The sequence below is a fragment of the Psychrosphaera sp. B3R10 genome (assembly GCF_018861025.1).
Classification (GTDB): domain Bacteria; phylum Pseudomonadota; class Gammaproteobacteria; order Enterobacterales; family Alteromonadaceae; genus Psychrosphaera; species Psychrosphaera algicola.
Map to the genome: position 1 here is coordinate 57,672 of NZ_JAHKQH010000041.1, position 48,881 is coordinate 106,552.

The 48,881-nt window shown below is 42.0% G+C and carries 52 protein-coding genes; 39 read left to right on the forward strand and 13 right to left on the reverse strand.

Annotated features, from left to right (window positions below):
• Positions 1-31 precede the first annotated feature (31 nt).
• The gene (locus KO525_RS15140) at positions 32-781 is read right to left on the reverse strand and encodes an ABC transporter substrate-binding protein (RefSeq protein ID WP_215964680.1); all 750 of its coding nucleotides are present in this window, start codon (positions 779-781) and stop codon (positions 32-34) included.
• A gap of 114 nt (positions 782-895) precedes the next feature.
• Positions 896-2,017, reverse strand: a complete 1,122-nt coding sequence (locus KO525_RS15145) for a DUF3083 family protein (RefSeq protein WP_215964681.1) — start codon at positions 2,015-2,017, stop codon at positions 896-898.
• 389 nt (positions 2,018-2,406) lie between these two features.
• Here KO525_RS15145 and KO525_RS15150 point away from each other — a divergent pair, with 389 nt between their 5' ends.
• Together KO525_RS15150 and KO525_RS15155 are read left to right on the forward strand one after the other, a co-directional pair.
• Positions 2,407-3,063 (forward strand): YitT family protein, encoded by a 657-nt coding sequence (locus KO525_RS15150; RefSeq protein WP_215964682.1) that lies wholly within the window; start codon positions 2,407-2,409, stop codon positions 3,061-3,063.
• A 150-nt stretch (positions 3,064-3,213) separates the two neighbouring features.
• On the forward strand, positions 3,214-3,885 hold the full coding sequence (locus KO525_RS15155; RefSeq protein ID WP_215964683.1) for a response regulator transcription factor: 672 nt from the start codon (positions 3,214-3,216) through the stop codon (positions 3,883-3,885).
• A 35-nt stretch (positions 3,886-3,920) separates the two neighbouring features.
• Here KO525_RS15155 and KO525_RS15160 read toward each other — a convergent pair whose 3' ends face one another.
• The 4 genes from KO525_RS15160 to KO525_RS15175 form a co-directional block, all read right to left on the reverse strand.
• Positions 3,921-7,379, reverse strand: coding sequence for a PAS-domain containing protein (locus tag KO525_RS15160; protein ID WP_215964684.1), 3,459 nt, complete (start codon positions 7,377-7,379; stop codon positions 3,921-3,923).
• The gene (locus KO525_RS15165) at positions 7,380-7,862 is read right to left on the reverse strand and encodes a hypothetical protein (protein ID WP_215964685.1); all 483 of its coding nucleotides are present in this window, start codon (positions 7,860-7,862) and stop codon (positions 7,380-7,382) included.
• A 106-nt stretch (positions 7,863-7,968) separates the two neighbouring features.
• The gene (locus KO525_RS15170; protein WP_215964686.1) at positions 7,969-9,708 is read right to left on the reverse strand and encodes a sodium:solute symporter family protein; all 1,740 of its coding nucleotides are present in this window, start codon (positions 9,706-9,708) and stop codon (positions 7,969-7,971) included.
• Positions 9,708-9,959: a DUF4212 domain-containing protein gene (locus tag KO525_RS15175; RefSeq protein ID WP_215964687.1), complete on the reverse strand. Its 252-nt coding sequence runs from the start codon at positions 9,957-9,959 to the stop codon at positions 9,708-9,710. Before KO525_RS15175 ends, KO525_RS15170 begins: the two co-directional genes overlap by 1 nt.
• A 249-nt stretch (positions 9,960-10,208) precedes the next feature.
• On the opposite strand from KO525_RS15175, the gene KO525_RS15180 reads away from it, so the two are divergent.
• The 4 genes from KO525_RS15180 to KO525_RS15195 all read left to right on the forward strand — a co-directional run bounded on the left by KO525_RS15180 (position 10,209) and on the right by KO525_RS15195 (position 16,075).
• On the forward strand, positions 10,209-12,053 hold the full coding sequence (locus KO525_RS15180; protein WP_215964688.1) for a putative nucleotidyltransferase substrate binding domain-containing protein: 1,845 nt from the start codon (positions 10,209-10,211) through the stop codon (positions 12,051-12,053).
• A complete protein-coding gene (locus KO525_RS15185; protein ID WP_215964689.1) occupies positions 12,053-12,754 on the forward strand; it encodes an exonuclease domain-containing protein in 702 nt (233 codons plus the stop codon). Before KO525_RS15180 ends, KO525_RS15185 begins: the two co-directional genes overlap by 1 nt.
• Positions 12,755-12,907: 153 nt before the next feature.
• On the forward strand, positions 12,908-14,803 hold the full coding sequence (acs, locus tag KO525_RS15190) for an acetate--CoA ligase (protein ID WP_215964690.1): 1,896 nt from the start codon (positions 12,908-12,910) through the stop codon (positions 14,801-14,803).
• A 210-nt stretch (positions 14,804-15,013) separates the two neighbouring features.
• A complete protein-coding gene (locus tag KO525_RS15195; protein WP_215964691.1) occupies positions 15,014-16,075 on the forward strand; it encodes a DcaP family trimeric outer membrane transporter in 1,062 nt (353 codons plus the stop codon).
• 153 nt (positions 16,076-16,228) lie between these two features.
• On the opposite strand, the gene dbpA is transcribed toward KO525_RS15195, so the two are convergent.
• A complete protein-coding gene (gene dbpA / locus KO525_RS15200; protein ID WP_215964692.1) occupies positions 16,229-17,614 on the reverse strand; it encodes an ATP-dependent RNA helicase DbpA in 1,386 nt (461 codons plus the stop codon).
• Between the two features lie 149 nt (positions 17,615-17,763).
• On the reverse strand, positions 17,764-18,339 hold the full coding sequence (locus tag KO525_RS15205; protein WP_215964693.1) for a hypothetical protein: 576 nt from the start codon (positions 18,337-18,339) through the stop codon (positions 17,764-17,766).
• 292 nt (positions 18,340-18,631) lie between these two features.
• Between KO525_RS15205 and imuA the strand changes: the two genes are divergently transcribed.
• From imuA to KO525_RS15225, 4 genes are all read left to right on the forward strand, one after another.
• The gene (imuA, locus tag KO525_RS15210) at positions 18,632-19,324 is read left to right on the forward strand and encodes a translesion DNA synthesis-associated protein ImuA (protein ID WP_215964694.1); all 693 of its coding nucleotides are present in this window, start codon (positions 18,632-18,634) and stop codon (positions 19,322-19,324) included.
• 8 nt (positions 19,325-19,332) lie between these two features.
• The gene (locus KO525_RS15215; RefSeq protein ID WP_215964695.1) at positions 19,333-20,796 is read left to right on the forward strand and encodes a DNA polymerase Y family protein; all 1,464 of its coding nucleotides are present in this window, start codon (positions 19,333-19,335) and stop codon (positions 20,794-20,796) included.
• 19 nt (positions 20,797-20,815) lie between these two features.
• Positions 20,816-23,899, forward strand: a complete 3,084-nt coding sequence (locus KO525_RS15220; RefSeq protein ID WP_215964696.1) for an error-prone DNA polymerase — start codon at positions 20,816-20,818, stop codon at positions 23,897-23,899.
• Positions 23,900-24,110: 211 nt separating this feature from the next.
• Entirely contained in the window at positions 24,111-25,880 is a 1,770-nt protein-coding gene (locus tag KO525_RS15225; protein ID WP_215964697.1) for an acyl-CoA dehydrogenase C-terminal domain-containing protein, read from the forward strand.
• Between the two features lie 102 nt (positions 25,881-25,982).
• Here KO525_RS15225 and KO525_RS15230 read toward each other — a convergent pair whose 3' ends face one another.
• The 3 genes from KO525_RS15230 to cynS form a co-directional block, all read right to left on the reverse strand.
• Positions 25,983-27,683, reverse strand: a complete 1,701-nt coding sequence (locus tag KO525_RS15230) for a bifunctional protein-serine/threonine kinase/phosphatase (protein WP_215964698.1) — start codon at positions 27,681-27,683, stop codon at positions 25,983-25,985.
• Positions 27,684-27,753: 70 nt separating this feature from the next.
• Positions 27,754-28,572: a formate/nitrite transporter family protein gene (locus KO525_RS15235; RefSeq protein ID WP_215964699.1), complete on the reverse strand. Its 819-nt coding sequence runs from the start codon at positions 28,570-28,572 to the stop codon at positions 27,754-27,756.
• A 192-nt stretch (positions 28,573-28,764) separates the two neighbouring features.
• The gene (gene cynS, locus KO525_RS15240) at positions 28,765-29,205 is read right to left on the reverse strand and encodes a cyanase (protein WP_215964700.1); all 441 of its coding nucleotides are present in this window, start codon (positions 29,203-29,205) and stop codon (positions 28,765-28,767) included.
• Positions 29,206-29,585: 380 nt separating this feature from the next.
• Between cynS and KO525_RS15245 the strand changes: the two genes are divergently transcribed.
• On the forward strand, positions 29,586-31,436 hold the full coding sequence (locus tag KO525_RS15245; protein ID WP_215964701.1) for a sigma 54-interacting transcriptional regulator: 1,851 nt from the start codon (positions 29,586-29,588) through the stop codon (positions 31,434-31,436).
• Positions 31,437-31,501: 65 nt separating this feature from the next.
• Here the strand turns inward: KO525_RS15245 and KO525_RS15250 are convergent, their stop codons facing one another.
• Both KO525_RS15250 and KO525_RS15255 read right to left on the reverse strand, forming a co-directional pair.
• A complete protein-coding gene (locus KO525_RS15250) occupies positions 31,502-32,584 on the reverse strand; it encodes a TonB family protein (RefSeq protein WP_215964702.1) in 1,083 nt (360 codons plus the stop codon).
• 75 nt (positions 32,585-32,659) lie between these two features.
• Positions 32,660-34,084: a family 14 glycosylhydrolase gene (locus tag KO525_RS15255; RefSeq protein ID WP_215964703.1), complete on the reverse strand. Its 1,425-nt coding sequence runs from the start codon at positions 34,082-34,084 to the stop codon at positions 32,660-32,662.
• Positions 34,085-34,467: 383 nt separating this feature from the next.
• Between KO525_RS15255 and rpsJ the strand changes: the two genes are divergently transcribed.
• The 28 genes from rpsJ to rplQ all read left to right on the forward strand — a co-directional run bounded on the left by rpsJ (position 34,468) and on the right by rplQ (position 48,215).
• Entirely contained in the window at positions 34,468-34,779 is a 312-nt protein-coding gene (gene rpsJ, locus KO525_RS15260) for a 30S ribosomal protein S10 (RefSeq protein ID WP_215964704.1), read from the forward strand.
• Positions 34,780-34,793: 14 nt separating this feature from the next.
• Positions 34,794-35,432, forward strand: coding sequence for a 50S ribosomal protein L3 (gene rplC, locus KO525_RS15265; RefSeq protein WP_215964705.1), 639 nt, complete (start codon positions 34,794-34,796; stop codon positions 35,430-35,432).
• A 14-nt stretch (positions 35,433-35,446) separates the two neighbouring features.
• Positions 35,447-36,052, forward strand: a complete 606-nt coding sequence (rplD, locus tag KO525_RS15270) for a 50S ribosomal protein L4 (RefSeq protein ID WP_215964706.1) — start codon at positions 35,447-35,449, stop codon at positions 36,050-36,052.
• Positions 36,049-36,354 (forward strand): 50S ribosomal protein L23, encoded by a 306-nt coding sequence (gene rplW, locus KO525_RS15275; protein WP_215964707.1) that lies wholly within the window; start codon positions 36,049-36,051, stop codon positions 36,352-36,354. Before rplD ends, rplW begins: the two co-directional genes overlap by 4 nt.
• A gap of 15 nt (positions 36,355-36,369) precedes the next feature.
• Positions 36,370-37,194: a 50S ribosomal protein L2 gene (gene rplB, locus KO525_RS15280; protein WP_215964708.1), complete on the forward strand. Its 825-nt coding sequence runs from the start codon at positions 36,370-36,372 to the stop codon at positions 37,192-37,194.
• Positions 37,195-37,210: 16 nt separating this feature from the next.
• Positions 37,211-37,489, forward strand: a complete 279-nt coding sequence (gene rpsS, locus KO525_RS15285; RefSeq protein ID WP_215964709.1) for a 30S ribosomal protein S19 — start codon at positions 37,211-37,213, stop codon at positions 37,487-37,489.
• 10 nt (positions 37,490-37,499) lie between these two features.
• Positions 37,500-37,829 (forward strand): 50S ribosomal protein L22, encoded by a 330-nt coding sequence (gene rplV, locus KO525_RS15290; RefSeq protein WP_215964710.1) that lies wholly within the window; start codon positions 37,500-37,502, stop codon positions 37,827-37,829.
• An 11-nt stretch (positions 37,830-37,840) separates the two neighbouring features.
• Positions 37,841-38,545, forward strand: coding sequence for a 30S ribosomal protein S3 (gene rpsC / locus KO525_RS15295; protein WP_215964711.1), 705 nt, complete (start codon positions 37,841-37,843; stop codon positions 38,543-38,545).
• 10 nt (positions 38,546-38,555) lie between these two features.
• The gene (gene rplP / locus KO525_RS15300) at positions 38,556-38,969 is read left to right on the forward strand and encodes a 50S ribosomal protein L16 (protein ID WP_215964712.1); all 414 of its coding nucleotides are present in this window, start codon (positions 38,556-38,558) and stop codon (positions 38,967-38,969) included.
• A complete protein-coding gene (gene rpmC, locus KO525_RS15305) occupies positions 38,969-39,163 on the forward strand; it encodes a 50S ribosomal protein L29 (protein ID WP_215964713.1) in 195 nt (64 codons plus the stop codon). The genes rplP and rpmC overlap by 1 nt, the downstream gene beginning before the upstream one ends.
• Positions 39,163-39,420, forward strand: coding sequence for a 30S ribosomal protein S17 (gene rpsQ, locus KO525_RS15310; RefSeq protein ID WP_215964714.1), 258 nt, complete (start codon positions 39,163-39,165; stop codon positions 39,418-39,420). Before rpmC ends, rpsQ begins: the two co-directional genes overlap by 1 nt.
• A gap of 293 nt (positions 39,421-39,713) precedes the next feature.
• Entirely contained in the window at positions 39,714-40,082 is a 369-nt protein-coding gene (gene rplN / locus KO525_RS15315; RefSeq protein ID WP_215964715.1) for a 50S ribosomal protein L14, read from the forward strand.
• 10 nt (positions 40,083-40,092) lie between these two features.
• A complete protein-coding gene (rplX, locus tag KO525_RS15320; protein WP_215964716.1) occupies positions 40,093-40,407 on the forward strand; it encodes a 50S ribosomal protein L24 in 315 nt (104 codons plus the stop codon).
• A gap of 14 nt (positions 40,408-40,421) precedes the next feature.
• Positions 40,422-40,961, forward strand: coding sequence for a 50S ribosomal protein L5 (gene rplE, locus KO525_RS15325; RefSeq protein ID WP_215964717.1), 540 nt, complete (start codon positions 40,422-40,424; stop codon positions 40,959-40,961).
• An 11-nt stretch (positions 40,962-40,972) separates the two neighbouring features.
• Positions 40,973-41,278 carry a 30S ribosomal protein S14 gene (gene rpsN / locus KO525_RS15330; protein WP_215964718.1) on the forward strand — a complete coding sequence of 102 codons (306 nt, stop codon included), beginning with the start codon at positions 40,973-40,975 and terminating at the stop codon, positions 41,276-41,278.
• Positions 41,279-41,298: 20 nt separating this feature from the next.
• Positions 41,299-41,691 carry a 30S ribosomal protein S8 gene (gene rpsH / locus KO525_RS15335; protein ID WP_215964719.1) on the forward strand — a complete coding sequence of 131 codons (393 nt, stop codon included), beginning with the start codon at positions 41,299-41,301 and terminating at the stop codon, positions 41,689-41,691.
• A gap of 14 nt (positions 41,692-41,705) precedes the next feature.
• On the forward strand, positions 41,706-42,239 hold the full coding sequence (rplF, locus tag KO525_RS15340; RefSeq protein WP_215964720.1) for a 50S ribosomal protein L6: 534 nt from the start codon (positions 41,706-41,708) through the stop codon (positions 42,237-42,239).
• Positions 42,240-42,248: 9 nt separating this feature from the next.
• Positions 42,249-42,599, forward strand: coding sequence for a 50S ribosomal protein L18 (gene rplR, locus KO525_RS15345; protein ID WP_215964721.1), 351 nt, complete (start codon positions 42,249-42,251; stop codon positions 42,597-42,599).
• A gap of 9 nt (positions 42,600-42,608) precedes the next feature.
• Positions 42,609-43,115, forward strand: a complete 507-nt coding sequence (rpsE, locus tag KO525_RS15350; RefSeq protein WP_215964722.1) for a 30S ribosomal protein S5 — start codon at positions 42,609-42,611, stop codon at positions 43,113-43,115.
• Positions 43,116-43,121: 6 nt separating this feature from the next.
• Positions 43,122-43,304 (forward strand): 50S ribosomal protein L30, encoded by a 183-nt coding sequence (rpmD, locus tag KO525_RS15355; protein ID WP_215964723.1) that lies wholly within the window; start codon positions 43,122-43,124, stop codon positions 43,302-43,304.
• A gap of 4 nt (positions 43,305-43,308) precedes the next feature.
• Complete coding sequence (gene rplO / locus KO525_RS15360) at positions 43,309-43,740, forward strand: 50S ribosomal protein L15 (RefSeq protein WP_215964724.1); 432 nt, start codon at positions 43,309-43,311, stop codon at positions 43,738-43,740.
• A gap of 12 nt (positions 43,741-43,752) precedes the next feature.
• Complete coding sequence (secY, locus tag KO525_RS15365; RefSeq protein WP_215964725.1) at positions 43,753-45,111, forward strand: preprotein translocase subunit SecY; 1,359 nt, start codon at positions 43,753-43,755, stop codon at positions 45,109-45,111.
• 16 nt (positions 45,112-45,127) lie between these two features.
• Positions 45,128-45,241 (forward strand): 50S ribosomal protein L36, encoded by a 114-nt coding sequence (rpmJ, locus tag KO525_RS15370; RefSeq protein ID WP_105051509.1) that lies wholly within the window; start codon positions 45,128-45,130, stop codon positions 45,239-45,241.
• Positions 45,242-45,358: 117 nt separating this feature from the next.
• A complete protein-coding gene (rpsM, locus tag KO525_RS15375) occupies positions 45,359-45,715 on the forward strand; it encodes a 30S ribosomal protein S13 (protein ID WP_215964726.1) in 357 nt (118 codons plus the stop codon).
• Positions 45,716-45,731: 16 nt separating this feature from the next.
• Entirely contained in the window at positions 45,732-46,121 is a 390-nt protein-coding gene (gene rpsK / locus KO525_RS15380) for a 30S ribosomal protein S11 (protein WP_155696621.1), read from the forward strand.
• 22 nt (positions 46,122-46,143) lie between these two features.
• Entirely contained in the window at positions 46,144-46,764 is a 621-nt protein-coding gene (rpsD, locus tag KO525_RS15385; protein WP_215964727.1) for a 30S ribosomal protein S4, read from the forward strand.
• 24 nt (positions 46,765-46,788) lie between these two features.
• Complete coding sequence (gene rpoA / locus KO525_RS15390) at positions 46,789-47,781, forward strand: DNA-directed RNA polymerase subunit alpha (protein ID WP_215964728.1); 993 nt, start codon at positions 46,789-46,791, stop codon at positions 47,779-47,781.
• Positions 47,782-47,813: 32 nt separating this feature from the next.
• On the forward strand, positions 47,814-48,215 hold the full coding sequence (rplQ, locus tag KO525_RS15395) for a 50S ribosomal protein L17 (RefSeq protein ID WP_215964729.1): 402 nt from the start codon (positions 47,814-47,816) through the stop codon (positions 48,213-48,215).
• Positions 48,216-48,881: the final 666 nt, after the last annotated feature.

Here is a 48,881-nt window from a genome sequence, read left to right on the forward strand (position 1 = left end):
AGTGACTTGTCACTGGCATTTTTGTATCTGGCTATTGATCTTGCTTTAGCTGCGACTCAGTTGAAAGGTAATACAAACCTAGTACCTCTTCTAATTCCCCTGATTTTTTCATCACCTCGAGTGTGTTGTTTAATTCTTTAACAAAACTGTCCACCCGCGGATTTACAATACATTCAAAATAGTCAAAAGATTGTAATAATGGACTCAGCTCTTCGTAGTTTAATTTGGACATTTGTTTTTTTGTTAAAATAAAACGAAGGTCGGGTAAATAATCAATTAATGCCGCCGCTCTCTTTTTTTGCAACATGCCAATTGCGGCCTGCTGACTTACAACGGGAAAAAAATTGATGTGTTTTTGTTCCGTAATATAGTCCCCAAACAAATATCCTCTTTGATGCACAACAAGTTTGTTGTGGAGCTGACTGAGTTTTGTGTACCTTTCTGGGCCGATAGTGAAGATATACGCAGAAATACTATTAACTTTTGAGCTTAATTGCGTTGGAATGCTGCGGCTTGCCGTTGGGATGGTCGGGAATATGCAGTCAACAGATCTGTCTTGCAGCTTTTTATTAGAGCGCGAGCTGGGCATATAATTAAGTTCTAAATCGAAATCAATTTTTTTAACGAGATGTTTTACTAGTAAATTATAGGGGGCTTTGTCGTTGTTATATTCCATTACATTTGGAATATGAGTTAATGCAATAGAGATTTTTTCCTGCGCATTACTCGCGGCACTAAAACAACTAGGTAATATTAAAAGCGTTACGAATAATAACTTCAAACTAAACCACCAAATCCAAGGCAACCTTAGTCAGTTTAGTTCAGTTCGAAAACTTTGCGCGTCTTAATGTGAATAAAAAGCCCCATCTCAAAGTTGTTCAGGGGCATATAAATATTACACTTGTTGCATGATATGTTGGTGAACACGAATGATAATATCGTCGTTATCTTTTTTCCAATTCACATCGTCAGCAAACTTAGTTACGGTTTGCATCACTTGATTAACAAACTTCCCGTAGTTGTTATTATTTTCATCTGACTCGTCAGCGAAAAAGACAAAACGTATTGTGTCTGCTAATTTATCACCGCTCCAATGTACACAGAAACGGCTTTTGTTATTGCTTGGATCCACACCAATAGATATTAACTCACCTTGTACTTCTGCTGTTTCTGACTCGTCATAACGAACAAACGGTGACAGGCCATTGGCAATTAGTGCCGCTTGGTCAATATTGTTTTCACTACATGCGTCTTTAAATATGCTTTCTACTTTTTCATACAATTTAGTGAAAGGCGTATCACAGTTGTAATCAATGTCAGTGCCTTTTAATAAACGTCGAGCCATTGGTACACTGGCAATCGCGTAAGTAATTGAGGTGTGTTCACCAATCTTTTGACCTTGGCTTTGATAGCGATCAGCAATTTCACGGAAACTATGAGTGATAGTTTCTTTATGACCTTTTTCTTTCGTGAATAAATCAAAAGTAAGATGTTGATGGTCGCGTAATTTTATTGCGTTAGGTGCTAAGCCTATTTTAGCTGAAATGTCTTTAACCGCTTTAAACACGGCATTATGGAACTTGCCAGAATTAAGGCGTAACTCGTCACCGGTTGCTAAAAATAATATTTTTACTTTTCGAGCTCTAATTGCGTTGTCGTAATAGCTTTTAAATGTGCTGTTATGTTCTGGGCAGTAAAAGAAAAAAGACTGCTGATTACTATGCAGCACTTGTTGCTCGCCACTGTAACGTACACGAACAAGTTTGTTATTCGCAACAAAATTAACGTGTGTCAGGCCGTGTTGTTCAACTACTTCAAAAATTTGATGAGACAATTTTTGGTAAAACTTTTGATATGGCTGGTCTGCATTGGTGTCGATTGTGCCGACAATGGATTCAATTAACTCGTCTGTTAATTGGATTTCAGCCAAAATATACTGGTTATCGCGTGAGTCACTAGGAATGTAAACTCGGTCACCTGCGCGGTGTTTTCTTAAAATTGATGATGCTCTTCTCATAATTCCCTCTCTGCTTCTAGGACCAATTGGTTTGAGAAACTAATTTATTTTTATTGTTATAACATGGCGTTAATACGTAAACATCAATTCATTTGACAATTTGCCTGTTGTTTTTAGACTGAGTTGGAATTGATTAGTTGAACTAGTTTCTACTCTATTATTGTGACATATATGTGTTATTCAAGTTTTATTAACGGTGGAAATCCCAATATTAGTGCATCTTGGCTTGAGAGTCAGGTACTGTTTGGTTTAGCCGTCTTTTGCACTATTTAAGCGTAAATATCTCTTGCCGATTTTGGGCAATGTTTGAATGGATAAATAGAGCTATTACTCAGTAATGATAGAGTTAATAGGTTAAAATAGTGCCGTCGAATTTACGCAGAGTTGTCATGAAAAAAATAGCATTTGAATGGTACGCAATAGTTGAAGGCTGCTTCTTAGTCGCCCTTGGATTATTCTTTTTACAATCGAGTCATATGATCGTTGGTGGCACTGCAGGTCTTGCCGCACTCGCAACTAAAAGTTGGGGGTTGTCGATGGGGTTATGGTTCTTCATTGTAAATGCGCCGTTTTTTGTTATCGCTTACCGTCAAATGGGAAAAACGTTTACGTTAAAAAGTGTGTTTGGCATTGTGTTGGTTTCTATTCTTGCAGATACGATGCAATTGCTCATCTCTTTAAATTCAATCCCTATGTGGCTAGCCTCGTTTATCGGCGGCGGTTTAATAGGTGTTGGATTATTGCTGATATTCAAAAATAATGCGTCACTTGGTGGGGTCAATATCCTTGCACTTTTTATTGAGAAAAAATACGGCATCCATAGTGGCAAAGTTATTTTATCAATTGATTTGTTAGTCGTGTTATTAGCTCTGACAAGTTATACCGTAGAACAATTGCTGTATTCGACACTTGGCTTTTTTGTTTTGACTTCGGTTTTAGGCCGTTATCATAAAAAAGCGCCACTGACTCAAAATCACAAAGTGAAGACATCCTCCGTTGCTAATACCGCGGGTACTGACGTTGATTCCCACGTAAGTCCTGCATAGAATTGTATCGTTCGTTCATACTAGGTTAAAAAAGCGGCTTTTGTTGATCTGCATTAGGTTTAGGTGCGAATAGACAAAAGTCTAATTAACTATTTGTTAATTTCAGACTAGACTGACGCTGGGATAATTTAACAAAAGCGATATAACCATATGCAGCCAGAAAAAATTATTGTTGCGGATGATCATCCATTATTTCGGCAGGCTCTATTAGAAACCTTAAGGTCAAAGTTAACGCATACACAATGGCTTGAAGCCGAAAATGTTAATGAGTTAAATACACTTCTGGCCGAAAATACTGATGCGGATTTGTTGTTATTAGATCTCAATATTCCTGGTGCTCATGGCTTTAATACGTTAATCCATGTGAGGCGTCATTTTCCTCAAATACCAGTTGTTGTTGTTTCTGCATATGATGATGTGGATACTATCTCCTCTGCGATGGAGCATGGTTCGTCGGGTTTTGTTCCTAAATCAACTCCGGTAGAAACCATCTTTTTGGCTATTAATGAAGTGTTTTCAGGCAATATTTGGACCCCACCTAATTTTTCTGCTCAAACCGCACAATCAGGAAAATCCGATATTGCAGAACGAATCGCAAGCTTGACGCCACAGCAGTATAAAATTTTGATGATGTTTGCCGAAGGGCTGTTAAACAAACAAATTGCCTACGATTTACATGTGTCAGAGGCCACGATTAAAGCCCATGCAACTGCTATCTTTAAAAAGTTAAACGTACGAAATCGTACACAGGCGGTTATTACGCTTAATGAACTTGATTTATCAGGCACGGCATTTGAAACGGAATTATCTACGTCAAAATAGTAAGCCTCTAGTATCTTGAATTTGTTGGCAATGGATCAGTCGACAAATTGTTTACGAAGCCTTTCAGCTAGTTTGGCATTGATTAGCGCACGAAGTGCTGCTGGCTTAACTAACTTCCTCATAAACCCTAAATCTGCATTCGCGGCTTTATGCTCTATACCAACCTCGGTTGTCGCAGTTATCAATATTGCCGGTAGATAACGTTCTGAGGTGCTTCTTAGTTCTTCAATTAACTTGATACCTGTTCGGTCGTTTTCAAGCTGATAATCCACCAAAGCAATGGCTATATCGTCTTTTTGTTGCTGATACTTTTCTTTAGCTTCCGTCGTGGAGGCGGCGCTAATTACGTTGCATTGCCAACTTTTAAGTAATTCTACCATCCCATTGAGAACCGCAGGGTCATTATCGATACATAACACAGTTACACCTTGCAAGCTTACACTCTGCGCAGTAGCGGAGCGTTTTGGCGTTGGTGTAGCAACAGGTGAAGTGAATTGAGGGACCGCTTGCGGGATGGTAATACTAAAATTACAGCCATGACCACTTCGAGAGGTTAGTGTTAGAGGGTGGTTGAGGAGTTCAGCTAAACTTTTTGTAATACTCAGCCCCAACCCTAAGCCTTTAGCACCGGATTGCTTGTTGGTATTCAATTGGGTGAATTGTTCAAAAACTAGCTGTTGCTTATCCAGTGGAATACCATCGCCATTATCAAGCACTTGAACGACTACATTGTTGCCAGAGCGTCGAACACCAAGCAGTACTTTGCCAGGCGCAGTATATCGAATCGCATTACCAAGTAAATTTTGCAAGATGCGGCGCAATAAGTGGCGGTCGGATTTAACCCAAACTTCGGTTTTTACAAATCGTACCTCGACCTGCTGTTTGTCAATGACCGCAGAGAAATCTCGTTTAAGTTCCTCAAATAAGGCTGTTAATGAAAAGCTGTCGAATTGAGGGTGAATATTACCGCTTTCTATACGGGCGATTTCACCAAGGTTGGCCAACAGGTCGTTAGCCACCTTTAACGAGTCGTTGATATTGTTAACCTGCACCAGTTGTTCGTCGGTTAACTCTGGTTGACTCGCCAAAGCAGATGTAAACAAACGGGCAGCTTCAAGGGGCTGCATTAGGTCATGACTTACGGCATTTAGATATTGACTCTTTTTGATATGAGCGGTTTCTGATCTTTCCCGCGCGACTTCAAGCTCCCGATTGGTTTCTTCTAGCTTTTGCGTGCGCTCGATAACTCGGCTTTCGAGATCTAGATTAGCTTCTTTAAGGTATCGTTCGGCTTGACGGTACGTTGTGATGTCAGTGAACAACATCACAAAACCACCGTCAGGCAGAGGGTTACCTTGGATACTAATGACCTTGCCATTGTTATGTTGGCGCTCTGAATTATGGGGACTACCCTGCTTTAAGAAATTGACTCGGCGAGCGACTTGTTTGTCAACGTCGCCCGGGCCTGTAAGGCCTTTTTCAACGTTAAAGCGGATAAGGGGTTCGATAGGGCATCCGACATAAAGTAGCTCTTTTGGGTATTCAAACAATTCGACATATCGTTTATTCCAAGCCACAAGGTTTAAGTCACCGTCGACAATGGAGATACCCTCACTGGCGTTTTCAATCGCACTTTGCAGTAAATTTTTACTAAATTCCAAGCGTTGTGCAGATGCGTCTTCAACTAACAAAGCGAGTTCATTGAGTGCAATATCCCGACCTTCGAGTGCTGAATGCAACACAAGGCGGGCAGAGGATGACCCCATTACACTGGCAAGCGTTTGTTCAGTGTGTTCAATGAGTTTTTGAATATAAACCTGTTTACTAAGATGTTTTTTATTATTGTATTGGTTAAATTTTTCAAATTTACTGCGTGCTGACGATTCACCTACAAACCGCGCCATTAAAGCGACTAGCTCGGCTTCATTTAACTGACGGTATTTGGGGGAGCTAACCACGAGCTTAGTGGATTGTTCGAAAAACAAGGCGCTTTGCACGCGCTCTTGCACGCTAGGGCGGGTGAATTGCGACACCAGCCACATGACAAAAATATTAGAGGTTAGACTGAGTAAGGTAATTATAGTGTAACTCGGAACTGGTGCCTCTTGGAAAGGATGAGCATAAAGCCCAAGTTCTGGTAGAAAGTTTAGTGCGAGCCACATACTAAAGCCCACCACAATACCGCTATAAACCCCTTTTAGGGTGACACTCCGAGAGTAAAAAGCGGTGATTAGTGCTGGGGTGAGTTGACCAATTGCGCCAAAGGCAATTTCACCTAGTGCCGAAAGAGTATCTGGTGAAGCAAAATAGAATGCGCCATAGCCCAGCATGATCACGACAAAGACGAGCACCTTACGAACGTTAAGAAGTCGCACTCTAAATGTATCAAAATCGGTATCCGACTTACCTGTAGATTTAAATAAAATTGGGAATACAATCTCATTGCTGATCATAGTACTCAGTGCGATTGCTGTAATAATGACCATCGAACTTGCTGCGGATATCGCACCAATAAAGGTCAGTAGTGTTAACCACGAGTTGTTGGTTAACTGTGGTAAAAATAATACGTAGGCGTCGCTGGGGACGGTGTCCCCAAGTAACATATATCCTGCGAGCCCAAGAGGGATCGCAAATAAGGCAAATACCATTAAATAAAGAGGGAACAAACGGCGGCTTAACCAGGTGTCTTTTTCAAATTTAAGCTCGACGACCATAACTTGGAATTGGCGCGGTAAGGCTAAAAACGCAGCCATGACAACAATAAGCAAACCAAACATAGATGTTAAGTTAGGTAGAGAAAATTGTTGCGTTAGGTTTATTTTTTGCTGGGCCTGCTGCCAGATATCTACAGGGGAATCGAACAGGAAAAAGCTGGCAAATATACCAACCGCGGCAAACGCAATGAGCTTCATTAACGATTCAAACGCGATGGCTAACATAACCCCAGGGTGGCGCTCTGTAACCTCTATTGAGCGAATACCAAAGATGACAGTGAACCACACCAATACCAAACTTACGCCTAGACCAAGTTGCCAATGTTCAAACCCTGGCGCAAATTGAAGCTGTTGGAATGTATAGACAATTGCTTTTAATTGCAGTGCAAGATAAGGCAATGTGCCGACGAGGGCGACGGTTGTAACGAGTCGGGCGAGGTGTTTTGATTTTCCGTAACGTGATGCAATAAGGTCGGCAATAGACGTAATGTTTAGCTTTAAGCTGACATTAATCATGCGTTGAATAAATGGCCATGCAAATACAAAGAGTAAAATCGGGCCAAGAAATATGGGAATATGTGACAACACATTACTAGCGGCCTGGCCACTCGTGCCAAGAAAGCTCCAGGACGTGCAATACACCCCTAAAGTAAGAGCATAAATAATAGGCTGATAAGTTTGTTTAATTCGGTGGCGGTAACGGTCACCTAAATAAGCAATGAGAAACAGCAGCATTATGTAACTAATGCTGATGCTTATCAGTTGCCAGTTTGCGAACATTTAGTCTTCTTTAGCAGGCAATTGAGTGCTCTGCGTTGTACTAGTAAATTCACCTGCGTATTGATTGCCTTTGATTGTGGCAATAACGCGGAAAACTTGTTTGCTTCCCTTGGCGGCATTCAGTTTGGCAAAAGGCGTATGTTCGTACCAATAGTATGGTGTTTGAAGTAGAGCCATTCGAAAAGGTGTAGCCGTACCTTGGTTGTCGACTAAAAAGAGCGTGGCGTCGTCTAACGGATAAGTTGAATTGATGACTGTTCTATCTTTGTCTTCACCATCCGTTGCAGTGTATAGACTAAGTTTAATATCACCGGAACGAAGAATGCACTGTTTTGCTATAACATCACAATAGTCATTTTCAGTGGTTAGCTTAAAAAATTGGTTTTCAGGTTTTTCGAGTTCCAGCCAAAGATCGGATCCAATCCAGCCGAGGACAGCCAGAAACGGGGCGATGATAAATGCGAGTCGAGTATGTTTATTCATATTTCTTTTTTATAGTTTCCAATGAGTTAATGCAACTAATTTTTACCTGTAACAGTAAAAAGAAAAGACTCCCGAGGGAGTCTTATTTTATCGAGTTTTATTAATTCTAGTGGTCGTGCGCAGCGGCAACTTTACCATGTGGTGTACGGAAGTTTTCAACCATATCTTGTATGTGTTGAGGAGCTTCAGAAGTCGCTTTAAGAATTATAAAGGCAACAGTAAAGTTAACTAACGCACCAACAGCGCCAAACGCATTTGGTGAAATTCCAAAGAACCAGTTAGGCTCTAAACCACCAAGGAACTCAGTACCACTGATGAACATGATGCCCTTGTGTTGGAATACATACAACATAGTCACACCGATACCTGAACACATTCCCCATACTGCAGCTGGGCCTGACATCTTCTTAGAGAATATACCCATCATTAGTGCTGGGAATATCGAAGATGCAGCGAGTCCAAATGCTAGGGCAACTGTTCCTGCGGCAAAGCCAGGCGGATTGAGCCCCAGATAGCCGGCGACAATGATTGAAATTGTCATTACCACCCTGCCTGCAAATAACTCGTTTTTCTCTGAAATATCAGGGGTAAGTACGCCTTTCATTAAGTCATGGGATACCGATGACGAAATGGCGAGCAACAAACCGGCGGCTGTGGATAACGCGGCGGCAATACCACCTGCGGCTACCAGTGCAATGACCCAATTTGGCAAGTTAGCAATAGCTGGATTTGCTAGAACCATAATGTCACGGTCAACTTTCACCATTTCATTAGTTTCAGCATTTGCAGTGTATTGTATTTTACCGTCGTTGTTTTTGTCTTGATATTGCAACAACCCGGTTTTTTCCCAATCTTTAAACCACTGAGGACGTTCTGCGTACTCTAGGTTTTGACCAGCAACAGGTTCAATCGTATTCATTAGGTTAAGTCGAGCCATCGCGCCTACTGCAGGAGCTACTGTGTATAACAAAGCGATGAATACTAATGCGTAACCAGCAGACATACGAGCCGCTTTAACCGATGGTACAGTGAAGAAGCGCATGATGACGTGTGGTAAACCAGCAGTACCAATCATCAGTGACAATGTATAAGCAAACATATTTAACGTGCCGCCCATGTTGTCAGTTGTGTATTCTTTAAAGCCTAAATCCGTTACAACCATGTCGAGTTTATCTAATAGATAAACACCGCTGCCGTCTGCTAATGTACTGCCTAAGCCAAGTTGTGGGATTGGGTTACCGGTAAGTTGCAATGAGATAAATACAGCAGGGATAGTATAAGCAAAGATAAGGACACAGTACTGAGCAATCTGAGTGTAAGTAATCCCTTTCATACCACCAAGAACCGCGTAAACCCAAACAACGGCCATACCAATATATAGACCAAGATCATAATCAACTTCTAGGAATCGAGAAAACGCGACGCCAACGCCTTTCATTTGACCGATAATGTAAGTAAGAGACGCTATGATTAAACAGATAACCGCAACAACACGTGCTGTTTTAGAATAGTATCTATCTGCGATAAACTCAGGAACCGTAAACTTACCGTGTTTTCGCATGTAAGGGGCGAGTAGCATTGCCAAGAGGACATAACCACCGGTCCAACCCATTAAAAATACTGAGCCACCGTAGCCTAAAAAAGCAATCAGACCTGCCATCGAGATAAATGACGCGGCACTCATCCAATCGGCACCAATCGCCATACCATTTTGCAGTGGTGTTATACCACCGCCAGCAACATAAAAGTCACTTGTAGATCCCGCACGTGCCCACCAAGCTATACCAAAATAGACAGCAAATGAACCGAAGACGGCAATGTAAGTATAAAGTTTTAACTCTTCCATTATTCTTCCTCGACATTATATTTTTTGTCTAAGTCGTTCATCTTTTTGGTATACCAAAAAATGAGACCTAAAAAGGTATAAATTGAGCCTTGTTGCGCAAACCAGAAGCCTAATTTGTAGCCGCCTAAGCGGAATTCATTGAGTTGTTCGACAAGTAAAATGCCAAACCCAAATGAAACAACAAACCAAATGGCTAGGCAGATAAATATTAGACGAAGGTTTTCCCGCCAATATGAGCTTTGATTCTCCACGATCCTCTCCTAGATTTTTAAAATTGTTTAAACACTGTTGAAGTGATGGCCTGTTATCTTATTTTTGGTATAAATTTGTTCTCTAGCCCATCGCCATAGTTAAGCTAACAACAATTTTCAACTAGCGGTATTAAACTTTAGTCTAGAATGTAGTCTAAGCGGTTGACCCATTTTCTTAACTGCTCTAAAACTCTAACAGTCTGTTTTAATGTGCAATCCTGATATAAAGCGGTTAATAGGTGGAGAAATATGTCTAACGATTTATCTGAAGTACACGATTTTATTCGGGTTATTCCGCCATTTGATACTTTGTCAGAGGAGCAAATTTCTCGATTAACCCGAAATATATATATTCAATATGTGGCGTCTAATTCCAGCCTGCCTCCCGAGGGGGATCAAAAAGCTGTTTTGTATTTTATTCGCAAAGGGGCACTGGCCTATTTTGGCAATGACAACGAATTATTAAGTAAGTACGGTGAAGGTGATCTTTGTTCGGTTTTTTTACTGCCGGATGAAAATGTTAAAATTTCTGTTGTGACCGAGGAAGACACCTTACTTTATTGCATTGATCGGGAAGCGCTACTCGAGGTCATTACTGAAAGTGAAGAAGCCGAAGCGTTTTTTGCTCAAACCGCAGCGCAGCGTCTTAAAAAACGAATGGAAAAATTTAGTGATGATGCCGTTGTATCATCCACTTTAATGAACACCCAAGTTGAACATGTGTACCATACGCCTGCTGCGACGATAGATATGAAACTCAATATTCAACAAACCGCTCAGCAAATGACAGAGCAAGGTTATTCTTGTTTAGTCGTGACCAGGCAAGGTGAGATGGTTGGCATTGTGACGGACAAAGATATCCGTACGCGTTGCGTCGGAGAAGGGTTAGACCCTTTAATGCCGGTATCCGATATCATGAGTCGTGATGTATTGACGTTAGATACCAATGACAGTGCATACGACGCCTTGATAGTCATGACGAGTCGGAATATTCATCATTTACCAGTAACCTCCAATGGCCGATTAGCTGGTATGGTTACAGTAACAGATTTGATGAACCATGAAGGTAACAACGCCGTTAATATTTCTAGTTTAGTTGCCAAAGCGAATAAAATTAGTGAGCTAACTGAAATAAGTAAGATGTTACCAAAGTTGCAAATTAGAATGTCAAAACTTGGGACAACCTCTGATCATGTAGGCAAAAGCATTAGTGCGATTACCATGGCGTTTACGGTTCGACTGATCACAATGGCGGAAAACTTATTAGGGCCAGCCCCGGTACCGTATGCCTGGCTTGCGGCGGGATCTCAGGCCAGACTTGAGCAGTTTGCGCACTCTGATCAAGACAATGCGATGATTATTTCTGACAAGCTACAGCCCCAGGATGCCTATTGGTATCAAGACCTTGCCACTTTTGTTTGCGATGGTTTAGCGGCGTGTGGGTTTATTTATTGCCCCGGTGACATAATGGCAACTAACTCCAAATGGCGACAAACGCAATCGGTTTGGCACAAATATTTTCATAAATGGGTGGTGAACCCAAGTCCCCAAGCACTGCTAAATTCCAGTGTCTTTTTTGATCTTACTACCGTACACGGTGATGCGTCTCTATTAAACGAAGTAAGAGACAAAATGTTAGAAAAAACTAAAAACAATTCTTTGTTTATCGCCCATTTGTCACGAAATGCGCTTGCTCATCGACCACCTCTGGGTTTTTTCCGAGGTTTTGTGTTGGTGGAAAATGGCGATAACGAAAAGGTCTTGGATTTAAAACACAATGGCATTGCGCCAATTGTCGATCTTGCCCGAATTTATGCCTTACAAGAAGGTGTTGCAGCTGTGAATACGTTAGCAAGACTACAGGCTGTGGCCGGAACGCCATCGCTAACTAAGTCGATGGCCAGAAGCCTAATTGATGCGTTTGAATTTTTAGGCTATTTACGTCTAAGTCATCAGGCGCGATTATTATCAGCAGGAAAAAAACCAGACAATTACTTACCGCCCAAAACTATTTCTAGATTGGAACAAGAACATCTAAAAGATGTTTTTAAGGTGATTAAAACGTTGCAAAATAACCGCCAGGTTGCTTACTAATGTGGCCTTTTTTTGAGTCTTTTCTATCGGCTGAACAACAGCGAAAGCGGGCGCTTAGGCGTGTGCCAGAGGGGGCCTTAAAAGAATATTTGTCGGTACCTTTTCCAGACAAAAATGCAACTATTAGTGAACTGACTTTACTGTCGGTAGATTTTGAGACAACGGGTTTAAATGCAATGACGCACCAATTGCTTAGTATCGGTTCAATTGAAATTGATGGTGGCAAAATAAAATTGGCGAGTAGCTGTCACAATATAATAAAAACCAAAGGCAAATTAGAAGCGAATAATGTTGTTGTCCATCAGATCACGGATTCAGAAAAAGAGCAGGGCATTGAATTAAAAACCGCTGTTGATCAGCTACTACTGGCGTTAGCTGGGAAAGTCATGTTGGTCCATTATGCCAAGATAGAACGTCAATTTTTACGGCAAGTTTGTTTTGAACTTTACGGAGTGCGCCCTCCATTGATGATGATAGATACGTTATTGTTGGCAAAAAAACGACTCGATATTGGCGGTCAACATTACGACCCTTCAATATTTCGGCTGGAAAGCTTGCGCCAGAGCTTTCAACTTCCAAGCTACCATGCTCACAATGCCTTAAATGATGCAATTGCTACCTCAGAACTGTTTTTGGCTGAAATTAATAAATATAAACAAGGGGTTAAGACAAAAATACGACAGTTACTCTGTTCCGTATAAGACTAAAGTATTAGCCAAATTAGGCTTATTTTAGACTTAGGTCTAATGTTCGATTCGCCAAACACTCCTTACTCTAAGTGCAATCAATTTGAATTTGGTTAAACAGGTTTGCTGTTGACCATTTAAATGCATAAAAGAGCAGAAGGACGCACAATGAGTGACTCAAACCAATCTGAATTTATTTACCCTTCACAAGCTGTAATAGATCAAGCCAATGTCAGCGATTATGAAGCGCTTTATAATTATTCTGTAACCGACAGAGAAGGTTTCTGGGCAGAACAAGCAGATACACTCTCGTGGTATAAAAAATGGGATAGCGTTTTAGACGAATCCAATGCGCCATTTTACAAGTGGTTTGACGGTGGTTCGATTAACATCGTTGATAATGCCATCGACCGTCATTTAAAAAATGCCAATCGAAATAAAATGGCGATTATCTGGGAAGGCGAAAACGGTCAGGTTCGTAATTTCTCTTACAACGGATTAAATCGTGAAGTCTGCCAGTTTGCTAACGTTCTAAAAAGCATGGGCGTAGTAAAAGGCGATATCGTTACGATTTATATGCCACAAATACCAGAATTGGTGTTTGCTATGTTAGCGTGCGCTAAAATTGGTGCAATTCACTCTGTCGTTTATGGTGGCTTTAGTACCGAAGCGTTAGCTTCACGAATTGACGATGCGCATTCTAGAGTATTGATCACTGCCGATGGTGGCTGGCGCCGTGGTAAACAAATCGATCTTAAATCAATAGCTAATGATGCAATGAGTCGCTCGCCGAGTGTTGAAGTGTGTATCTGCGTTAAAAACAATGAACTTGACGTTGAGATGGAACCGTCACGTGATTTTTGGTTGCATGATTTAAAAGCCTTGCCAATTGCTAGTCCAAAATGTGAAACCGAACAAACCAGTTCAGAAGACCCACTTTTTATTTTATATACCTCTGGCACCACCGGCTCGCCAAAAGGTATGGTCCATACACATGGCGGTTATGCTGTGTACACCTCTACGACTCACCGGATGGCATTTGATATTAAGCCTGAAGATCGCTGGTGGTGCGCCGCGGATCCTGGTTGGATTACTGGTCACAGTTACATTGTTTACGGACCATTGATTAACGGCGCGACGATTATGTTATACGAAGGTGCGCCAAACTATCCTTACCCAAATCGCTGGTGGCAGATAGTCGAAAAATACGGCATCAATATTCTTTACACTTCTCCAACTGCAATTCGTGGCTTGATGCGCTTTGGTGAGCGTTGGCCACAAAAGCACGATCTCACAAGCTTACGCTTATTGGGAAGTGTCGGTGAACCAATCAATCCAGAAGCCTGGAAGTGGTACCACAAAGTTATTGGTCAAGAACGTTGCCCGATCATCGATACTTGGTGGCAAACCGAAACCGGTGGTTTCATGATTTGTCCATTACCGATTACACCGTTGAAACCTGGTTCAGCGACCAAGCCATTTTTTGGCAATGAAATCACAATTGTCGATGACGACGGTGAAGAAGTTGGCGCAGGCGAAGAAGGTAAGTTGATTATCAATAACCCTTGGCCGGGGATGGCACGTACTGTCTTTAAAGATGACCAACGTTATCAAGACTTATATTGGTCGAAAGTTGGCGACAAATGGCGTTATTTAGCGGGCGACAGTGCCAAAAAAGACAGCGATGGCTACATTTGGGTTATTGGTCGAATGGATGAAGTATTAAAAGTAAGTGGTTACCGACTTGGTACTGCTGAAATTGAAAGTGCTTTAATCAGCCACCCAGCAGTGAATGAAGCTGCAGCTATTGGTCTGCCACACGAACTTAAAGGCAACGCTATCCATACTTATGTGATTTTAAAGCAGGGAATGGTTGGAGATCAAAAGCTAGCTGCTGAGTTACGAGCACATGTTGGTCATGAAATGGGCAAAATCGCGACACCAGAGTCGGTCGAATTTGTTGAGTCATTACCAAAAACTCGTTCAGGGAAAATCATGCGCCGAGTGCTTAAAGCGAGAGCTTTAGGACAAGATGAAGGCGACTTGTCAACATTGGAAGAATAACCACCCTTTAATTTTAACTTATAAAAACAATCAACAGATAGGCGTCACACTAACGTGTGGCGCCGCCCAAAAATAAAAAATAAAAAATAAAAAATAGAAACACAAAATAAAAACACAAGAACACAAAAAACAGAAAACACACACAAATAATAAAGCACACAGTTGGCTTGTCGTATTTTGGCCTATCGCTGTGTTAACGAGGAACAGGTCATGAAACTTAAGAGCACACGCAATACATTATTGGTTTTGGGGTTATCAGCTGCTTCATCGGCGAACGCCGGGTATACTTTTGAACTTTCTGAAGAAGACAAACTGACATTTGGCGGCTTTATAGCTGCAGATGCCCGTTATATAGATGGTAACGCCAGTTCCAGTTTAGTGAACGACGACTTTTGGATTGGTCATGCGATAAAAGACGATATTTCGAGTTTGCGTATGCATGTCAATTCATCTCGGATCAATACAAAATACGAACATGGTGACATTACAGGCTTTATTGAATTTGACTTGTTTGGCGGCGGTGGTAATGAAAAACTAACAAATTCTCGTCATCCACGACTTCGCCACGCGTTTATTCGCAAGGGAAATTGGACAGTAGGCCAAACGTGGTCAACATTTGTTAATACTGGTGCGCTGGCTGAAGCGGTTGATTTTGCTGGACCGTTAGTGGCCTCTGGTTTTATTCGACAAACTCAGATCCGTTATACCAATGGCAATTTTCAGTTTGCGTTAGAAAACCCAGAATCTTACGGTGGTTATGAAGGTGCAACGGGTTATGGCGCTAAAGATGTTTTACCGGATGTGATTGCTAAATACACAGTGTCTGGTGATTGGGGTTCTGTTGCCTTTGCGGGGGTTGTTAAACAGCTTACAACCACAATGGATGAGTCTAAATCAGCTATTGGTTATGGCATCTCAGGTAAGATTAAAGTGGGTGCTAAAGATGATTTCCGATTCCAATTACATGGTGGTAATACTGGCCGTTATGTAGGTGCCGCTGCAGCGACAGATTTAGTGGGTGAAGAAGTTGAGGAGTCCACTGCAATTATGGTGGCGTATCGTCATTTTTGGAATGATACGTACCGTTCAAATGTCTTTTATGGCAATCATACAACGGCCGAAAGTGATCGAGACCGTTCTCATTGGGGCGTTAACCTCTTTAAATCCATTAACAAAAATTTAACATATGGTTTTGAATTCGGGAATTTCGAAATGGCGGAAGCCGATGCAGATTCCAATTACATTCAGGTGAATGCCAAATATTCACTGTAGTCATTTAAATTGAGGTAGTGTGAATGACGCTACCTCAATATCAGTTTTTACACCTCTTGGGCTGGCGACAGCCCTTTTTTATGCTTCCTAACTGCCTAATTACAGTTGCGGTTAAACGTCGCTTTGAAGTTAAGGTGAGGCCCTAAAATACGACTATCTAATGCGCCACACTCGGAAGTTACGACCTTTCAACTTACCGTTTTCAAGCTTTTTCAGTGCAAAACCTGCAGAGACTTTTTTCACTGCAACATAGGCGCAGTAATCAGTAACATTGATCTTGCCGACATCGCTACCAGGAATGCCATCTTTCCCCGTTAAGGCACCTAAAATATCACCAGGACGAACTTTTTGTTTTTTACCGCCGTCAATTCTGAGGGTTGCCATTTGTGGCCCATACACTTCCGCGTTTAAGACGTCAGCGTCGGGTAGATCGGATTCGCTAATTGTAATTTTTTGGTAATCTTCAATGTCTACTAACTTACTTGAATCACGATTGACATAAAGGCTGCAAGCAAGTCCTTGCTCACCAGCACGACCAGTACGGCCGATTCGGTGTACGTGTGTGTCGGCGTCATGGGCGAGTTCGTAGTTGATCACGGCGTCAAGCTTGTCGATGTCTAATCCACGAGCCGCAACGTCGGTGGCAACTAAAATAGAGATGCTTTTATTAGCAAAACGAATAAGCGTTTGGTCACGTTCTTTTTGTTCCAAATCACCATTTAAAACAGCTACACTAAAACCTCGAGCGGCTAAGTAGTCGGTAACATCAAACGTCGCTTGTTTGGTATTACAAAATACTACGCATGATTCAGGTTTATGCTGCATTAACAATAAATGCAATGCCTCTTTGCGCTGCTCTTTGTCTTGAACAAGGAAAAATTGCTGTTCAATGGTGCTGTCGCTTTGCTCTGATTCGACTTTTACATTGACTGGGTTACGCAGTAATTTACCGGCGATCCAGTTAATTTGCTCAGGGAATGTTGCGCTAAATAGTAAGCTTTGACGCTCGACAGGTGCCGCTTCAATAATGGCATCAATAGAGTCTTGAAAACCCATTTCCAACATCTTGTCAGCTTCGTCTAAAACAAAGGTATTCATTTCATCTAGATTGATGCGACCTTTATCTAAGTGATCCAAAATTCGACCAGGCGTGCCAACAATAATGTGCGCGCCGTGCTCAAGAGAACCTATTTGCGGCCCCATTGGTGTACCACCACATAAAGTTAATACTTTTATGTTGTGAATACCGCGAGCCAGCTTACGAATTTCAATCGCAACTTGGTCGGCCAATTCACGGGTGGGGCATAACACCATGGCTTGAATGCGAAAACGTTTTACGTCTAGATTTTGCAGTAAACCCAAACCAAATGCCGCGGTTTTACCTGAGCCAGTTTTGGCTTGCGCGATAATATCTTTACCTTCCAAAATAACCGGTAAGCTTTGAGCTTGTATCGGTGTCATTTGGTCATAACCTAATGTTGTTAGGTTGTCGGTAAGTTCAGGTTTTAGTGAAAGTGTAGAAAAACAGTGTGCAGACAAAACAGGTGACCTTGATGGGTAATTGTAAGGTCGTAAGTATAGCAGTCTATTGGATGAATAAGTATTTGTGTTGCTGAATTTGTTTTATCGCGTAACGAGTTGGCTATAGGTAACAGCCAACTCGTTATAAAGCATTAGAAAAATTGCGGTTAGAACATTAAACCAATTTTAAGAAATTCGATGTCGAACATCACTGCTTTGTCTTCTAACGTATCAAAACTGTTTAACGAAGACGTGTCGTATTTGTCGTTGTCGCCAAAGTAGCGGCCAAGCAAAATGCTGCTGCCCCAATATAAACCTGAGTTAAACATCTTACGGTAACCAAAACCAAAACCAAGTCCCAGCTTAGTTGTATCAGAGTTGATTGTGGTTAAGCGTGTTGCACCAGAAAAATAATACCCTTCGATGCCCTTATTTAAAAACTTACGGTAGTGGGCACTGATGTTTAATGCCGTAAATTGGTCTTCGCCGTTTTGAATGTTTTTGTAGTCGATTGGAAACGCAATTTCAGTGCTGTTATTACGATTAAAAATAGACACACCAGCATTAAAATATACCCGGGAGTCAGTGCTGGCAATAAAGGTCAGAGGGTTGATTTCAGCCCCGATGGTAAGTTGTTTACTCTTTAAACCTTCAGTGAAAGTGTTGGCAGAAATAACGGTAGAAAACAGGGTCAGTACTAAGCCTAAACTTAACAGCGCACTTACACGAATGATGCGTAACATTTTGATTCCTTTTAGAACACGGACTAAGCACGACAAGATCTCCCTCGGCGTGCATTTTTAAAGGCGCGCAGTAAACTACGTTACAGCCTAAAAATCAACATATATACATTATAAGCAAGATCCATATTAAAAGAGCATTATTACCAATATTACGTTCTAGTTAACTATTTTCTTATATAAATCATTTAATAAAGTACAGAAATCGGGTTTGTAACATTTCTTTATTGGCATAATTATTAACTGTATATATACTGTTTTTATATACAGTATTGTACGCGGTGCGAGTAACATTATGTTAGAAATTGATAAATATCAGAACCGAGGCCTTATTTGGTTCGGCAATAAAAATGATCAACTTGTTGGTCGGGTAAAAACCGGATTTGTGACTTTAGATAATGCGCTTTCAGGAGGATTACCGCCACAGGGGGTGATGGAAATTAAAACCCCAATGGGCATTGGTGAGCTTCGCCTTATGTTGCCTTATTTGAAGCAAAAACAGACGTTGGGTTTACTCGTATTTATTGGACCGCCGGCGATGCTCGACGCTGAGTTTTTAGCGGCTAATGATATTGACCTTAGCAAGGTTTTAGTGATCTCAGAATATGAATCAGAACGCATGTTATGGGTTGCTGAACAATGCTTAAAAAGCGGCAGTTGTGGTGCCGTGTTATTGTGGCAAAAAACATTGTCGATAAAGCAGTCTCGTAGATTGTTATTGGCCAGTGAACAAGGTGAAAGCAGTTTGTTGCTTTATCGAATTATGACGCATCAGCAGGAACAAACTGGGGTATTTTCTATTCCGTCTAATGTCAGCATGACCCTCGCCCCCGCACCAGAGGGCATAACCGTGAATATCGACAAGCAACGAGGCGGTCGCAGCTTCAAAGGCTTGTCGGTAGACATGCGGGACATATGGCCAGACTTAACAACGTCGCCTATCTCAACCACAAATGTTGTGGCATTTCCGAAAGTTGCAGTTCACTAGGTTCGCTTATGTTGTGGTTATATCTCGACTTTCATTCTTTGCAACTTGACGCTCTCGACAGCTCAAGAGAAACCTTGCGAACAGAGCTGACTCCAGCACCAGAGGTTGTGATTATTGTCGACGCTAAAAAGAATGAAGTTGTGCAGCTTAACGCGATGGCAAAAAGCCAAGGCATAACACAAGGCATGGGATTGGCAACCGCCTTGTCTTTGCACCAGCATATACAGGTAATGGAGTACAAACCGGATATTGAATTTAGGACATTGCAGCAACTGGCACAGTTGTTATATGAATTTACAGCGGATATTGCCTTAGCCTTTCCCCACGGCATGTATTTACGTATCGACAATATGTTGTGCTTATATAAGGGGCTGCTGTCTTATTGGCAGCAAATTGAATATGTGCTTAAACCAATAGGATACCAATACGATTATGCAACAGGTACGACGCCCGCAATGGCTAAGGTATTGGCGCAAGCTAAGCTAAACACTTTGCTGGATGATCCTAAAAAGCTAAAACAGGCTTTGTATGGTTTGGCGATTGAACAGCTTGAACTCGAGCCTAAAGCCCTTAATGCATTGCATCGGGTTGGTGTGAAACAAACTAAACAGTTGTTGGCGCTGTCTTTAAAAGAAATGGCAAAACGCTTTGATATTCATCTACTCAATTATATTGGCAAGTTGATGGGGGAGTTTAAACATGGTCTTATTTTTTATCGCCCACCTGCGGAATTTAATGTTGATATTGAGTTGTTATTTGAGATTGAAAACAGCCAAATATTACAACACCCAATTAAACGATTATTAATCCAACTCGAACAATTTTTAAGTATACGTGGTTTAGTCACTCAACAATTAACCCTACATCTACGCTATCGTTACTTGGAATTTATCGAACTGAGCATTAACCGGGCTCAGGGAGAATACAAAATGGAAAAGTGGTTGTCCCTCGTACGGTTAAAATTAGAGAGTGTAAAGCTCGCTGAGCCAGTGGTGGCCATCCGATTGTTAGCTCGGCAGTTACGGCCGTTAACTGCTGACAGTGGTGACTTATTTAGTCAAAAGTCGCCCCAAGTTTCGGTGGATGAACTTGTGGCGGTAATACAAGCTAAGCTCGGGGATAATAAAGTCAAAGGGGTATGTTTAATTGATCAACATCACCCACAGTTAGCCACTCAGTATAGCGAAGGACTTGCTATCGAGAATACTATAGAAAATACCAAAGGGCGGGCAGCTGATCAAAAAACATTTGAGGGGCGGTACAAGTTGCGGCCAAGCTTAATGACGGCTGTGGCGGTGCCATTAAAGGAACATGTCTCTATATTGCATGGGCCAGAGCGAATACAAACCAATTGGTGGCACGAACATTCAATTCAGCGAGATTACTATATTGCCCGTAGCGACAAGGGGCGACTGTGCTGGGTATATCGTACGCCACAAAAAAATTGGTATTTACAGGGGTACTTTGCGTAACGGCAAGTAAATAACAATCATGAGTTATGCTGAATTATCCTGTTTTAGTAATTTCACCTTTTTGCAAGGCGCATCCCATCCAGAGGAATTAGTGGTGCAAGCGACCTTGCTAGGTTACAACGCAATAGCCATTACCGATGAATGTTCTGTTGCTGGTGTTGTCCGAGCATATAGTCAGATACGGCAGGATAACTTGCCTATTAAGCTGATCGTTGGCGCGTATTTTCAATTTCAACAAGACTTAAAAATAACCTTACTGTGCCCTAACCGGCAAGGTTACGCTGAGCTATGTCGAGTGATAACAAACAGTCGACGGCGCTGCGAAAAAGGGCAATACGAGTTAACCGAGTGGGATCTTAAATCTCTAAAGCATTGTTTAGTTTTGTGGCACGCCGATGGTGATGCAGAGCTTGATTTACACTGGGGGCGGTTCTTACTTGGGCTCAACAAAAGTATTCAACATAGATTATGGTTAGCCATAACCAGAACATTAAACGATGAAGAGCAACATTATACTCAGCACTGCGAACAAGTAGCTGTTAGCTTGCACATCCCCATGGTTGCTTGTGGGCAAGTGTTAATGCACAACCCCGAGCGTTTGCCGTTGCAACATGTATTACATGCGACACGCCTTGGTACGACTGTTGATAAGCTTGGTCGTCAAGGAATAAGCAATGCAGAGCGTTGCTTGAGGCCCCTTAAAAAATTGGTCAAGCTGTATAAACACGAATACCTGTTTGAAACGTTACTCATTGCTAACCGTTGTCAGTTTGATATGGGGGAGCTCAAATATGAATACCCATCAGAGCTGATCCCAAAAGATCAAACTCCCACGACTTATTTACGGATATTAGTAGAAGAGGGTAAAAAACGCCGTTTCCCACATGGGTTAAAACCGGAACTCGAAACGCTAATCGAAAAGGAACTCGGGCTGATAAAAGAAATGGAATATGAGCATTTTTTTATCACGATTTACGACATCGTACAGTTTGCTAAATCACAGAATATTTTGTATCAAGGACGAGGTTCAGCGGCCAATTCAGTTGTGTGTTATTGCCTTGAAATTACAGCGGTAGACCCGTCCCAAATAAGTGTATTGTTTGAACGCTTTATTTCAAAAGAACGCAACGAGCCGCCAGACATTGATGTGGATTTTGAACATCAGCGGCGAGAAGAAATTTTCCAGTATATCTATCAAAAATATGGTCGTAATCACGCAGCAATCGCGGCAACAGTTGTGACCTATAGAATGAAAAGCGCCATTAGGGAAGTGGGCAAAGCTCTAGGCTTTAATGATGTGCAGTTAGAATTTTTTATTAAAAACATTAATCGCCGAGACCGCGCGACACACTGGATTGACCAAGTCGTTGAACTAGGGCTTAACCCCAAGTCATTAAAAGCTAGGCAATTTGTTGAGCTGGTGGAGCAAATTAAGGGATTTCCGCGGCATTTATCGCAACACGTCGGAGGCTTTGTGATATCTGCCGGCCCACTGTATGAGTTAGTACCCGTCGAAAATGCAGCGATGGAAGGGCGAACTGTCATTCAATGGGACAAAGATGACTTAGAAACATTGCAACTGCTCAAAGTCGATGTACTGGCATTAGGTATGTTAACCGCCATTAGAAAAAGCTTTGACTTGATAAAAACCTACTATCAAAAAACCATTTCGATTGCCGACATAACCGCAACCGGTGACGATCCTAATGTGTATAAGATGATCTCAAACGCCGATACGATTGGGGTATTTCAAATTGAGTCACGGGCTCAGATGAGCATGTTGCCTAGATTAAAGCCCCATTGTTATTACGACTTAGTTATCCAAATTGCTATTGTTCGGCCTGGCCCTATTCAAGGCGGCATGGTGCACCCTTATCTGAAGCGGCGGATGGGATTAGAAGAGGTCAGTTATCCATCAACGGCGGTCAAGGATGTATTAAGTCGGACAATGGGGGTGCCTATTTTTCAAGAGCAAGTCATTAAACTTGCTATGGTCGCCGCGGGTTTTTCCGGCGGGGAAGCCGACCAACTTAGACGGGCAATGGCCAAGTGGAAAAAAAACGGCGAGCTCACTAAGTTTCAAACTAAGCTGACCGAGGGCATGTTGGCCCGTGGTTATACGTTGGAATTTGCTGAGCGTATTTTTAAACAAATCTGTGGCTTTGGTGAATATGGTTTCCCTGAATCGCATTCGGCCAGTTTTGCGGTATTGGCTTATGTATCGGCGTGGTTAAAATATTATTACCCAGAGGTCTTTTATTGCGCTTTATTAAACAGTCTTCCCATGGGGTTTTATTCACCGTCACAGCTTGTTCAAGATGCACAGCGACATCGTATTTATGTTTTGCCTTTGTGCATCAACCACTCAAATTGGGATCATGAATTGCAAATGGAAGCCGGGCAGTTAGCGCTACGTATCGGATTTAGGCTCGTTAAGGGCCTTCGAAAAATTACCGTGGATAAAATCGTCCAATACCGCATAGGGTGTCGATTTAGTCATGTTTCGCAACTAAAGCAATTGTCTATTGCACGTAACGAACTCGAAGCGCTGGCCAGCAGCAATGCACTTAAAAGTATTTCTGGAGACCGGTTTTCGAGCCGTTGGCAAATGATGGATATGGAACACGATTTACCGCTTTTTTCTCAAGTGAGTGATACGCCCTCAACATATCAAATTGCCCCGAGCGAATATGAAGAGTTGATTGAAGACTATTCGGCGTTAGGGCTGAGCTTGGACCGACATCCGATTCAATTGTTAAGGCAGTCAGGTCGGCTAGGTCGGTTTACCTCAGCGACGGATTTAGTCAATGTTAAACATAAAACGCCCGTTACCGTTGTCGGACTTGTGACCGGAAAACAAAGTCCAGGCACGGCATCTGGGGTGACCTTTATTACGCTAGAAGACGATACGGGCAATACCAATGTGGTGGTTTGGGTAGCGACAGCAAGGGCACAAAAGCAAAGTTACCTCACCGCTAAGGTCTTAAAAGTAAAAGGGATCTTAGAAAAAGAACAGCAAGTAACCCATGTTATCGCAGGTAAGTTAATTGACCTGACTCCCGAGCTTGAAAACTTGGAGCTAAAATCGCGGGAATTTCGATAGTCATCGGCAGTTGTTGAGAAAATAGGTAATTTGGTAGGTTTAGACAACTTAATAATGAGGGAGGGCGTAACCCATCACAACAATATGGGCAAACATCCAAACAGAGTCTATCTTTATACGAGAAAGTTAAAAAAATTAATTCAAACGTTTGTTTTAATTTTTTACTTAAGTAGTATGACCAGTTAATAACGATAAATAAAAGAGATAGAACATGAGTCAATACCAAGCTCCCGTCAACGACATGAACTTCCTGCTATTTGACGTATTTAAAGTCCAAGAATTTTGGGCCAACAATGACGCGTTAAGTGAAGCAATCGATTTAGACACAGCAAAAGCTATTCTAGAAGAAAGCGCAAAAGTGACTGAACAAGCCATTGCACCTTTTAGCCGAGAAGCCGATGAAACCGGCGTGAGTTGGGATGACGGCACGGTGACGACACCAACAGCTTATAAAAATGCCTTTAATGTTATCGCTGAGGGGGGCTGGATTGGCTTAGCTGGAGACCCAGAGTTCGGTGGAATGGGGATGCCAAAAACATTGGCTGGTATGCACGAAGAAATGATGTGTAGTGCTGACTTAGCATTTGCTCTTTATCCCGGGTTAACTGCTGGTGCTTGTTTAGCAATCCATGCTCATGCCACAGAAGATCTTAAAAATACTTATCTCCCAAATATGTATGCAGGCACTTGGGCCGGAAGCATGTGTTTAACCGAAGCCCACGCAGGAACTGACTTAGGTTTAATAAAAACCAAAGCAATTGATAACGGCGATGGCAGTTATGAAATCACCGGTAGCAAAATATTTATTTCCGGTGGCGAACAAGATTTAACAGACAACATAGTCCATTTAGTATTAGCTAAATTACCGGGGGCACCAGAAGGGTCTCGCGGTATATCTCTGTTTATTGTTCCTAAATTTAACATTAATGATGACGGCAGCTCAGGTTCAGAAAACAAAGTTACTTGTGGTTCGATTGAGCACAAAATGGGTATTCATGGTAGCGCCACCTGTGTCATGAACTTTGATGGTTCAAAGGGCTTTTTAGTTGGTGAGATCAACAAAGGTTTAGCCTGCATGTTCACTATGATGAACTATGAACGTTTATTAGTTGGACTTCAGGGACTTGGTGCTGCTGAGCGCTCATATCAAAACGCTCTAGCATACGCTTTAGACCGCGGGCAGGGCAAAGGTCTACCTCGAATGAAAGAAGGTGCGACTGACCCAATTATTGTCCACCCTGATGTTCGCCGCATGTTGTTAAACATGAAGGCTATGAACGAAGGTGGTCGTGCATTTACTACTTATGTCTCAACTCAACTCGACGCTGCTAAATATCAGCCCGACCCAGCGCTAGCAAAAATATCAGCGGCAAAAGCGCAGCTATTAACGCCTATAGCTAAAGCATTTGTTACTGATATCAGTTTAGATATGTGTATCGCGGGGCAACAAGTGTTTGGCGGTCACGGTTATGTGCGCGAGTGGGGGCAAGAGCAACTGGTTCGCGATACTCGAATAACGCAAATATATGAAGGCACCAATGGCGTTCAAGCACTTGACTTAATGGGCCGAAAAGTTGCGATGGATGGTGGCGAAACGGCTAAGTTATTTGCCATTGAAATTAAACAATTTATTGCAGAACAAAGCGGTGGTTTTCCAACGGAAATGGCAGCATTGTCAGACGCGGTGGATGATCTCGTTGCCGTAACAACAACGGTATTAACTAAAGCTGCGACAAATCCAAACGAAATTGGCGCGGCATCTGTTGATTACTTGCACCTTTTTGGTTATGTCATGTACGGCTATATGTGGGCGAAAATGATGGTGGCCGTGTCTGATGTTGAAGATAAAAAGCTGGCGAGTTCAAAAATAAAAACAGGTCGCTACTATTTTCAACGATTATTGCCAAAAGTAGCAAGTCTCAAGTTACAAATCGAAGCCGGTGCTGAGATATTATTCAGCCATGATACGGACGATTTTTAATTAAAATCAATAAAGGCAAACAATGGGCAATGTAAATTCTGTGTTGTTTGCCAACTCTCCCTAACATGTTTCAAATACGCCAAGGTAAAGCCCTTGATAAATCTATTTTGCTAACTGGATAACCAGCAAAATAAACAGTCCAAAACTTATTCCTTGCCAAAACATCACTGGATCTCGCTGAATCAGAGGTGGTTTAGTGCGTGACACATAGCTGGAACTTGGATGTTTAAGATCATGTATAAATTCAGACAATACTTGATATCGTTGTAGTGGGTCGATTTGCAAAGCTTTATACAAAGCATCATCCACCCAAGCGGGTAATTCGGAGTCATCATCAATGAGAGTTTGGTAATTAAGCTTTTTCTGTGCAGAAAAGCTTTTTGCCTGCGCAATTTTGGTCCCATATGGAAATGAGCCTGAGAGCATTTGGTAAGTTATAACTGCTAAAGAATAGAGATCTGAGCATTGTGTACCGGCTTTCCCTAAGAAATACTCCGGTGCAGAATATCGCATAGTGCCTCGAATTTCGTTGTCGTATTCACTTACCCCGGCAATGTAGGTTGAACCAAAATCAATGATTTTCACGGTATTGTTACTATCAATCATAATATTTTTTGGGCGAATATCCTGATGGATCATTTCTTGTCGGTGGAAGGCTTGTAACCCTTTTGCAATTTGTTCAACTATTGAACGAACTTGAATTAACGAGGGTTTTGGGTTGTCTATCATCCATTGCTCAAGAGAAATGCCGTCGATGTATTCAGTCACTAAGTAAAGGTAATTACGTTTACGACTAGAGAGAACTGCTTTGGCAACGTATGGATTTGTTACACGTTTTGCTATCCACTCCTCTAGCATAAACTGCTCAAGGTAAGCGGTATCTGAGCGCAATTCAGTTGAAGGCGTTTTAATAACGACTAACTGTTCAGATTCAATATCTTTCGCCAAAAATACATGGCTACGGCTACTTATGTAGATTTCACGAATAATTTCAAAACCGTCAAATATCATTCGGGCGTTAAGTCTTGGCGGTAAAGGCAAACTCGTAAGTCGGTGAACTTCTTCTAATTCGTAATTCGGGACATGGTCCACTCTAACTATTTGAATTGATAAGTTGTCATTACTGCCAGCCTCTAAACAGGCTGCCAAAATGTCGCCCGCCGCGTGTTGTAATGTAATGGAATGGGCAATTATCTTACGCATTACTTCATGTTCGATAAATTCATATATGCCATCAGTTGCCAAAATGTATATGTCGCCTTTTTCCAGCGATTGAGTTTGGTAATCGATTTCTAAATTTTGATCTATCCCTAATCCTCGAGTTAAATAACTAACCTCGGTTGAAACGACCTTTCGGTGGTCTTCTGTCAATTGGTCTAGTTCGCCATTAGCAAGTCGATAAATTCGAGTATCGCCAGTATGGAGTATATGAGCAGTATTAGACTTTAAAATGAGCGCACTGAAGGTACAAACATACCCTTTGTCTTTATTAAATCGGTGAGGGCTATTTTGAGTTTGAGCACATAATAATGAATTAATTGACCTTATCACTTTCTGCGCTGATGATTTGACAGACCAAGAGTCAGACGTACAGTAGTAATCTTCCAAAAATCCCAGAACGGCTGACTCACTTGCCTCTTGGCTAACATCGCTAGAACTTATGCCGTCAGCCATCGCTAAGACAATGCCTTTGGCGCTCAATTGAGGTTCTTTAGGAACAACACTGCCAGCGAAGTCTTGGTTAACGGGTTTTAACCCCTTGTTTGTTGCATAACCAATAGTCACTGCGAGAGGTTGATTCATTGTCGGATTCCTAAAAAAAGACTCCGCTAGCTAGGCAGACGGAGTCGCAAAGATAAATTTTAGAAGCTAATTAGCTCGCTTTCAATTTACGTTCCGGTGATGTTTTTACATGGGTAAGGTAAAGAGGCAAGCCAACTAACAATAGACCACCTGCAAGGTTACCTAATACCGTTGGAATTTCATTCCAAAGTAGGTAATCGTATACGGTGAAGTCGCCACCCATGATCATAGAAAACGGGAACAAGAACATGTTCACGATTGAATGCTCAAAGCCCATAAAGAAGAACAGCATAACTGGCATCCACATTGCCGCCATTTTACTGCCAGCAGAGGTCGAAATCATCGCACCAACAACACCCATTGAAACCATCCAGTTACATAACATACCGCGGATAAAAATTGTAATCCAACCGCCTATGCCATGTTCTTGGTAACCTACGGTTCTTGATTCACCAATTGAAGCGACTTTTGCTGCAATAGCCCCACCATCTGCTGAATAGCCGTAAGTTAAAATAAAGGACATCAAAAATGCGGTTGTTAACGCCCCGCCGAAGTTACCGATAAAGACCAGTCCCCAGTTTCGCATTACGCCACCAAAAGTAACGCCGGGACGTTTATCAAATAAAGCCAGTGGTACTAATGTAAATACACCAGTTAGCAAGTCAAACTTCATTAAATAAAGCATGATGAAACCAACCGGAAACAGGCAGGCTCCTAAGATAGCGCTACCCGTTTTTGTTGCAACGGTAATTGCAAATATGGCCGCCAAACCTAAAATTGCTCCGGCCATAAAAGCCCTAATTATTGTGTCCTTCGTCGACATGTAAACTTTTTGTTCACCTGCGTCGACCATCTTTGTGACAAACTCACTTGGTTCGATATACGCCATTATTATTCTCGCCTATTCTAATTTGAAAATTGTTGTGTATTATTTTTATTAACTTACAGAGCATAATGAATGCCAGTAAGTTAACTTGTTGTAATTATTGTTTTTAAGGTTTTTTAGACTCGTTTTATTGCACTGTAAAAGAATGTGTTTGTTGTAAATATTGTCCTTCGAATGCAATTGCACCAAAATCGATCACCAGGTTTTATAAGGTAAAAATTTACCGTTAAGAGTTAGGATCACCCTGTCACCCTTTGGGTTTTCTTCTTTATCTACTTCCATTGAAAAATCGATAGCGCTCATGATGCCATCGCCGAATTTTTCCTGAATAACTTCTTTTAGTGTGTCGCCATAAACGCCCACAACTTCGTAAAGTCGGTAGATTAAAGGATCTTGAGGAATTGACTTGTCCCACTCTTTGGTCGGGAAACTCATAAGAGAAGCTTTTGCGTCTTCAGGTAATCCTAAGAACTCTACAAGTTTAGTTGCGGTTTCAGGTGGGCAACTATTCATGCCCAAACACGCTGAGGTAGTCCAAACATCTGATTTACCAATTGCATCGGCGATTGCCTGCCAAGTCAGGTCGCGTTCTTTTTTTATGGCAAATATTAACTCTGTTACATCGATTCTTTTCATATTGATACCTTTGTCAGTTTGATTCTATTTGGGCTGAATTGAACCTAGGTGGTGCATTCATTGATCTGCGTAAGTCTGTTTAAGTCAAATTGCCGCAGAGCTGTTAAATAAATTAGTGCTTGTATCTGTTATTGCTACTTTTGTGCCAAACGATAGGTTGTTGTTAAGTTGTTGTATATTAATAAGTTATGTTGTTTTTATGGCTCTTTTTTCAACCACGAAATTTCGTTGGTAACGATTTTTCGTGGTTATTTCAACGAAATGTCGTTGTTGGCTTAAAGATTGAAGGTCTAATTACTAAATAGAAGAACACAACGATATCACCTACGTTTCGGATGCGAGGGAATATGCTTTGCATCGAACGCGACTTGAGGTTTTTAATGCTAAATCACTTATTTCATAAAGCACCTACAGCAATGGTGTTGATAGAACCGCGGGAAAACCGTCTATTACGTGTCAATAAGCAAGCGGAGCTAATGTTTGGCATCGATAAGCAGCAACTTGAACTATTAACGGCGACGCAGTTTTTCTCTGAGTGTTTAGATTTGTTTATGGTATTTACACAGCAAATTTTGGAGCAAGGGCAGGCGTGGTCTGATGAATTGACCATACAGGTAAGCGGCATATCTATCGGGCTTGAGATTAACGCAAACAAGCTTGATGACTGTATCTTATTGAGTTGTGAGCGACGCGCTGAAAACGATAAAAGACGTTTTATGTCGAAGCTTAATGAAAAATACCAAGCTGGTATGTTTCATTGGAGCCAGGACGAAACCGTATTTGAAGAAATCGAGCGCCAAAATCAATTGCTTTTAAAGGCTGTAGGTGACGGAATTTATGGTGTCGACACCAAAGGCAACGCAACGTTTGTTAATGCAGCTGCCGAAGCATTATTGGGCTGGACCAAAGAAGAGTTGATTGGCGTTAATATTCACGAGGCAATACATTATTCACACGCAGACGGTTCTCCTTATCACACGCATCAATGTCCTATATTCGCAGCCTTCCATGACGGAGAGGTGCACAGTGTCGACAACGAGGTGTTTTGGTGTAAGTCCGGTCGGGCTATGCCAGTTGAATACATGAGTACTCCTGTAACTGAAAACGGTATTTTAGTTGGTGCGGTAGTGGTTTTTCGTGATATTACCCAGCGCAAAAAGACCGAGTCTGAACTGCGCAATGCATTGGAACAAGTGGACTCATTAAAAGCGCGCTTGGAAATGGAAAATGCGTATCTAAAAGAAGAGCTAAATGCAGACTTTAACCATCACCAAATCATTGGTAACAGTTCTCAAGTTAAACATATGGTGCATCAAATCGAACTTGTAGGACCGACGGATGCAAATGTACTCATAACCGGTGAGTCAGGTACAGGTAAAGAGTTAATTGCCCGAGCCATACACGAAGTTAGCCAAAGAAAAGCGAGGCCACTAATCCGGGTTAACTGTGCTGCTATTCCAGCGGAACTGTTTGAAAGTGAATTTTTTGGGCATGTAAAAGGCGCGTTTTCAGGCGCGGTATCCGATCGATTAGGACGGTTTCAACTAGCCGATGGTGCGACAATTTTTCTAGATGAAGTTGGTGAAATTCCGCTACAGCTTCAAAGTAAACTATTGCGGGTTTTGCAGGAACAACAATTTGAACGGGTTGGCGAGTCTACCACTCGCAAAGTGGATGTACGGGTTATCGCCGCAACAAACAAAGACCTAAAACAGCTTGTTGCTGAAAATAAATTTCGTGAAGATCTGTATTTTCGACTTAACGTATTTCCACTTCATTCTCCGCCATTAAGAGAGCGTCGTGGCGATTTGGGATTATTGGTTAAACACTTTGTACGTAAGGCCTGTCGTCGATTTAACAAACCAACATTAAAAGTTTCACTCGCCCAGATGCAGCACGTTGAACAATATAATTGGCCTGGCAATATTCGTGAGCTTGAAAATATAATAGAGCGGCAGGTGATACTCGCAGTGAGTGATAAGTTAAATTTTGAATTTTTAAGCCAAGAGCCAACATCAAGAAGCGTAGCTAAAACCGCACTGTCGCTGCCTAACATTGTCAATGCGCTACAGCATAAGGAAATGGAAAAATTGAATATTGAGAAAGCACTTAGTCAAAGCGCGGGCAAAATATATGGCGATAACGGCGCTGCAGAATTATTAGGTTTAAAACCGACGACATTGGCTTCGAAAATGAAGAAATATCAAATAGATCGCCATCTTTATTCATAACGACTTATTAGGCGACTCGTGAATATCAATAGTCACCTAAGCTAATTAATAACGTTTGAACGCCATTAACGTCCAATTTTAAAATCGAGTTGTACCCTTGAAGTTGCTTCGACAGGCTCGCCGTTTTCAAATTTAGGGGCGTATCGCCAATTCTCAACTGCGTCGATTGGTGCCCTTTGGAATTTTTTACTGCCGCCATATTCCGTCGAAATAGGGTCTTTTACAAAGCCATTTGCATCTATCACAAATTCAACAATAGCGTAGCCGTCTTTACGAGAGCGCACTGCTGACTGAGGGTATTGAGGTTGCGTTCGGTATAGTGGCTTTGGCAACTGGTTATCATCCCAAGGCGTCATTTGGCCAATTGCTTTACAATGATTAGTCGCCTGATCACTTTCACCAATTTTCTCATATGCTTTAACTAAAACAGCATGGGTGGTAAGTTCTAAAGGGTGAGTCGGGCCATCTAAATTGTAAAAAACATCTAAGTTTTTTGATAACATTGCTATGGCTTTGTCAGTTTTCCCCGTCGCAATATAGTAGTTTCCGGTGTAATAATTAGAATATACAAGTTGTCTTTCATTCGCAGGTAAGTGTTTACTCAAATAGTCATTTGCTTCGATAAGGACTCTGCTTTTTGGCGAACCTAAAGAGAGTAATTCGGCGCCAATATCCGCTTGAGTCTTTGCAACAAGTAAAGGTTTAGAGTCTTTATGGCTATCCAATAAAGATAGTGCCTTTTGGTAATACTTTATTTGTTTATTTTTGCTTTTCCGCTGATATGACTTAGCAACTAATATGTAAAGGTCAACGATTGCAAGGCTGTCTTCTTTATACTCTTCTAAATAAACATCTATATAAGGAAGCAGAAGTTCATTTGCAAGTTTGAATTCCTTATTATCTATATAGGCGGTTGCCAAATTGGACGCCAAATTTGCAGTATTTACACTATTTGAACCAAATAAGCGCTTTCCGGTGTTATAGGCGTTAAGCCCAGTACGAATGGTTAACTCAATATCTTCAGATTCAAGCGCATTTTTAAACGCATCATAGGCGATATTAAAACTGCGCTTTAACGCGTTATCTTCTGCAGCTAGAGCGCAGGTTGACATTAAAAAGGCGACAAATAAAAATCCAATTCTAGGCATGAACAATCCCTGTAATAAATAGTAGTGTTTCGCCATTATTGACGAAATGGGCAGCGCTCGCAATAATTCACTAAATCAGTCATTCAGCTTATTAATAAGTTTTGGGTATTGAGTGTTTGCAAGACCGTTTACAACATCGTTTAATCTAAGGATGGTTATTCCGCCATACCCGTCATTCATTAACGCATCGGTAATATTGTTCCACCCCGTCTGTGATGATGTGCCTGCAGCCAACGCATTTTCTCCTTTCACCGTGACACCTTGCCTTTTTGCCTCTTTTCCGACCCAGCTAACAAGCGTCTTGGCCAATGAAAAGGAAGGGGATACTGGGTTGTCAGACATTTCTAAACAGGTGAAGTGCAAAATGACTTGGCGTTCAGTCGTTGAATGTTTTGCAGCTAGACCAATGGCAGCTTTATAACCATGACCAACACCTTTATTATTTAGTTTGCTTCTAAACTCGGCTGATATAACCCCAGCCGATAATTCAGCAGCTCGAGCCAAATGTGAAGGGGCAGCCATTAACCAATGGATGCCAGGGACCTTATAACCTAAGTCGATATTTTTAAATGCTTTTGAGAAGCCACGCTGTGCTGCAGTTATTAATCGGTCGCCGTGTTTCATTAGGGACTGATGATACCAATCCAATATATCCAAGCCGTATGTTGAATTAAGGTGTTGACCGGTCGTAACAAACGTATCCATGTGCTTAGGTAACTCAATTTGTTCCAGTGCCGTATACGAGGTCTGCCAAGCTTTATTTATATTAGACAAACTTTGGTATTTACTAAGTATGGACTGTTGAAAGTCGCTAATAGCTAACAGACCAAATGACTGAAATGCCCCCCGAGTTGGATAACCGGTATTGGTATCATGGCTATTATATGAAGGGTATCTAAGTTCACCCGCTGGTCCCATGCTTATATTGAGTTCATCAAAGTTAACAGCCATGTGCGCATAATGTGATTCAAACGCTGACATAAACTCAATGTATTGCGGAATTACGAGGTTGTCAGCCCAAAGTGAAACATACTCATTTGAATAGTTTCCTTGTTCACTTTTATACATGAGGTCAGTCGGCTTTAAAGCCTGAGCTTTCAGGTGCTCCGATTGTCCCGTGTTTTCGTTAGTATAATGTTGCCAAATCCAATTAGGGATAGGTACGTCGCAACTGTCACCGACATTTCCGCCACACTGATGGAAGGACATAATTGGTATGATCTGCAATCCTGCTGAGGTAATGGCGGAAAAGATGTTGTCATAATAAGACCAGTCGAACATCTGGTCGCCTTCGTTTTCAACTGCTCCCCACCAAACATCGACGGTGACTGCTTCTATGCCCATCTTTTTAGCAGTTTGAAGGTCATTTTTAAAATCACGCCATTGAGCTTGTGTGTCTAACCATAAAGGACCCATCACGTTGACGGACGTTGAGAACGCGGGGAGACTCCATAAACCTAACAAGGTAACCAGTAAAAGTGCTTTAAATAATTTAACCATAATGACCATGCGTATGCCGATATAATGTAGATAAGAGTGTCTGAAAAGCTTATTGGATGGAACAGGCATACGTATGCGTAGTGACTGAATCCCAATACGGCAGATAAAATACAATTTATGTAAATAAATTGTTGCATTTATAGTCAGACTCTATAGAATGCGCACTCCCATTTTGTATCTCGGTACAATTAATTTTTGGGCAAGCTAATAATTTTATATGTTCTTTCATTAGCTTGGTAGGTTAGCAATTGGCTAACCATATACAGGGGCTCCGATATGGAGTCCAATTAATATATAAAGAAAAACGCTTATTTCTCTTATAAGGAGAGGTGATGCGTGTTTTTTTATGCTCTTTCTAAAATGCTCTTTTTTTGAGGTTTAAAATGAATAGTCAACGTATTCGTATACGATTGAAAGCGTTTGACCATCGATTAATCGATACGTCAACACAAGAAATCGTTGAAACGGCTAAGCGTACAGGCGCGCAGGTTCGTGGTCCAATTCCACTGCCAACTCGTAAAGAACGCTTCACTATATTGGTATCCCCGCATGTAAACAAAGATGCGCGTGACCAATATGAAATTCGTACGCACAAACGTCTAATCGACATAGTTGAGCCAACAGAAAAAACTGTTGACGCACTTATGCGCTTAGATCTTGCTGCTGGTGTAGATGTTCAGATAAGTCTGGGTTAATCGGGGGTTTCAAAATGACTATAGGTCTAGTCGGACGTAAAGTGGGCATGACACGTATCTTCACAGAAGATGGCGTATCTGTACCAGTTACGGTAATTGAAGCAACACCTAATCGTGTTACTCAAATCCGTGACGAAGAAACCGACGGTTACCGTGCTCTTCAGGTAACTGCAGGCGATAAAAAAGCGAGCCGCGTAAACAAGGCAGATGCTGGTCACTATGCGAAAGCAGGTGTCGAAGCTGGTCGTGGTTTATGGGAATTCCGCTTAGCTGCAGATGAAGGTAACGGTATCGAAGTTGGTAACGAAATTACTGTAGAAGTATTTAACGACACTAAGTTAGTTGACGTTACAGGCACATCTAAAGGTAAAGGTTTCCAAGGTGGTGTTAAGCGCTGGAATTTCAGCATGCAAGACGCGACTCATGGTAACTCTCTTTCTCACCGTGCTCCGGGTTCAATTGGTCAAAACCAAACTCCAGGACGTGTATTTAAAGGTAAGAAGATGGCCGGCCAAATGGGTAACGTACGCACTACAACTCAGAATCTTGAAGTTGTTCGTGTAGACGCAGAGCGTAACTTACTTCTAGTAAAAGGCGCTGTACCAGGTGCAATTGGCGGAAACGTCGTAGTTAAACCTGCTGTTAAAGCGTAAACCGGAGATTAGTGATGAAATTAGATTTTGCAGGCGCAAACGGCGCTGTTGAAGTTTCAGAAGCTACTTTCGGCCGTGAGTTTAATGAAGCATTAGTTCACCAGGTAGTTACTGCATACGCTGCAGGCGCTCGCCAGGGTTCTAGAGCTCAAAAAACTCGCTCAGAAGTTAGCGGTGGTGGTAAAAAACCATGGCGTCAAAAAGGAACAGGTCGTGCCCGTGCTGGTACTATTCGTTCTCCAATTTGGCGTTCAGGTGGCGTAACATTCGCAGCCAAACCACAAGATCACTCACAAAAAGTGAACAAGAAAATGTATCGTGGTGCTATTCAAAGCATCCTTTCCGAACTTGTTCGCCAAGAACGTTTCGTAGTAGTTGACAACTTTGAAGTTGAAACTCCTAAGACTAAAGCACTAGCAGCTAAGTTGAACGAAATGAGCTTAAAAGATGTGTTAATCATAACTGAAGAAGTTTCAGAGAACTTGTTCTTGTCAGCACGCAACTTATATAAAGTTGACGTACGTGACGTGGCAACTATCGACCCAGTTAGTTTAATCGCTTTTGACAAAGTATTGGTAACTGCTGCTGCAGTTAAACAAATTGAGGAGATGCTAGCATGATAAGCGAAGAACGTTTGTTAAAAGTTTTGGTAGCTCCACATATCTCTGAAAAGAGTACTTTGGCACAAGAAGCTAACAATACTTTGGTTTTCAAAGTTGCAGTAGATGCGACTAAAGAAGAAATCAAAGCAGCGGTTGAGAAACTTTTCGAAGTTGAAGTTAAAAAAGTTAACTCTTTAAACGTTAAAGGTAAAGCCAAGCGCACAGGCGCTCGCATGGGCCGTCGTAAGAATTGGAAAAAAGCTTACGTGACTCTTGTTGAAGGTCAAACTTTAGACGTTGAAGAAGCAGCTGCAGAGTAATTGGAGAATTGAAAAATGGCTTTAGTAAAATGTAAACCAACTTCTCCAGGTCGTCGTCATGTAACGAAAGTTGTTAACACTGACCTACATAAAGGCGCACCGTACGCACCGCTTTTAGAGAAAAAATCTAAATCTGGTGGTCGTAATAACAACGGTCGCATTACTGTACGTCATATCGGTGGTGGTCATAAACAACACTACCGTTTAGTTGACTTCAAACGTAACAAAGATGGTATCCCTGCTACAGTTGAGCGTTTAGAATACGATCCAAATCGTAGTGCTAACATCGCTTTAGTTCTTTATGCCGATGGTGAACGTAAGTACATCATAGCGCCTAAAGGTCTTAAAGCTGGTGACCAGGTAATGTCTGGTATAAACGCACCAATCAAAGCTGGTAACTCTATGCCTATGCGTAATATGCCAGTAGGTAGCACAGTGCACAATGTTGAGCTTAAGCCTGGTAAAGGCGCTCAAATGGCACGTTCTGCTGGTGCATACGTACAAATCTTGGCTCGTGATGGTCAATATGTAACTCTACGTCTTCGTTCAGGCGAAATGCGTAAAGTACTATCTGATTGTCGTGCGACTCTAGGTGAAGTGGGTAACGCTGAACATATGCTTCGTCAGCTTGGTAAAGCTGGTGCAAGCCGTTGGCGCGGTATCCGTCCGACTGTCCGTGGTGTCGTAATGAACCCGGTAGATCACCCACACGGTGGTGGTGAAGGTCGTACTTCAGGTGGTCGTCACCCGGTTACTCCATGGGGTAAACCGACTAAAGGTGCTAAGACTCGTAAGAACAAACGCACGGACAAGTATATTGTTCGCCGTCGTAATAAATAATTAGTGAGGTAATACCATGCCACGCTCTCTCAAGAAAGGTCCTTTTATAGACCTGCACTTGCTGAAGAAGGTCGAAGCAGCTTTGGAAAGCGGGAACAAGAAGCCTATAAAGACTTGGTCTCGTCGCTCAATGATCATTCCAGATATGATTGGATTGACCATTGCTGTTCATAATGGTCGTCAACACGTTCCAGTGTATGTATCTGACGAAATGGTTGGCCATAAACTGGGTGAATTTGCACCGACTCGTACATACCGCGGTCACGCGGCTGACAAGAAAGCTAAGAAGAAGTAAGGAGTAAAAAATGGAAGCATTAGCTAAACATCGTTTTGCCCGCACTTCTCCACAGAAGGCTCGCTTGGTAGCTGACCAGATCCGTGGTCTACCAGTCGACAAGGCACTCGACGTATTAACTTTCAGCAACAAAAAAGCTGCTGTTTTGGTTAAGAAAGTATTGGAATCAGCGATTGCAAACGCCGAACATAATGAAGGCGCAGACATCGACGAACTTAAAGTTGCTAAAATTTTGGTGGACGTAGGTCCAACAATGAAGCGCATTAAGACTCGTGCGAAAGGTCGTGCAGATCGCGTTTTAAAACGTTCTTCACACATAACTGTAGTAGTTGCGGACTAGGAGATTAACTAATGGGTCAAAAAGTACATCCAACGGGGATTCGCCTAGGTATCACTAAACCATGGGTTGCTACCTGGTACGCGAATACGAAAGAATACGCAGGTCAACTAAACGGCGATATTAAAGTACGCCAATACTTGACTAAAGAATTAAAGAACGCTTCAGTTTCAAAAATCACAATTGAGCGTCCTGCAAAATCGATTAAAGTAACAATTCACACGGCTCGTCCGGGTGTTGTAATCGGTAAGAAAGGCGCAGATGTTGAGAAGCTACGTAATGTAGTTGCGAAATTGACTGGTGTCCCTGCTCAAATCAACATTGCGGAAATCCGCAAACCTGAGTTAGATGCGCAGCTTGTAGCTGATAGCATTTCTAGCCAGCTTGAGCGTCGTGTTATGTTCCGTCGTGCTATGAAGCGCGCAGTTCAAAACGCAATGCGTGTTGGAGCAAAGGGTATCAAAGTTGAAGTAAGCGGTCGTTTAGGCGGAGCAGAAATTGCACGTTCTGAGTGGTATCGTGAAGGTCGTGTTCCACTACACACTTTACGTGCTGACATCGACTATGCTACTTCTGAAGCATTAACTACTTACGGCATCATCGGTGTTAAGGTATGGATCTTTAAAGGTGAAGTACTTGGTGGTTTCGGTTCTATCTCTCAAGAAGAACCAAAACAACCTAAACCAGCGAAGAAACGTCGTAGCCAGAAAGCTAAGTAGGGAGTAGACGATGTTACAACCAAAACGTACAAAATTCCGTAAGCAGCATAAAGGCCGCAACCGCGGACTAGCACTGAACGGTAACAAGGTTAGCTTTGGTACTTTCGGTCTTAAAGCTACTGGTCGTGGTCGTATGACTGCTCGCCAAATTGAGGCAGCTCGTCGTGCGATGACTCGTGCCGTGAAACGTCAAGGTCAAATTTGGATCCGCGTTTTCCCTGACAAACCAATAACAGCTAAGCCGTTAGAAGTTCGTCAAGGTAAAGGTAAGGGTAACGTTGAATATTGGGTTGCAGAAATTCAACCTGGTAAAATGTTATACGAGATGGATGGTGTAGCCGAAGAGTTAGCGCGTGAAGCATTCCGCCTAGCTGCTCGTAAACTTCCATTCAAAACCACTTTTGTAACTAGAACGGTGATGTAATGAAAGCTAGCGAACTTAAAGATAAAAGCGTAGAAGAGCTTAAAGCTGAACTACTAGGTTTGTTACGTGAGCAATTCAATTTGCGCATGCAACATTCATCAGGTCAACTAGCTCAAACTCACTTACTGAAAGAAGTACGTCGCAACATAGCACGTGTGAAAACAGTAATTACACAAACTAAGGCAGGTGCGTAATGAGCGATATTATCCGTACATTACAAGGCCGCGTAGTTAGCAACAAGGCAGAGAAATCTATCGTTGTTTCTATCGAACGTAAGGTTAAACACCCTATCTATGGTAAATTCGTTAAGCGTACAACTAAGTTGCATGCACATGACGAAACAAACCAGTGTGATATTGGTGACACGGTTACAATCCGTGAATGCGCTCCGATTTCTAAGTTAAAAACTTGGACATTAGTAGACGTAATCGTAAAAGCTAAAGAACTTTAATTAATTAAAGCCTTTTGTTTAAAAACCGGAGCTTAGGCTCCGGTTTTTTTATCCCTTTAATATTTTAATCATTTTGCTTCTAAAACTAACTAGAGATATGGCGTGTATTAAGCCTTTAAGACTAATTTGTTTATTCATTGAACATTTTTTAATCTTAGGTTGTATTCAGTGTCCTGTTCAGTTACACTTGCGCGCCCTTTTAGGGGGTAGATTGTTCTTGTGTATCTTGAACGTCTTGAAAGTAGCTTGTCCGAAAGGGCATATGAAGTAAATTTAATAGTGGAGCACTAAACATGATCCAGATGCAAACTACGTTAGACGTGGCTGATAATTCAGGCGCTCGTCGCGTACAGTGTATTAAGGTTCTAGGTGGCTCTCACCGACGTTATGCCCGTATAGGCGACATCATTAAAGTTTCTGTGAAGGAAGCAATTCCTCGCGGTAAAGTTAAGAAAGGTGATGTCCTAAACGCGGTGGTAGTTCGCACTAAGTCAGCGGTTCGTCGTCCAGATGGTCAAGCCATCCGTTTCGATAGTAATGCAGCTGTTATATTGAACGCCAACTTGCAGCCAATTGGTACTCGTATCTTCGGCCCAGTAACTCGTGAATTGCGTAGTGAAAAGTTCATGAAGATTGTATCTTTGGCACCTGAAGTAATTTAAGGAGCTGAAAATGGCAAGCAAAATTCGTCGTGATGATGAAGTCATCGTAATTACTGGCAAAGATAAAGGTAAGACTGGTAAAGTTTTACAAGTTATCGCTGGTACTGAACGAGTAATCGTTGAAGGAATTAACCTAATCAAGAAGCACACTAAGCCTGTACCACAGTTACAGCAGCCTGGTGGGATCATTGAGAAGGAAGCTTCTGTAAACGTTTCAAATGTAGCGATTGTTAATCCAGAAACTGGAAAAGCAGATCGTGTAGGTTTTAAATTTGAAGACGGCAAAAAAGTTCGTTTCTTCAAATCTAATAATAAAACTATCTAATCTTGGAGTATAACGTGGCGAAACTGCATGATACTTTTAAAGACAGCGTAGTGCCTGAATTGATGAAACAGTTCGGCTACACATCTGTCATGCAAGTCCCTCGACTTGAGAAAATTACCTTGAACATGGGTCTGGGTGAAGCTCTAGCGGACAAAAAAGTACTTGAATCAGCAACATCTGACATGGAATCTATTGCCGGTCAGAAGGCTGTTGTTACTCGTGCTCGTAAGTCTGTTGCAGGCTTCAAAATCCGTGAAGGATACCCGATCGGTGCCAAGGTAACTCTACGCGGTGAGCGTATGTGGGACTTTTTAGAGCGCTTAATTACTATCGCTCTACCTCGTGTTCGTGACTTCCGTGGCTTAAATCCTAAGTCATTTGACGGTCGCGGTAACTATAGCATGGGCGTACGCGAACAAATTATCTTCCCTGAAATCGATTTTGACAAAGTAGACAAGGTACGTGGTTTAGATATCACTATTACTACTTCGGCAAAAACGAATGAGGAAGGTCACGCTTTGTTAGCTGCTTTCAACTTCCCATTTAAAGGATAAGGTGTAGAGTAATGGCTAAAAATTCAATGAAAGCGCGCGACGTAAAACGTGCTAAATTAGTTGAAAAATTTGCGTCTAAACGTTCTGAGCTTAAAGCAATCATCAAAGACGTTAACACGTCTGATGAAGATCGTTGGGCTGCAGTGCTTAAACTTCAAGAGCTTCCTCGTGATTCAAGCCCTTCGCGCCAACGTAACCGTTGTGCAGTGACTGGCCGTCCTCATGGCTTTTTACGTAAATTCGGCTTAAGCCGTATTAAATTACGTGAATCAGCTATGCGTGGTGAAGTTCCAGGCCTTAAAAAGGCTTCTTGGTAAGAATCTGGGAGTATTGAAAGATGAGCATGCAAGATCCTATCGCGGATATGTTCACCCGCGTACGTAACGGCCAAATGTCAAATAAGGTCGACGTAACAATGCCTTCTTCTAAAGTTAAGACAGCTATTGCTGAGCTTCTTAAGAATGAAGGTTTCATTACTGATTACGAAGTTTCAGGTGACGTTAAGAAAGAATTAAGCGTTACTTTGAAATATTTCGAAGGTAAATCTGTAATTGAAACAATTAAACGAGTTAGCCGTCCTGGTCTTCGTATTTATAAGAAGACTGACAACCTACCTAAAGTTATGGGTGGATTGGGCGTAGCTATCATATCTACATCAAAAGGTTTGATGACTGACCGTGCTGCACGCAAAGCGGGCATTGGCGGAGAAATCATCGGCTACGTAGCTTAATAGGAGAGTCTAATATGTCTCGTGTAGCAAAAGCACCTATTAACGTACCGGCCGGTGTTGAAATTTCTGTTTCAGGTCAGGACGTCAAAGTTAAAGGTAAAGTAGGCGAGTTAGCAATTAGTGTTAACGCCGCCGTTGAAGTTGTTGTTAACGACAACGTAGTAAGCACTCTACCACGTGAAGGTTTTCCTGATGCGTGGGCACAAGCTGGTACAGCTCGTGCGAATATCAACAACATGGTTGTTGGTGTTGCTGATGGTTTTGAGAAAAAACTTATTTTAAATGGTGTTGGTTACCGTGCAGCTGTTAAAGGCAACGTACTTAACTTATCACTTGGTTTTTCTCACCCAGTAAATTTCGAAGTGCCTACAGGCGTTACTGTCGAAGCTCCTAGCCAAACTGAAATTGTGGTTAAGGGCGCTAGCAAACATCTAGTTGGTCAAGTTGCAGCGAACATTCGCAAATATCGTGAACCAGAGCCGTATAAAGGCAAAGGTATTCGTTATAGCGATGAGAACGTTCGTCGCAAAGAGGCTAAGAAAAAGTAAGGTAAGACGATGGATAAGAAATCAGCTCGTTTACGTCGTGCCAAGCGCGCTCGCAGAACGTATATTGAAAACGGTGTTACTCGTTTAGTAATGCACCGTACGCCTCGTCACGCTTACGCTCAGGTAATTTCTCCTGAAGGTAAGGTGTTAGCGGCGGCATCCACTGTAGAAAAAGACATCCGCTCTGCGGTTGCTTCTACAGGTAACGTTGAAGCTGCGGCTGCGGTTGGTAAAGCAGTAGCAGAACGTGCGGTTAAGAATGGTGTAGCGAAAGTTTCATTCGACCGTAGCGGTTTTAAATATCACGGCCGTGTTAAAGCGTTGGCAGACGCTGCTCGCGAAGCCGGACTTCAGTTCTAGGAGTAGCGCATGTCGAATGTAGAAGCAAAACAGACTCAAACTGAATTCGAAGAGAAACTTATTGCGGTTAACCGTGTATCAAAAGTAGTTAAGGGTGGTCGTATATTCTCGTTCACTGCTTTAACTGTTGTTGGTGATAAAAACGGCCGTGTAGGTTTTGGTTATGGTAAAGCGCGTGAAGTTCCAGCTGCTATTCAAAAAGCAATGGAAAAAGCGCGTCGTAACATGGTTAGCGTAGATTTGAACAATGGAACATTGCAACACCCTATTAAGGGTCGTCACTCTGGTTCTAAAGTTTATATGCAACCAGCTTCAGAAGGTACGGGTATCATCGCAGGTGGTGCAATGCGTGCAGTGCTAGAAGTAGCAGGTGTACAAAACGTACTTTCTAAATGTTACGGTTCAACCAACCCAATCAACGTTGTTAGAGCTACCGTTGACGCACTTGCAGGAATGAAATCTCCTGAACAAGTTGCGGCAAAACGTGGCTTGAACGTTGGTGAGATCTTGGGGTAATACACCATGGCTAAGAAAACGATTAAAGTAACACAAACACGTAGCTCTATCGGTCGTCTACCGAAGCATAAAGCTACATTACGTGGCTTGGGATTACGCCGTATCAATCACACAGTAGAGTTGGAAGACACTGCATGTGTGCGTGGTATGGTAAACCAAGTTCAATACATGGTTAAAGTGGAGGGGTAATCTAATGCATTTGAATACTCTATCTCCAGCATCAGGCGCTAAGTCAGATAAGAAACGCGTAGGTCGCGGTATCGGTTCTGGCACAGGCAAAACTGGTGGTCGTGGACACAAAGGTCAGAAAGCTCGTTCGGGCGGAAGTGTAAGACCAGGTTTTGAAGGCGGTCAAATGCCTTTACAACGTAGGTTACCGAAATTCGGTTTCACTTCACGCAAGTCGTTAGTAACTGATGAAGTAACATTGTCAGAAATCGCAAAAGTCGATGGTGATATCGTTTCTTTAGAAACGTTAAAAGCCGCCGGTCTTGTGAAAAAAGGCATGCTTTACGTTAAAGTTGTTAAATCTGGTGAAATCGCTCGTTCAGTAACTGTAGCTGGTCTACGTGTTACTAAAGGCGCTGAAGAAGCTATTTTAGCAGCTGGCGGAAAAGTAGAATAAGGATAGTATATTATGGCTAAACCAGGATTAGACCTACAAAGCGGTCAAGGCGGCTTTGCCGAATTGAAACAACGCTTATGGTTTGTATTGGGCGCAATCATTGTTTTCAGATTGGGTTCATTTGTTCCAATTCCTGGGATAGATGCCGCAGTACTAGCTGATTTATTCGAGCAGCAAAAGGGTACCATCGTAGAAATGTTTAACATGTTCTCCGGTGGTGCGCTTGAGCGAGCTTCGGTATTAGCGCTAGGTATTATGCCGTACATAACTGCATCAATTATTATGCAGTTGTTAACGGTAATGCACCCGACTTTAGCTGAGCTAAAGAAAGAAGGTGAGACTGGTCGTAAGAAAATCAGTCAATACACGCGCTACTTCACGCTTGTACTGGCGACATTCCAGTCGTTTGGTATTGCTACAAGTTTGCCAAATATGATGTCTGGCTTGGTGATTAATCCAGGTCCAGGGTTCTATTTTACAGCTGTAGTAAGTTTGGTTACCGGTACCATGTTTTTGATGTGGTTAGGTGAGCAAATAACTGAACGTGGTATCGGTAATGGTATTTCTATACTTATATTTACAGGTATCGTAGCGGGTTTACCGTCAGCAATTGGACAAACAGCAGAGCAAGCTCGTCAAGGCGAGATTCACTTAATCTTGTTGTTATTGATTGCACTAATTGTATTTGCAGTAACATACTTTGTTGTGTTCGTAGAACGTGGTCAGCGACGTATCGTTGTTAACTACGCTAAACGCCAACAGGGACGCCAAGTGTTTCAAGCACAAAGCTCACATTTACCACTTAAGGTAAATATGGCTGGCGTAATACCACCAATATTTGCTGGTAGTATTATCATGTTTCCTAGTACAATTGCGGCATGGTTTGGTACAGGTGAAGGGGCTGTTGCAGATTTTCTACAACAAGTGTCTTTAACTTTATCACCGGGGCAACCCCTATATGTTATGTTGTACGCGGCTGCTATAATATTCTTCTGTTTCTTCTACACAGCGTTGGTTTTTAACCCACGTGAAACAGCTGATAACTTAAAGCGCTCAGGTGCATTTATTCCTGGTATTCGTCCGGGAGAACAAACGTCGAGATACGTAGATAAAGTAATGACACGTTTGACTCTTGCAGGTGCGCTATACATTACGTTTGTATGTTTAGTCCCTGAATTTATGATGATTGCATGGAATGTTCAGTTTTATTTTGGTGGCACATCGTTATTGATTATCGTTGTTGTTGTCATGGACTTTATGGCTCAGGTTCAAACACTGTTGATGTCTCATCAGTATGAATCTGTTCTTAAAAAGGCGAACCTTGCAGGTAAAGCGATTGATAAAGCTAACCTGAAAGGCTATAGCCGTTGATTGCGGAGTAAAAGCAATGAAAGTACGTGCTTCCGTTAAGAAGATTTGTCGTAACTGTAAAGTAATCAAGCGTTCAGGTGTTGTTCGCGTGATCTGTACAGACCCTAAGCATAAACAGCGCCAGGGTTAATACGACATAAAAAAGGCGGGCGGGATTAATAATAGTCTCGCCCACATTTACAAATGGTCATACGTCGAGTATCCTAACGGGCTTTTCGACCGACCCATAAATTAAGGAGATGTGTTAGTGGCCCGTATCGCTGGCATTAACATTTCCGATCGTAAACATTCTGTTATCGCTTTAACAGCGATTTACGGTATCGGCAAGACTCGCGCACAAGCAATTTGCGCAGCTACTGGTATCGCAGAAGTTACGAAAATCGGAACTTTATCTGAAGCAGATTTAGATAAATTACGTGAAGAAGTTGGCAAGTTTACCGTAGAAGGTGACCTTCGCCGTGAAGTTACACTTAACATTAAGCGTTTAATGGATTTGGGTTGTTACCGTGGTTTACGCCACCGTCGCAGTCTTCCTTTACGTGGTCAGCGCACTAAAACAAATGCGCGCACCCGTAAAGGTCCACGTAAACCTATTTCGAAATAAGGCGAGGTAGCAAGATATGGCAAAAGCTCCAACTCGTTCACGTAAAAAGGTAAAAAAGCAGGTTGCTGATGGTATGGCTCATATCCATGCATCTTTCAACAACACAATCGTTACGTTAACTGACCGTCAAGGCAATGCGTTGTCTTGGGCTACGGCAGGTGGTTCAGGTTTCCGTGGTTCACGTAAATCTACTCCATTCGCTGCTCAGGTAGCTGCAGAACGTGCAGGTGAAGCTGCAAAAGAGTACGGTTTGAAGAATATTGAAGTATTCGTCAAGGGCCCAGGCCCAGGTCGTGAATCTGCAATCCGCGCATTAAATGCTGTGGGTTATAAGATCACAAACATCACTGACGTTACACCTATTCCTCATAACGGTTGTCGTCCGCCTAAAAAACGTCGTGTATAACGACGCTTAGTGGAGAAAGATCATGGCAAGATATTTGGGTCCAAAGCTAAAGCTTAGTCGTCGCGAAGGAACAGATTTGTTCCTTAAAAGCGGTGTACGTGCGATCGAAACTAAATGTAAAATCGATACTGCTCCAGGTCAGCACGGTGCGCGCAAGCCACGTTTGTCTGACTACGGTTTGCAGCTTCGTGAGAAACAAAAAGTTCGTCGTATTTATGGAATTCTAGAAAAACAATTCCGTAACTACTACAAAGAAGCGGCTCGTCTTAAAGGTAATACTGGTGAAAACCTTTTAACACTTTTAGAAAGTCGTTTAGATAACGTTGTTTATCGTATGGGTTACGCAAGTACTCGTGCGGAAGCTCGTCAGCTAGTTAGCCACAAGTCAATTGTAGTTAACGGTCAAGTAGTGAATGTTCCTTCCTACAAAGTAAATGCTGCTGATGTCGTTGCAATTCGTGAAAAATCGAAGAAGCAAGGTCGTATAGCTGCAGCATTAGAGTTAGCTGAACAGCGTGAAAAACCGACTTGGATTGACGTAGATAATAAAGAAATGTCTGGTGTGTATAAATCTCACCCAGAGCGTTCTGATTTGTCTGCCGAGATTAACGAACAGTTAATTGTTGAACTTTACTCTAAGTAAAGTTGAAAACTAAGAGGATATAAAATGCAGGGGTCTGTAACTGAATTCCTTAAGCCAAGGCTTGTAGACATTGAACAAGTAAGTCCAACTCGAGCTAAAGTAACGTTGGAGCCGCTAGAACGTGGTTTCGGTCATACTTTAGGTAATGCGTTGCGTAGAATCTTGTTGTCATCCATGCCTGGTTGTGCCGTAACCGAAGTAGAAATCGACGGCGTGCAGCACGAATACAGTGCAAAAGAGGGTGTACAGGAAGATGTGATAGAAATATTGTTAAACCTTAAAGGTTTGGCAGTACGCGTTGAGGGTAAGGACGGTGTTACTTTGACTTTAAATAAGTCAGGTGTCGGCCCTGTTACAGCTGCTGATTTTCAGCACGATGGTGATATAGAAATCATCAACCCTGAGCACATCATTTGTAATTTGACGAGTGAAAGCTCCGAAATTTCAATGCGTGTAACAGTTGAGCGTGGCCGTGGCTATGTACCAGCTTCTGCGCGAGTGTCCTCCGACGAAGAAGATCGTCCAATCGGTCGTTTGTTATTAGATGCATCTTTTAGCCCTGTGGAGCGTATAGCTTACAATGTTGAGAGTGCACGTGTTGAACAGCGTACAGATTTAGATAAGTTAATTATCGATATGGAAACGAACGGCACTTTGGATCCTGAAGAGGCAATCCGTCGTTCATCTACTATTCTTGCAGAGCAATTAGAAGCGTTCGTAGATTTACGTGACGTTACTGAAGTTCAACAAGAAGAAGAGAAGCCGGAATTTGATCCAATTCTACTTCGTCCAGTGGACGACTTAGAACTAACAGTTCGCTCTGCAAACTGTTTGAAAGCGGAACAAGTTCAATATATCGGTGATTTAGTACAACGCACTGAGGTTGAGTTACTTAAAACACCTAACCTTGGTAAGAAGTCGCTAACAGAAATCAAAGACGTTTTGGCGTCTCGTGGTTTATCTCTAGGCATGCGCCTAGAAAACTGGCCACCGGCTAGTCTGTTAGATAACGACTAAATCTGTCAACGAATAGTTAGAAGGAAAAGCTCATGCGCCATCGTAAGAGTGGTCGTCAATTAAACCGCAACAGCAGTCATCGTCAAGCGATGTTCCGTAATATGGCGGGTTCTTTGGTGAAGCATGAAATCATCAAAACAACTTTGCCTAAAGCTAAAGAGTTACGTCGTGTTATTGAACCATTGATCACAATGGCTAAATCAGACAGCGTTTCTAACCGCCGCTTGGCATTCGCAAGAACGCGTGATGCTGAAGTAGTTGGTAAGTTATTTAGTGATTTAGGTCAACGTTACAGTGAACGCCCAGGTGGCTATACTCGTATCATTAAGTGCGGCTACCGTACTGGTGATAAAGCACCTATGGCTTACATTGAACTGGTCGGTAGACCAGAACTTGATGAAAGTGCTGATGTAGTTGAAGCTACTGAAGAATAAAAACGAATGCCGGGTTTACCCGGCATTTTTTTGTCTGAAGATCCTTATTCTCTTTTATATAAACATCTGCTTTTAGAGTTCTTACTCAACCTTTCTATATTAACGCTCATTTTCTACACTTATCTATCTATATATATCGTACTAACTACTGAAATAATTTTAACTTTCTACTGTTAGATCCTAGATCACTAGCATTATTTAGTGGCAGCTAGAAAATATTAGGATCCAGAAAACCCCATATAACAAGCATCTCAGCGCCGAGTTGGTTGTTCTTTGTTCGGTTGCGATCTTTTTTGTAAAAAGTAGTTGCACCTTTAAAAATGATCTCTATAATGCGTCCTCGTTGTCAGGGAGACATCAACCGCTCAAAACAATATGTTTAGTAGCAGGAATGGCGTCTAAATCGACTAGGAAGTTTGAAAAAACTTTCAAAAAGATTTAAATAAAACGTTGACAACAAAAACAGGAAGCGTATTATACGCCTCCCGGTTGAGACAGAGTCTTAACCCAGAGGAAACCCTCTAAACCGTTCTTTAACAATTTGTAATTAATTATCTGTGTGGGCACTCCGTAGAGTAGTGACAACAATATATATGTATAAAGCTACTTATATAGAATGTCTGCACAAATTTATTTGAACAGTATTTTTATTAAGTAGCCGATTAA

Excerpts from the sequence above, each read along its gene's own strand:
- KO525_RS15145 (WP_215964681.1), bottom strand. The coding sequence starts at position 2,017 with ATGAGAAGAGCATCATCAATTTTAAGAAAACACCGCGCAGGTGACCGA.
- KO525_RS15150 (WP_215964682.1), top strand. The coding sequence starts at position 2,407 with ATGAAAAAAATAGCATTTGAATGGTACGCAATAGTTGAAGGCTGCTTC.
- KO525_RS15155 (WP_215964683.1), top strand. The coding sequence starts at position 3,214 with ATGCAGCCAGAAAAAATTATTGTTGCGGATGATCATCCATTATTTCGG.
- KO525_RS15160 (WP_215964684.1), bottom strand. The coding sequence starts at position 7,379 with ATGTTCGCAAACTGGCAACTGATAAGCATCAGCATTAGTTACATAATG.
- KO525_RS15165 (WP_215964685.1), bottom strand. The coding sequence starts at position 7,862 with ATGAATAAACATACTCGACTCGCATTTATCATCGCCCCGTTTCTGGCT.
- KO525_RS15170 (WP_215964686.1), bottom strand. The coding sequence starts at position 9,708 with ATGGAAGAGTTAAAACTTTATACTTACATTGCCGTCTTCGGTTCATTT.
- KO525_RS15180 (WP_215964688.1), top strand. The coding sequence starts at position 10,209 with ATGTCTAACGATTTATCTGAAGTACACGATTTTATTCGGGTTATTCCG.
- KO525_RS15185 (WP_215964689.1), top strand. The coding sequence starts at position 12,053 with ATGTGGCCTTTTTTTGAGTCTTTTCTATCGGCTGAACAACAGCGAAAG.
- acs (WP_215964690.1), top strand. The coding sequence starts at position 12,908 with ATGAGTGACTCAAACCAATCTGAATTTATTTACCCTTCACAAGCTGTA.
- KO525_RS15195 (WP_215964691.1), top strand. The coding sequence starts at position 15,014 with ATGAAACTTAAGAGCACACGCAATACATTATTGGTTTTGGGGTTATCA.
- KO525_RS15205 (WP_215964693.1), bottom strand. The coding sequence starts at position 18,339 with ATGTTACGCATCATTCGTGTAAGTGCGCTGTTAAGTTTAGGCTTAGTA.
- imuA (WP_215964694.1), top strand. The coding sequence starts at position 18,632 with ATGTTAGAAATTGATAAATATCAGAACCGAGGCCTTATTTGGTTCGGC.
- KO525_RS15215 (WP_215964695.1), top strand. The coding sequence starts at position 19,333 with ATGTTGTGGTTATATCTCGACTTTCATTCTTTGCAACTTGACGCTCTC.
- KO525_RS15220 (WP_215964696.1), top strand. The coding sequence starts at position 20,816 with ATGAGTTATGCTGAATTATCCTGTTTTAGTAATTTCACCTTTTTGCAA.
- KO525_RS15225 (WP_215964697.1), top strand. The coding sequence starts at position 24,111 with ATGAGTCAATACCAAGCTCCCGTCAACGACATGAACTTCCTGCTATTT.
- KO525_RS15230 (WP_215964698.1), bottom strand. The coding sequence starts at position 27,683 with ATGAATCAACCTCTCGCAGTGACTATTGGTTATGCAACAAACAAGGGG.
- KO525_RS15235 (WP_215964699.1), bottom strand. The coding sequence starts at position 28,572 with ATGGCGTATATCGAACCAAGTGAGTTTGTCACAAAGATGGTCGACGCA.
- cynS (WP_215964700.1), bottom strand. The coding sequence starts at position 29,205 with ATGAAAAGAATCGATGTAACAGAGTTAATATTTGCCATAAAAAAAGAA.
- KO525_RS15245 (WP_215964701.1), top strand. The coding sequence starts at position 29,586 with ATGCTAAATCACTTATTTCATAAAGCACCTACAGCAATGGTGTTGATA.
- KO525_RS15250 (WP_215964702.1), bottom strand. The coding sequence starts at position 32,584 with ATGCCTAGAATTGGATTTTTATTTGTCGCCTTTTTAATGTCAACCTGC.
- KO525_RS15255 (WP_215964703.1), bottom strand. The coding sequence starts at position 34,084 with ATGGTTAAATTATTTAAAGCACTTTTACTGGTTACCTTGTTAGGTTTA.
- rpsJ (WP_215964704.1), top strand. The coding sequence starts at position 34,468 with ATGAATAGTCAACGTATTCGTATACGATTGAAAGCGTTTGACCATCGA.
- rplC (WP_215964705.1), top strand. The coding sequence starts at position 34,794 with ATGACTATAGGTCTAGTCGGACGTAAAGTGGGCATGACACGTATCTTC.
- rplD (WP_215964706.1), top strand. The coding sequence starts at position 35,447 with ATGAAATTAGATTTTGCAGGCGCAAACGGCGCTGTTGAAGTTTCAGAA.
- rplW (WP_215964707.1), top strand. The coding sequence starts at position 36,049 with ATGATAAGCGAAGAACGTTTGTTAAAAGTTTTGGTAGCTCCACATATC.
- rplB (WP_215964708.1), top strand. The coding sequence starts at position 36,370 with ATGGCTTTAGTAAAATGTAAACCAACTTCTCCAGGTCGTCGTCATGTA.
- rpsS (WP_215964709.1), top strand. The coding sequence starts at position 37,211 with ATGCCACGCTCTCTCAAGAAAGGTCCTTTTATAGACCTGCACTTGCTG.
- rplV (WP_215964710.1), top strand. The coding sequence starts at position 37,500 with ATGGAAGCATTAGCTAAACATCGTTTTGCCCGCACTTCTCCACAGAAG.
- rpsC (WP_215964711.1), top strand. The coding sequence starts at position 37,841 with ATGGGTCAAAAAGTACATCCAACGGGGATTCGCCTAGGTATCACTAAA.
- rplP (WP_215964712.1), top strand. The coding sequence starts at position 38,556 with ATGTTACAACCAAAACGTACAAAATTCCGTAAGCAGCATAAAGGCCGC.
- rpmC (WP_215964713.1), top strand. The coding sequence starts at position 38,969 with ATGAAAGCTAGCGAACTTAAAGATAAAAGCGTAGAAGAGCTTAAAGCT.
- rpsQ (WP_215964714.1), top strand. The coding sequence starts at position 39,163 with ATGAGCGATATTATCCGTACATTACAAGGCCGCGTAGTTAGCAACAAG.
- rplN (WP_215964715.1), top strand. The coding sequence starts at position 39,714 with ATGATCCAGATGCAAACTACGTTAGACGTGGCTGATAATTCAGGCGCT.
- rplX (WP_215964716.1), top strand. The coding sequence starts at position 40,093 with ATGGCAAGCAAAATTCGTCGTGATGATGAAGTCATCGTAATTACTGGC.
- rpsN (WP_215964718.1), top strand. The coding sequence starts at position 40,973 with ATGGCTAAAAATTCAATGAAAGCGCGCGACGTAAAACGTGCTAAATTA.
- rpsH (WP_215964719.1), top strand. The coding sequence starts at position 41,299 with ATGAGCATGCAAGATCCTATCGCGGATATGTTCACCCGCGTACGTAAC.
- rplF (WP_215964720.1), top strand. The coding sequence starts at position 41,706 with ATGTCTCGTGTAGCAAAAGCACCTATTAACGTACCGGCCGGTGTTGAA.
- rplR (WP_215964721.1), top strand. The coding sequence starts at position 42,249 with ATGGATAAGAAATCAGCTCGTTTACGTCGTGCCAAGCGCGCTCGCAGA.
- rpsE (WP_215964722.1), top strand. The coding sequence starts at position 42,609 with ATGTCGAATGTAGAAGCAAAACAGACTCAAACTGAATTCGAAGAGAAA.
- rpmD (WP_215964723.1), top strand. The coding sequence starts at position 43,122 with ATGGCTAAGAAAACGATTAAAGTAACACAAACACGTAGCTCTATCGGT.
- rplO (WP_215964724.1), top strand. The coding sequence starts at position 43,309 with ATGCATTTGAATACTCTATCTCCAGCATCAGGCGCTAAGTCAGATAAG.
- secY (WP_215964725.1), top strand. The coding sequence starts at position 43,753 with ATGGCTAAACCAGGATTAGACCTACAAAGCGGTCAAGGCGGCTTTGCC.
- rpmJ (WP_105051509.1), top strand. The coding sequence starts at position 45,128 with ATGAAAGTACGTGCTTCCGTTAAGAAGATTTGTCGTAACTGTAAAGTA.
- rpsK (WP_155696621.1), top strand. The coding sequence starts at position 45,732 with ATGGCAAAAGCTCCAACTCGTTCACGTAAAAAGGTAAAAAAGCAGGTT.
- rpsD (WP_215964727.1), top strand. The coding sequence starts at position 46,144 with ATGGCAAGATATTTGGGTCCAAAGCTAAAGCTTAGTCGTCGCGAAGGA.
- rpoA (WP_215964728.1), top strand. The coding sequence starts at position 46,789 with ATGCAGGGGTCTGTAACTGAATTCCTTAAGCCAAGGCTTGTAGACATT.
- rplQ (WP_215964729.1), top strand. The coding sequence starts at position 47,814 with ATGCGCCATCGTAAGAGTGGTCGTCAATTAAACCGCAACAGCAGTCAT.